Raw genomic sequence first — 57,671 nt, 5'->3', positions numbered from 1 at the left:
CAACCAAATCGGCCGAGTGATTGTTGGTCAGATCCACGCCAATAATGACGAGCCAATTCGACTTTACTATCGCTTACTACCCCGGTCACAGCAAAGGTTCATTGTACTTTGCACATGAACCTAACGCAGACGCTTCTCCAGACGATGAGCAGTTCATCAACCTAATCGGCAGCTCTGCAGATGATGCCTCTGAACCTTCTGATGGTATCGCCCTTAATGAACTCTTCTTCTATCGCATTGAAGTTCAAGGTAACCAGTTGATCGTGACAATTCAGCGAGATGATCATGAAGACGTGACGGAAACTGTCGACATGAGCACGAGTGGCTACGATGTTGGCGGTCAGTACATGTACTTCAAGGCAGGGGTTTACAACCAAAACAACTCTGGTGACCCTACAGACTACGTACAAGCAACGTTCTACTACCTCACCAACAGCCATGAAGGATACGAGTTCCCTTAGATCTATAAAGCCAAGCGGAAGGTTAACTCCCTTCCGCTACTTTCCATCTTAGTGATGGCATTAACAACAATAAAAAACGGTTTATACGTAAAATGTATCGTGATGAATACCACTTTATTGTCTTAGTTATAAAACTTGATTCAGCCCTCACTTTTATGACCAATATCCTTATTAAAGTTAGATCCCTCGCACTATTCTCTTGATTCACAAGTGATCTGACCATCATTTAATCGTTTCGTACGTTTCGCACTCACTTGTCATACAATATCATTTCTTTTGCAAGTTCAGGTAAGAACATCAAAAGGAATCAATGATGAAAAGTCATGTTGAAATTGCCATGGATGCTGTCGAGTTAGTCAAGCCATCCATAGAACGATTATTCGAACGAACCAATCGAAAAGAGCTCCATATCGTGGTGATGGATCCTAGAGTAAAACCGTGGGAAGCGTCTTTTACTGATGCCGTTCTCTATGAAACATCTCTGGGACAACCACAAGAATGGACCATTCCATTTGATGAGTTCGCAAGAAACAAAGCACAACAAGCATGGCGCAACGGCCGCCCTAATATTCATAACCAAACCACCCAAACCTCTTCTCTACAAGAAAACGATTTGCTGTTCTTCGGCTCATTTGTACATGGCGACGTCGTCGTTGCGTGCAGTGGTGTCGAGCAATGGTATGACATGCTCATAAGCGGCTGGATCGCCGTCGCGTTTGAGCAGCTCTGCATGAGCGAATATCAAAACAATAAAACAAACCACCCTACACAAGCATACAAAAACTAACGGAAACAAAAGGTCGATTATTATGAACAAGCTTCTTAAATCTCTACTTGTCGCCGCTGGCATCATGGTCTCTGCAACGGCTATTGCCGCGGATTATCCAACGAAAAACATCCGTCTTATTGTTCCGTTTGGTGCAGGCGGTGGTACTGACGCCGTCGGTCGAACTCTGGCTAACTCCGCAAAAGATGTACTAGGACAAAACATCGCCGTAATGAACCGCACTGGTGGGGCTGGCGCGGTGGGCATGAGCTTTGGTGCGCAGCAGCGTCCAGATGGGTACACGCTTACGGTTGTCACTCGTGAAATCGCTTCTCTCCCTCAAATGGGTTTAATGCGACATGATGCGAGTGACTTTAAACTAATTCGAATGGTTAACCTCGATCCTGCCGTGGTTTTGGTTCATAAAGACAGCCCTTTCAACACCATCAATGACCTTATCGCCGAAGCCAAAAAAGGCGAAGGTAAAGTAAAGTTTGCCTCGACTGCAGCTCCGAACTTCTACCTGATGGCATTAGAGCAGAACCAAGGAATCAAACTTAACGCCATTCCATACAACGGTGCATCGGAAGCGATTCCCGCGGTACTTGGTAAACACACAGACGTCACCATGGTAACGCCAGGAGAAGCCATTGCTCAGTTGCGTTCAGGTCAATTGAAAGCATTGGGCGTCATGTCAGACGAACGCATTGAATACATCGCCGATGTTCCAACCTTGAAAGAGCAAGGTGTTGATGTTGTTACTGGTACATGGCGCGGTATTGGCGCACCAAAAAACACGCCAGATGAAGTTATTGAAACGCTAGGTAAAGCCTTTGATGAAGCGATGGCATCGGCAGAGTTCAAAGAGTTTATGGAAAAAGGCGCAATGTCGATTCATAACATGGATGCAGAAGCGTTTACCAGGTTTGTTGATGAAGACAGCAAAGCACTCGCAAAACTAATTCAGTAAGTGATGTTTTAAGCGAAGAGCATCACCCCGGTGCTCTTCGTGTTGAGGAGAATCAGCATGAGTCAAAACAGCCTACAACAAAGCGGCTCACAGCCCACAGAACCCATTCAAAACCAACCGTCATCAAAACTGGATAGAGAGATCTTTTTCCCGCTTTTGATGATCGTCATTAGCAGCATCGTACTTGTGCTCATCAGCCAATTCGATGAACCGCACTACCAAGACGCCAGCGTTAACGCCCAATTCTTCCCTAGTGCTATCGCAATTGCACAAATCGTCATTTGCATCGCTCTTATCGTCCAACGAAAGCTAAAAGCATCCATTCAACCGCCTGCCGTTCCTATATTTTCAAAAATGGCGATATTTGGAATCGGCTTTCTCGTGGCTTATGCGCTGCTGATTCATATCGTCGGTTATTTGATTGCAAGCTTAATCGCGTTCACCGCTTACTTGGTCTTTTTCAAAGTCACAAAGCCGCTGTATTACCTTATCGCTTGGTGTTTTGTATTTGGGGTGTATTACCTATTTGGAGAGGTGTTTTACATCGCTCTACCTCAAGGCTTGTACTATTAAGGAGAGGCTATGTTTGAACACTTACTCAATGGCCTACTAACCGCATTTAGCCCAGAAGTATTACCCATCTTAATTTTCGGTGTTGTCGGTGGGATCATCTTGGGCGCACTACCCGGATTGACGGCTACAATGGGCGTGGCGATTCTATTGCCCTTTACCTTTGGTATGGATTCCACACCAGCACTGGTGATGCTTATTGGCGTCTATATTGGTGGTATTTACGGAGGCTCCATTGCCGCCATTCTATTGAAGACACCGGGTACACCGGCTTCAGCCGCAACGGTACTCGATGGACACACCTTAGCAGCAAAAGGACAAGCCGCTCGTGCGCTCAGTATTTCTGCGGTTGCCTCGTTTGTCGGCGGACTACTGAGTACGATTGTCTTAATTGCCATCTCCCCGCTTTTGGCAAACTTTGCACTACGCTTCAACGCACCCGAGTACTTTGCGCTCGCTCTGTTTGGCCTAACCATTATTGTTAGCGTTTCTTCTCAAAACATTTTGAAAGGCTTGTTGGCTGGTAGCATTGGTTTATTGGTGTCTACGGTTGGTCTTGACCCTATCAGTAGTGTTCCGCGCTTCACGTTTGGAATGATGGATCTTTATAGCGGCATCAATGTTATTCCGGTGCTTATTGGCTTGTTTGCCTTGTCAGAAGCCATCAATCAGATCGAGAAGATCATCAATGAGAAGCATGCAGAAGTACCAACGTTTGATCGTAAAATTCTAAGCAAAAAAGACCTCAAGACAATCCTGCCTACAGCCACTAAAAGCGGCCTGATTGGTACTGCGATTGGCTCTGTACCCGGTGCGGGTGCGGATGTCTCGGCTTTTGTTTGCTACAACGAAGCCAAACGTTCAGCGAAAAAACCGGAGGAGTTTGGTAAGGGGTCACTTCATGGGTTGGCCGCAGCTGAATCCGGTAACAACGGCGTAACCGGTGGCTCATTAGTCCCTTTGCTCACACTGGGTGTTCCGGGTGATGCCGTTGCAGCAGTCTTGTTGGGCGCACTGATTGTGCAGGGTTTAACGCCTGGGCCTCTCTTGTTTAGCCAAAGTCCCGAGGTTGTTTATGGCGTCTTTAGTTCGATGTTGGTCGCTAATATCGTCATGCTGCTGGTTGGCTTACTTGGTATTCGTTTCTTCTGTCGCATCATCGAAGTTCCGAAAATACTGATGATTCCAATCATCATCTTCCTGTCAGTGGTTGGTGCTTATGCGATTAACAACTCTATGTTTGATGTCGGCATCGCTATCGCGTTTGGTTTACTGGGCTTCGCCCTCGGCAAGATGGACATTCCATCCTCACCAATACTGTTGGCCATCATTCTAGGGCCTATGGCAGAAACCAACTTACGCAAAGCCTTACTCATGTACGACAACTCGTGGTCATTCTTATATGAGCGACCAATCGCACTGGCCTTCGTGTTGCTAGCGATCTTCTCGGTGTACTCAACACTAAAAATGAAGAAGAAAGCCAAACCCCAAGCCGAAACCTAGAAAAGGTTGCGTAACGAATAACACAGCAAAAAGCCGGACTCTGATGTCCGGCTTTGGTTTTATGAGGGTTTGATTTCGATGCTGCGAATTAGTAGAAGTACACCAACATCTCGACCTCATCCCCTTGCTGATTAGCATTCAAAGAGAAATGGACATAGCCTTCTTCTGTCACTGGGATTTGCAGGTATTCATTACTGCCCCAGTAGTTTGATGCGTATTCGTGTTGTCCTACTGTTGGCCAATAAGCTTTACTCGCATACAGGTCAACGTTGCCATTGTCTGCATTACCGTTTTTGTCGGTTAGCCACACTCGCACCTCTTGTACGCCTTGCGGAACATAAACCGCTGCGTAACGCTGTTGGTGCACCGTTAAGGTTTGCGCTTGGCCAGATTCCAATACCACTGGAGTTAAGTCATCTTGCTCTTGTGCTGGCGGCGTTGGGGTTTCTGTCACTAATGACGCCTGTAACGTCACGTCATTAAAATCAGAACGGCCCGCGATGCTGATGTAGTAACGACCCGGCTTAATGTAACCCGATTGCTCCGGCTTAAACGTCACTAACTCGTTACTGCCATCGCCATACTGGCTGAACTCATAGTCATAGTAATGAGCTTCTTTCTCAAAGCTCATGTACAAATCGGCATCACCTTGGCTTTTGCCATGAATCGCCACGTCAAAGTGAGTAGTGTTCTCTGGCACATCCACATAGAACAATTGCTCGCTGTATGCTGCGCCACTGAGCACCACACTCTGATTTGCTGCGAGTTGCGTTACTTGATCAGAAGGCTCTGTCGGCTCACCCGGATTTGGGTCTGGGTTAGGATCAGGCTGCTGAGATTCACTAGAGACTGAATCTAACCAACGATCAAACTCGCCATTGTATTGCTCACCCAATAATTGAACCTGCTTTGCCCACTCAGCAAACTGACCAGAACGAGAAAGCGCTAGTAAGCTATCTACCTCTTGCGGATGCTCTTCCAACATAAAGCGAACTGCTAAGTAGCCCCAACGATAAACTCGATTGGTATCGTGAGAGTAAGTGGTCGCCAACACGTCCGATAGGCTCATCTTGCCGTCAGCAATCAGCCCAATCGCCGCGTCGTAACCTTGCTTGTAATGCATGTACTCAGCAAAGCCCTCAAGCCACCAAACAATGTAACCATGTGCCAAGTTATCGCTGAATGAGCCATATTGGTTGAATCGCGCATCTAGGTAATGAGTGTATTCATGCTCTAGGTTGAGAATAGAAAGCGCCTCACCATTGTCATAGCGGTAAGCGACAAAGCGAGCCACGTTGCCAACTTGTGCTGGATTACCCTCAAGGTACTGACCGCCGTTATCCGTTGTATTACCAAACAAGAAAGACGAGTAATCCACGTAGCTGCCGTTGTTCGCAAACACTGCGACTTCTACTCGTTCGTTGTCGTCGTCCGCAACAGGTTGATGCCCTGTATTTGCCACCTGGTGGAAATCGGCCTCTTTTGCGGCTAAAACCTCACAAGCTTCAATAGATTGGGCTTGGGTTAAATCTTGGGAACGGATGATGGCCGGACCATCACACTCATGACGATTAGGTAGCACGCGAGCCGCTAAATCACGCTTCGCTTGATCTAAATCCAGACCATTTAAACCCTCTGGCGCGAAGTAGCTCATCATCTCTACTGCGGCTAACCAAAGCTTATCGTGTTCACTACCAAGTGGGTTTTGCTCCATCACTTCTTGCATCACACGCAGCGCTTTCTCTTTGGTTGCTTGGTTTGGGCTGGCTAATAAACGTCCGGTTTCGCGAACGGCGTTGTAAACCAAGAAGCTCGCATCCGTATCCAATGCCCAAGCATTATCACGAGCAAACGCCGCTAACGTATCAATGTGTTGCGTATGGCTTGCCATGTATTGGTAAAAATCATCTCGCGAAGCATGGCCAGCCATTGCACGGAAAAGGTTGTTCAACCCATCGACCCACTGTGTATCTTGTGCCGTTTCGCGATTGAAGTGACGCAATGCCGCAAGTTGTGCTTCCATCGTTAGAGAAAGTTGCTTCACATTGTCGACCATCAACGTCAGGCTTTTCATCGCTCCTACTTGCTCGCGTCCTTGGTCTAGCGCGTGTGGATTCGCTAAGAACGCATTAATCGACTGAGCAAAACGTTGGCCTAATATCTCAGAGAAATCCGGCTGTTGCGCGTTATAGCGAACGTAATAAGCCGCACGCACAAACTCACCAAGGTTCTCTAGTTTGCGCGCTTGCTCCGCCTCACCACGGTAACTTGCAATGGCTTGGTTTAACGCGATTTGAATACGGCTTAAGCTCGCTTCACTGTAGATATCGTTCAGCGAATCAGCAGGTGCAGAGAACCAAGCACCATAGCAATGATGACTCGCTTCAGAAACGGCCAAGGCAAGATCAGACGCTTTTTGAAGATCAGGAATATCGCACTGCTCTTGTGCGAATGAGAAACTGGAAACACTGGCAAGCATGCAAGCTAGCGTCAAGCGATGACGTGGGAATAGACGGGTATGAGACATAACGACACTCATTGATTAGTTATATATTTGAGGGCGCTGTTATATTCCTTACAATCAATACGGAGAACTGAGTTGCATAAAATTTATGAAGCCAGTTCAGGAAATAGAATTTATACTCTAATTTATAAACCAATTACCAGATTTGCAGATTATCTCTCTCCGAAAACGTTACACAACTGATTGAAATATCAAAGATAAAGTCAGTTAACTAGAAAGAGAAAAGCCAGACATGTGTCTGGCTTTTAGGTTAGTAGCGCTTACCATCAATGCGTCTCAGCGGGATATCTTTCAAGACTTCCTCTTCTGCCATCCTCATATTGATGGCGACGATATCAGCGTCGCATTTCTCTGTCGTTACGTAGTGTGTCAAACACCCACACAGATTGCAGCGATGAAACTCGACTTCTTTATCACCCCAAATATAAAAGACAGAAGGCTCTTTTAAATAGCGAACTGATACTTGCTCTGGTGAGTAGTAAGCCCAATAAGCTGCATACCGACGGCAGATAGAGCAATTACATGATGCTATCTCTTTCGGTACATCAGCTTGAACAACGATGTTCGCGCAATGGCATGTGATTTCCATATCTTCCACCTATTAAATAATTTTATTTGCTTATACCTTTATGAGCTAAAGCGGTTGCAATTATCTTATCCACCAATACTGAGCTACGAATATTAGAAACTCTTTCTATTAAGAAGAATGCTACCACTGGTGTTACATTTTTTCTTATTTCTCCCCAATAGAAACCCATTGCCAGATTATCTCTCCAAAAGCATAACACTGCGGATTGAAATACAATTAAAAAAGCCGACAATAAAGTTAATGCCACTCGCTTAAGAGCGAGTGGCATTTTTATCTCTAGAACGTGAGGGGTATTTCTGCGCTTTTTTTAACACTGCTCTGGGGTAAGGCTTTCTTTTTCTCTTTTTAGGAAGTATTAGCCGTTTACCATTGTCCCTCAACTCTTTCAGCGCCTTAGGGATGCCTCCTGGAGTCCTTCCATCTGACCAGATGAACTCTTCTTGTATTAAGCATAGTGCGTTGACGAAGCTAATTCGTAATGGCTCTACTTCGTGCTGTTTTGCCATACCTGCCATTTCTAATCGAACAATATTGTACGATATCAGTATGCCCCATAGCTCTTGGTATACTCCTTCACTCTTTAGGCTTCTCAGTAGAGGCTTGTTCGCTAGTTGATATTGCTTAAGTTCGCCATAGCTGCGCTCTATTTCCCAACGCTGCCAATATACTTCAACTAATTCTTTCAATGCGTATGCATCAGGACATAAGCAAGAAGTAATAAACCCTTTTATCTCACCTTTAGGTGACGGTATTAAAACTAAACGAGCTGTCCACTTTTCGCCTAAATGAGGGTACTGTTTTTGAGCTTGAGGAGATACTGGCATTTCAATGAGATGGTCATAGTCACTGTACGAGTCGAGGAGCTCATATCTGAATTTCGATTTAATTGGGGTAAGCCAATGCGTGTTTTTGCCACTACCTTGCCAGCTTAGAAACAGCTCAGCAGACATAAATCCACGGTCAAAGAGAGTTAAAGAGTTTTCAGGTGCAGAGCCTACAAGTTTTTGTGCATATGAGATCTCACTCTCCGTGACAGGACCAAAAGCGGCATCAGCGATTAAATGGGTCTTTGTGGACATCAAAGTGACCGCAAGAACGGAAGGGAACGTAGCGGATTTTTGGGCATAACCAAAGGTCTGATTACTTTCTGTATCGTGCGTCTTGAAGTAAGTACCGTCAACACTCAATAGCTTCAATCCACAACATTGTTCAAACTCACTTTGTTGCTCCCATTGGGCTGCGGTCATTTTGAACAGGTAACGCATTGGCTCAAAGCCCAGCTTTTCTTTTCCTTTAATGATGCTACTGGTTGCTAGTGGTGGTAATTCTCCTTTTGAATCAGGGAACGCTAGCTCCAACCTATCACACACGTTTTGAATCGAGCGGTTTCTCAGTAGCCCAATACCTAATACTAACCAGACAGCTTGCTCGGCAGGAAACCTTCGTTTACGAACAGAAGCTCTGCCAGTTTGTTTAACCGCTTCTTCAACCCACTCTAAAGGAATATGTTTAGCAAAAGCATTGAGATGATGTTCTTGGCAAAACTCAGCGGTAATCTGTAACTCTTTAGAAAACTCAGACATAAAAAAATCGGCCTCAACTATGTTGAGACCGATTATGAACCCTGCTCAGGATCGTTCAATTATTTAAAACGATCGGCATTAACAATAAAGTCGGCTTATTCTGTTAACTTAAAAGCTTGGAGATACATAGACCCAGCTTTAGGCCTAGTATTGGAGGTACTGCATTACCAACCTGAGTATACTGTGGCACTTCGAATTTTCTCATCTGTCCCCCAGTTGTAATCTTTGATCTGAAAACAAAGTTATCAGGGAAAGATTGTATACGAGCCATTTCTCTGACAGTCAAAACTCTAAGTTCTTTCTTATCGTAATGGCATGCATCATCAGGTATAGACAATGCCGCTGGGGCTGGACTATCTGACACTAAGGCCTTTTGAGTTTGTTTTTTAGTAGGGTGAGCTTTCAGGTACAGCTCAAACTGCTCTTTGGTATCAAACTGATACAACTCGCCATTTTCATGAAGATATTCAAAAGGCTTTAACGCTTCCCATGAAGTCATAGTCAATGAATCAGTCTCACCTTTTAGAACAGCAAACACACTTTTAGTAACTGAGCGGTCATCAACTTGCTGCAACACTTGATAAAGTCGAAAGCGACGCTGCACCAACGGACTGTTATTTCTTAGCGCATGATTTAGACCTTTAGGGTGCTTCTTAAGAGTCTTAAATGTTGCATTTAGTACATTAACAAATTCAGATGGCTCAGAAGGATCGTTGATTTTTAGATCGTCTAAGGCTTCTTTTACTGATACTTCCTTTTCACAATCAACCAACGATTGTAGGAAACTATTTTTGAAAAAGGTCATTCCGCTAGTTTTTGTAGCATCAACATAATCTAGTCGACCAAACGGCATCTTACTCAGTTCAGCCTCTTCTAGACCTCGAACTTCATTATAAAACGCTAAAGGTTGCTCAAACAAAGATAGAGAAACACTATCAAGAGACGTTTTAATACTCTCAAAGTGCTCTAAATGTACTGCGATAAGAATAAAGCGAGGTCGATTTTGAGCAACTCCAGCCAATCGGGCATTCACGTGCAAACACAGTGGAACATAACCAATTGATGCAAAAACCTTTGCAACCTCATACCAAGCATGAAACTGTTGCCCTTCAGAGTCCTTAAATGGTCGCAATATACCTGTGACGTTTTCAAGCAATGCAATCTTGGGTTTTGTTAATTTTACAAATTTAGCAAACTCCCAAGGAAGCGTATTCTTGTCATTATCCTTTTCTCGCTTACCTGCCATACTAAAGCTTTGGCAAGGGGGACCTCCTGAAACTAAATCTAATCCGCCACTACGACCAAAAGCAGTCTGCAACATTTTAGTGAAGTTATCATTACTCTCTAGTAAGCGGTTTAGCTCGACAATGCTTCCAACAACCAGCTTGCCATCTAGCGGCAAGTTTTTTGCGCCCAAATCTGTAGTTCCCTCTTCACCATAAGGAGGAAACTCAAAAGGGTTTTCACGTAAACGAGGCTTTAATTCGTTGTATTTGCTATTCAACCAAAAGGTGTGAGACGGCATTTTTTCTTGATTTGCTAGCTCGTGCAAATCTTCATTAAAGAAATTATATGCAAATGTTTCTGCCGCCATCGGAGACAACTCATTAGCTAAAACCAATTCAAACCCGGCTTGATCTAGGCCTAGAGACAACCCCCCACACCCAGCAAACAACTCAATATGATTCACGAAAAAACCCATCAATAAAAAACGAATGCTGGGGATTCTAAGCAAAGCTAGACAGAATGTCCAGGCTTAATTTTGCCTAAGCCTTTCGTTGATTCTCACTTTTATTGTAATATGCTGTTATCAAAGGCTTATTAGAGCAGCCTCACCTCACATAAAGACCCCTCTTGGTCAGCTCTGTAAATCTATCGGCGGATGTCGGTGTTTGCAGATCTGGTTATCACAAGCACCACAACTTTACGCACATAGAAAGCTAAAAAGGTTGTGAGTCATGCTACGTATCACCACCTTTTGGCCCTTCAGGTTTAGGGGAACCTTTGAAAAAAGCGCCAACGCGCTCCCAGTTACTTCAATATTACGTAGCGCCAAAAGGCAATCAAACCATGTCAAAAGACAAAAAATCTCTACCTACGATCTCCAGATTAAAACAAAGAGCGAAAGCCCTTAAGAAAGCACAAAACATCTCTCACTCAGAGGCGCTAAATAAGCTGAGTCATGAGTACGAATTTCAATCTTGGAGTGACCTGAACAAGTTCTTGATAGAACAAGAACAAACGTCAATTCCTACACCTACTCCATCAACAACATTTGTTGAATATGACGATGTTTCGATGAGTGAAAAAGACTTCGCCGTTCTGGAGAAAGAGCGGTCAACCGAGTTAGAGCAGTCACACAAAAAAAAGGTAAACGAGAATAAAAAAGTTTTAACTCGACTCGGCTTAGAATTTTCTATTTTTGAGCCCACAATAACGGGGTTAAAGAAATCAATTCTCGATGCTACGCAAACAGTTCGATCTCACTTTGAACTTGAGAATTTCCATTTTTATTGGGAGCAAAAGCAAGGGCCTGATTACAAGGTAGTCAAAGAGGCAATTCTTGTTAGTGAGTTTTCTCAAGTTAATTCAAAAGTCAGCCTTTATCGACCGATGACAAAACAAGGCGATCCAAGGATGTGGTTCCGCGGGTTAACAAAATTCGCAAACGCCGGAGATCAAATTGCAATTGTTATCGACGAGCAACGAGCTCTTCTATTTAATTTGTCTGATGTTTGTCTAGAAGAACAATTAAAACGAGAAAGTTCAGAAATAGGTAAAGTCCTAACGCTTCAAGTGAAAGAGAGCAATGAAGTTGTCATTGAGCTTCTTGATAAGCTCAGAGCCTTAGCAGCTTCTCAATTCTCTGCTCTTAGAAAGGGGGATACAGCTATCGGCTATACGCTTGAGACCAAGCTTGGTATAGAAGCTAACTCTAGCAAAAAGCCTGATTACAAAGGCATAGAACTAAAGTCCGGTCGAGGCTCAACTAATAGAACAACACTATTTGCTCAAGTCGCTGATTGGTCACTCAGTCCTTGTAAGAAAAGTGCCGAAATTCTCAATAAGTATGGATATCAAAGAGAGGAAGACTTTAAGCTCTATTGTACTGTGAGCACTCAAAAGGAAAACTCACAAGGGCTAAGCTTTATCTATAACCAATCAAAAGATCAGTTGGAAGAATGGTCAAATAAGAGTGAGTTGGTCGCTGTCTGGCCTGGTGATTTGCTTAGGAATCGGCTGAAAGAAAAGCACGCAGAAACATTCTGGGTGGAAGCCAAGAGCGAGATGGTAGAAGGTGTTGAGCAATTTCAGTTACTTAGCGTTACACACACAAAAGCACCAATTGTTAGCCAACTACTTCCCTTAATAGAAGCAGGTGTAATCACAATGGACCATTTGATTAAGAGAAGCGGGAAAACTGGCCGCGTCAGTGAAAAAGGCCCACTTTTCAAAATGGATAAGAAAAACCTTAGCTTACTATTCCCTGAACCATCCAAATACGATCTTATCTAAACTCACGAAAGGCTTACACGTTGTAAGCCTTTTGTTCCTTTCCAAATCCAAACAAAGATCACAACTTATTATCAAAGTCCGACGTGCGGTTTTCTGTCATCCATATTTAACGTGCTAGTCATAATTATCAATAAGAATAATCACTCTAATTCGACTTATGGACAGACAGATGAAATTGACACAATGGATTGTTGGGCTAAGTGGCTTACTCACATTACCGAGCTTGGCAGACACAGATGTATACCTTACGAATAACTCAGACCAACCGTTAACCATTCAGGTAAAACATGAAGGCAGCGATTTACTGGAATACGGTGAAGAATGGCAGCAACATGTGCAATTACTTGGTCCTTGGGAAACCAAATCGATACTGAGCTTTAATCGCTGGGAAGGCGTGAAAACTGGCCAGAACTATCGCTTTGAAACCGTGGTGTCTAACCCACAAGGTGAGAGTGTCACACTCAACCAAGTGGTGGAGGGCCATTGGTATAACTCGACAATGGAATATGGCCTGTCGGCTGCTGATGTCGGTTTAGCATTGAAAGATGACCGTAACGTCCACCGTTCTTATACGGGATCTTTTGGTATTCGCAATACAGAGCTCGCATTCAAATCGAGCAAGACAGCCCGGTACGACGATTTGCACTACACCATCACCCCTAGCAAGGTAGATGAAGCAACGGATAATAATGAGCAAAACCTGAAGCTGATGACTTATAACATCTGGGCTCTGCCTGCGATTGCTTCACATATTGGCGATCGTTACGCGCTAATTCCTGATTACGTCAAAGGTTACGACGTACTGGCACTACAAGAGGTGTTTGCCAATGGTCGTGATGCGTTCTTACGAGAACTTGCAAAAGAATATCCTTACCAGACTAAAATGCTGGATAAAGAGGGTTTCAACATTTACGACGGCGGTGTGATCATCGTGAGCCGCTACCCTATCGTGAATCAGGCGCAATATGTGTTCCCTGATTGCACCGGCACCGACTGTTTTGCCGACAAGGGCGTGAATTATGCGGAGATAGTCAAAGGTGGTCAGGCTTACCATGTGTTTGCCACGCATACCGCCTCTTTTGATACGGACACGGCACGAGACTATCGCCAACGCCAATTTAAACAGATGCGTTCGATGGCTCAGTCTTTGAATATCCCAACGAGTGAAACTGTGGTTTACAGTGGCGACTTCAATGTGAATAAGTTGAAGTTCCCTGATGACTATCAACAGATGATTGCGAACTTAAGTGCAATCGAGCCGCAGTACTCAGGTTATACGGCCTCCACCTTCGACCCTCGCATTAACAATTTTGCCGGAGAGGCTTTATCTGGTGGTGAGAATGTTGAGTACCTCGACTACGTGATGGTGAGTAATGAGTATGGCGTGAAGTCGTTTAACGATAACCGTGTCGACGTTCCGCGCTCTACCGCAGAGAGTTTGTGGAAACACTTCAATCTGTCGGATCACTTCCCTGTTAGCGCTGTGATCAAGCCATGAAGCGTGTTGCGTTAATTACTGTGTCCGCCGTTGTGGCGGGCACGATTTGGTTCTCAATAGCGGGCGATAAGAGTGAAAGCTTGTTGCCGTTTTCTGCTGTGATTGAAGGCCGTGCTGAACAAGGTACCAGTGGTCATTCTTCTTCATCAGTAAATCAAACTGTCAGTAAAAAAGTCGTACCCAAAGCCAAAGATACCCCCTCTCCAATTAAAGCCATTGCTGGACGTTTGAATGACGCCAAAGGTCGCGCATTAAAAGCCGAAATAGAGACATTCTGGCATACGTGTATGTCTGACCATAACTGCGAATCTAAGCTGGCCGAACTGGAAAGTTATATGTCGGGTGAGCGCTTTGCTTTACTGGCGAACTACCATCAGATCAATAGTTTATGGCAGCAAAGTGTGGGTGATTTGTTGTTTGATGAGCAGCAACCGCTCGCCTCTCGTGTTGCTCTTCTCAAAGCGGAAGCAAGAAAGGTATGGGGTGAGCTGGCCGAAGTCATTTTTGCTGATGAATTTGCCCTTTACGATTTTAGTTTGCAGGCAGAGCAGTTGAATTCGACTCCCGCTCAAGACTACGTTCAAGCCTTTGAGGATTTAGTTCAAGAGTGGCAAGGCAATGAAGAAACGTTGGGATTAGCCAGCGAGCAAGCAAAGTACGAACGTGCGGTGGCGTTAATTCCGGATAGCGTCAGCCAAACAGAACGTAAGGCTTTGATTGAGGAGCTTCAACAAACTTACCTTTCTGAGCAAGAGAGCAAAGAGATACGCGCTCGCGAACAACAAGTCGCCGAGCAACAGCAGCAAGTGCGCGATTATCAGAGTGAGTTGCAACAGCTTGAATCCAAACTAGCAACGCAAAGATCGACCAGCCATACAGGTTTATCGGACTCGGAATGGCAGCGTTATTACCAACAAGAGGTGGCGGATTTTCGTCGTGAGTTCTTTGCGGGCTAACGGCTCGTTTGTCTGAGCAATTGGAGGTGAGAGATTCCCTACTCGCTCATTCTTCGCTCTAAGCAATGACGATGTTTGAGTGTAAGCGTAAAGACAACAAATACCTCCCCCACTAACTCAAAACTTAAACCGTGTCATTCCAACAAGCCTAGGCGCGACTAGGAATCTGGTTTCAACAAGCTTTAGATTGGCGAGAACACCAAAGTTCACAGCACTTGGTGAGTAGATTCAGAATTACACTCGTCCCTCGTTTTTCAGAATGACGGTATTTAAAACATGAGTGTGGAATAAGATTTCCTACTCATTCATCTTCGCTCTGGGAAATGGCGATGTTTGGCTTTGAACATGAAGACAGCTAATACCTCCTCCACTAACTCAAAACTTAAACGGGGTCATTCCAGCAAGCCTAAGCGCGACTAGGAATCTGGTTCCCGCGAATGCTTGATACAAGAAGGTCGCTCAATTGAAAGCGAACGACCTTTTGTTATTGATTCTTTGGTGCAGATCAAGAGTTACAACACTCGTAAGCACTCTTCCGGAGGCAAGCTTAGAAGAGTATTAGCGAAGTTGATCTTCTCATCTCGCCATTTCAATGCTGCTTCTCGGCTGTCTTGCGAATGTCGGTCGGCCTCAAAGTAGCTTTTTCTTGGTAGTCCGTTCGCTGGCGTCATCACCATAGATTGTTCATTCAAACGAATCGTAAATAGGAACTGACCACGTTGCCCGGCTTGCGCTGCTGGGTGGTGCAATGTGGTATCGCAGCAATAACGTTTATCACGTAGCGCGCGGCATGTGTATTCAAAAGCATCTTGAGCACCACGACCAGGGAGCGCGGTATAAATACTGATGCCATCTCGTTGCAAAGACTGATCACCCGCCGCCAGTTGCACCGCGTATTGGATCATCCTAAAGCCCAGAACCACGCCACCAATGCTGTTCAATCCACTGTATTGAATTGCACCTTCTAAGCTCAGACGAAGTTTGTCTTCCCCTTCATAAAGAAAAAGATCAGGCGATGCCCAATCACTCTTTGGAATAAGCAGTTGAGTAATATCCGAGTGTTCCATGTTGGTCTCCGCAACAATGAGTGTATTTGAGACCACAAACATAACGTAATGAGAATTATTATCAATAAATTTAAAGAAAAACTGAGAGTATAAAAAGGCACGGCTCACTACAATAGGTCGTGCCTATATCAGAAATGCCAATCCGCTGAACTCAAATTGAACTCCTTGAGCCAAACCGGATTTCGATCGTAACTTCAGAACAAGTTCAAACCAAACACACCTTTCACATCAAATAACACTTGCTCGGTTTTCTCACGTGAACGTTGGCTGCCTTGTTTAAGGATTTCGATAAGTTGTGCTTTGTCATCTAAGAACATGGCGCGTTTTTCTCGGATTGGACGAAGCATCTCTTGCAGACACTCCTCCAACACTTTCTTGGTTGTTCCGTCACCCAGCCCACCGTGGCGATAATGCGCTTTTAACTCTTCCACATAAGCTTTGTCAGTGTGGAACGCATCAAGGTAAGTGAACACGATGTTACCTTCCACTTGGCCTGGGTCTTCAATACGCAAGTGGTTTGGATCGGTGTACATGGATTTCACCGCTGCGCTGATCTCTTTCTCTGTCGCTCCTAAGTTGATTGCGTTACCCATGCTTTTCGACATTTTGTTTTTGCCATCCGTACTTGGCAATCGCGGCGCGTCACTGAGCAGTGGACGACACTCTTTCAGAATAGCTTTCCCGCCAAGGTGGTTTATCTTTCTCACGATTTCATTGGTTTGCTCTAGCATTGGCAATTGGTCATCACCAACGGGAACAAGTGTCGCGTGAAAGCCAGTAATGTCAGCCGCTTGAGAGATTGGATAAGTCAAAAATCCAGCCGGAATCGAGCGCTCAAATCCCTTACTTTGAATTTCGTTTTTCACCGTCGGATTACGCTCCAAACGTGCGATAGAAACCAAGTTACTGTAGTACATGGTCAGCTCAGCAAGCGCAGGAACTTGGGACTGCAAGCAGATGGTGGTTTGAATCGGATCGATGCCAACGGCAAGATAATCCGCCACGACGTTCAAGATATTGGAAGAAACCTTGGAAGGATTATGCGCATTGTCGGTTAAGCCCTGCATATCAGCAACGAGAATGGTTTGATCGTGCTGAGTTTGCAGCGCGACTCGCTGTTGTAGTGAACCGACGTAATGACCTAAATGCAGAGGGCCAGTGGCTCGGTCGCCAGTGAGAATGACTTCGCGTTGTTGAGTGTTTTGTGTGGTGTTCATAACTTATCTCCGAATAAAAATAGATCGCTACTGGAGATAAAAAAGACATGACACTCTTAGCTACCGTCCAGCAGCGTAAGAATGTAAAGATTCCGCGCCGCTCTAATTAGAGCGCCACCAGAAGAAGTTTGATGAAGGTGTGAATGTCGTTTTCATGCTTTTAAAACTAACAAGGAGCAGAGCTGAAAACAACCCTACTCCTTGTACAATTTGATTTTTCAGTTTTGGCACGCTTTGCCAGCACGGCATCAAATCTGGATATACATGGCGATGACCAGTGCAGCACCAAATAGGCTACCCGATACAAACGCACACAATACCGCTTTATTCTGTTTGCTTCTCATCCTTTACTTCTCGACTTTAGAGCACGTAGAGCAACGCTGATTGCTCCGCTCTCATACTAAGTTGAACAGTGATAAATCCTTTCCGGTGAATCGATACGCCAAACAATCTTCGGTTCACTCTGTTGCACACAGCGTTACGATTTTTGGCGAAAACTTAAACCACTTAGTCCAAGAAGTGTGATGACGTTAGAACAAGTTCAATGAAAGCCGACAAGGTTTACAGAGACGTGTCTATTAAAAACGACCAGATTTATTGTGCAAAACTGTCGAGGTTCAAAAGGACTAGCAACCAGATGTCGCCGTTTCAAAACTCGGTTCTGAGCCCTCTCCCGATGCTTGGGTGTAAAGGAAATAGCATTGACCGTTCTCTAATGCATCGGCGTTTTGAGCAAAACCAATGTAGAGTTTGTTCTTGCCCGGCGCCTCTGGATCAGACACCACCAAATCCCCATCGAGGTTCACCATTTCTTCGACCGAAACGTTGTCTAAATGCCCCCAAACCATCAATGGTTCGCCATCGTCCTGCGCACCATTTTTGTTCAAATCTAAAAAGGTATTGTCTGTTGCCGTGGAGCCAATCGATACGCCATAACCAAGCTGATACTTGGCATTGGCAATTTGGTTGGCGTTCACCACAGCGCCTCTCACGCCTTCAATCACTGCTGCTCTCGCATCACCCTGAATATTCAAAAAACGTGGTGCAGCGGTCACGGCTAATATCCCAAGAATCACGATAACCACGACTAACTCAATTAAGGTGAAACCCTTTGCTGTTCTCATTTAAAAGCCCTGTATTTGTTGCTTAGGGCACATGTTAGAGCGGTGAAATGAGATTACTATTGGCCAACATTGGATTGGGAAATCTTACGTCGGGTTCGAGAACAATCTGACAAAGTGGCGAGGGATTAGCGACGTTTTGAGGTTCCCCAGTTGGATGCAATAAATAAGGTCGGAGAAAAACACAAAAACGGAGGCATTCGCGCCTCCGTTTCAATTCAGCATTTTCGTTGAGTTCTTGAGCTCAACAATATGAACGATCATACCGGATATTCGTGGAAACCCATTTTCTCGGAGATCACGCGGCCAGCATTGTGCAGCATGGATACGTACTCTTCACGGCGAGACTCTTCAAAGCGCACCGTTGGAAAAGACATAGACACACCCGCAACCACATGCCCAAAGCGGTCATAGACCGGAACCGCGACACAATATAAGCCAGGTTCTTGCTCTTCGTTATCTTCCGCGTAATGCTGCTTACGAACTAACTCAAGCTCTTTAAGCAAAGATTCAACGTCTTTATGAGTATTTTTTGTATGACAAATAAACTCAATATCTTTCAATGATTCTCTGACAAATGCTTCTTCGCGTTCCGCTAAAAGTACTTTACCAATCGCGGTACTATAGAGCGGATTGCGGCGTCCGACACGTGAGTGCATTCGCAATGAGTATTTAGCATCCAATTTATGGATGTAGATGATCGCGTCTTCATCTAATGCACCAAGGTGTAATGCTTCACCTGTTGCATCCGCGATTTTGGTCATCTCGATGTCTGCTAATTCAATAAGGTCGACATACTCTAGCGACTTCGCTCCCAATTCGAACAAGCGAATGGTTAAGCTGTACTTATCGGCTTCACCCTCTTGGGATACATAGCCTAACGTCTTCATTGTTTGAAGAAAACGGTAAGTCGTCGCCTTCGACATCATCAATCGTTGAGACAAATCCGACACGCCAATTTCTTTCTGCTCGCCTAACGCTTCTAAGATACTAAAGACCTTTAGAACGGAAGAGACGGATTCTGGTTGTGTGTTCTTTTCTGCCATATTCTCGCTTTTCCACATCAATGTTTCAGCCAGTATACCTTTAGTGTTCAAAAAAAATGAAAAGCTTTTTCAATAAAAACTCTTATTTGTATGATAAATCGTCGCGTAAAGGTGACTCACATCATAAAATTTTTAAAACACCTTTTCATTTTAGTTGATCGCGTAATTTCATTTCTATAAAGTGACCTCATCTGATGGCAATAAGTCATACATTAATACTTAATTTGCATGGTAAGGAACTCATTATGATTCTCGATTCGTTCAATCTTGAAGGAAAAGTCGCTGTTGTGACTGGGTGTAATACTGGACTTGGTCAAGGTATGGCGTTGGGTTTGGCTAGCGCAGGCTGTGACATTGTCGGCGTGAACATTTCTGAACCAACAGAAACCAAACAACAGATCGAAGCGCTTGGTCGCCGCTTTTTGGATGTACGTGCGAATCTTATGGTTCTAGACGATATTCCAAGCATCATTGATCAAGCTGTTACTGCGTTTGGCAAGGTCGATATCTTGGTAAACAACGCTGGCATCATTCGTCGCAATGACGCACTCGAATTCAGTGAGCAAGATTGGGATGACGTGATGGACATCAACGTCAAATCGGTCTTTTTTATGTCTCAAGCCGCAGCCAAGCAGTTCATCGCTCAAGGTACTGGCGGCAAGATCATTAACGTGGCGTCCATGCTTTCATTCCAAGGTGGTATCCGCGTGCCTTCATACACGGCATCGAAAAGCGGCGTGATGGGCGTAACGCGTTTGATGGCGAATGAATGGGCAAGCAAAGGTATTAACGTCAATGCGATTGCGCCGGGTTATATGGCGACTAACAACACCGCAGCTCTGCAAGCAGATGAAGAACGAAATAAAGCAATCGTCGAGCGCATCCCTGCAGAGCGTTGGGGTACACCAAAAGATCTGGCTGGGCCGTGTGTCTTCCTTGCGTCTTCTGCTTCTGATTACGTGAACGGCTATACCATCGCGGTCGATGGCGGCTGGTTAGCTCGTTAAGGAGAAAGTGATGTTTGTATTTAATAAAGACATTGCTCTGGAAGATCTTGGCGATGGTATCAAACGCAAAGTTTTGGCTTACAGTGACAACATGATGAGCGTCGAAGTGTATTTCGACAAAGGTGCGGTCGGCGCTTTGCACAGTCACCCTCATGAGCAAATTACTTATGTGCTCTCCGGTGAGTTTGAATTCACCATTGGCGACGAGACAAAAGTCGTCAAAGCTGGAGATGCGCTATATAAGCAGCCGAACATCATTCATGGCTGTACTTGTTTAAGCGAAGGTGTGCTGCTCGATAACTTCACGCCTATGCGCAAAGATTTTGTCTAAATTTAAAAGATTATTATTGGAGAAACCCATGAAAATTGCACTGATGATGGAAAATAGCCAAGCGGGTAAAAACGCGATTGTGCTAAACGAACTTGAGCAAGTGGCTCGTTCACAAGAATACTCAGTATTTAACGTAGGCATGAGTGATGAAAACGATCATCACCTGACTTACATCCACCTAGGCATCATGGCGAGCATCTTGATCAACTCTAAAGCAGTGGATTTCATCGTGACTGGCTGTGGTACAGGACAAGGTGCCATGATGTCATTGAATATTCATCCGGGCATTGTTTGTGGCTACTGCTTAGATCCATCTGACGCATTCTTGTTTAATCAAATTAACAACGGTAATGCCTTATCGCTTGCGTTCGCAAAAGGTTATGGCTGGGGTGCAGAATTAAACGTTCGTTATATTTTCGAGAAAGCATTCACAACCGGAAATCGCGGCCAAGGTTATCCACTAGAACGAGCAGAACCGCAGCAGCGAAATGCTGCCATTCTTAACGATGTGAAGTCTGCTGTCGTAAAAGAAAACTACCTCGATACGTTAAAAGCCATTGACCCAGAACTGGTGAAAACCGCAGTAAGTGGCGTGCGTTTCCAGCAATGTTTCTTTGAGCACTGCCAAGATGCAGAGATCGAAGCATTCGTACGCGAAATCTTAGCTTAATGTCTTAAATCCCGTTGTCGCTTTTATTCTATCTTTAAGCGGCAACGGTTTCACGCATATACCCCCCATCAAAAATATAATCATACATATCACTCTTTCTTAGCGTGGTATCTTTTCTAATTCCGTCCAAAAAAATCGTATCACCGCCCTACCTCCCCTTCAATAAAAATTAATTTAAACAATAAAGTTCAATCACTTAAACCACATTTCTACCAGAAAAATCATTTCTTCACTGTTTAAATAACAAAATTGAAATAGCGTTTCATTTGTCACATTTTTTGTATTTCCCGTTCGATCTTTTGTCATACATATTAAATAATGAACCAACGTTTTAAAAAACAGAAACCTTATTTTTAAAATCACTAGGGGTACAAAAATGAACATAGATATACTCGTAGTCGCCGTTTACTTTGTGTTTATGATCGCTGTCGGGATCATCTTTAAACGCTTGGCCGGTAACTCAACCAGTGACTACTTTAGAGGTGGCGGCAAGATGTTGTGGTGGATGGTAGGCGCAACGGCGTTTATGACCCAGTTCAGTGCGTGGACGTTTACCGGTGCAGCAGGCAAGGCCTTTACTGACGGCTTTCCGATCATGGTGATCTTCATGGCGAATGCGTTCGGCTTCTTGTTGTCTTGGTTATTCTTTTCATACCGTTTCCGTCAAATGCGAGTAGTGACACCTGTAGAGGGTGTGCGCCGCCGCTTTGGTGCAACGAACGAGCAAGTGTTCACTTGGGCAACAATGCCAACCAGCATTGTTTACACGGGTATTTGGTTGAATGGCTTGGCGCTGTTCGTGAGTGCGGTGTTCAAAATTGACATCGAGACCACCATCATTGTCACGGGTTTGATCGTTCTGTTTATTTCTGTGATTGGCGGCTCATGGGGCGTTGTGGCGTCAGACTTTGTCCAAATGGTTGTCATCATGGCCGTAACTGTAGTGTGTGCCGTAGCGGCGATCATTAAGATCGGTGGCCCAAGTAACTTGATCGAGCAGTTTCCTACCGATTCAATCATGGGACCGGGTATGAACTACCCATTGCTGTTCGTCGCTTGGTTTATCTTCATGTTCGTTAAGCAGTTGCAAAACATCAACAACATGCAAGACTCTTACCGTTTTCTTACTGCAAAAGATTCTATCAACGCGCGTAAAGCAGCTCTACTTGCCTTTGTGTTGATGCTTGTTGGCCCTGCGATTTGGTTTATGCCTCCTTGGGTAACTGCAGTTATCTACCCAGACGCAGCACTTGCGCACGTCGATGCTCTTGGCGGAAAAGCAGCCGATGCGATTTACCTTGTGTTTGTAGAACGTGTGATGCCAGTCGGCATGGTTGGCCTACTTATGTCTGCCGTGTTTGCAGCCACCATGTCTTCAATGGATTCGGGCCTCAACCGAAATGCAGGTGTTTTCGTTCGTAACTTCTACAACCCAATCATCAATAAAGATGCGTCCGAACGTCAGCTTATGCGTGTCAGCCAAGCGGTAACCATTGTGTTTGGTGTACTGATCATCATGGTCGCATTGTTCATCAATTCATTGCGTGGTTTGAGCTTATTCGACGCAATGATGTACGTAAGTACCCTACTTCAAATGCCTATCTTGGTGCCGTTATTCTTCGGCATGTTCATCAAGAAAACGCCGGATTGGGCAGCATGGGCAACGCTTGCTGTTGGTATGGTGGTCTCTTATCTCGTGAGTTTTGTGATCACTCCAGACGTTATCGCGAACATGTTAAATCTTGAAAATGGCTTTACCAGCCGTGAAGCGTCTGACCTGATTGTCATGAACGGCATCATCGGTCATCTACTGATTACAGGTGGCTTCTTCTGCTTAACCACTAAGTTCTACAAAGCGCCTCAAGAAGCGCGCGCAAAAGAGCTTTCGGAATTTTGGACGGATGTTGATACACCAGTGGTGGAAGCTGAAGGACAAGATGAAGTGGATCGTCAACAACGAAGCATGCTTGGCAAACTGATCTTGGTGTTTGGTACTTTGGTTATCGCCATGGTGTTGATTCCAAATCCATTCTGGGGACGCATGGCCTTCCTATTCTGTGGTGGTGTTGTTCTTACCGTTGGTGCCTTGCTTCTTAAGAGCGCCAAGAAAACTGAAGTACTGTCGACACAATTACAACACTAATTCTCGTTTGAATTCAGACCTAGGAGGCTCGAAGGGTTGAGCCTCCTGCATTCACAACGAACAACAGATAAGTCTTGAGTCAGTCATTTTTTGCAGAGTGACTCGCTGAATACTTTTTGAGGTAAGAACCATGAATCAAGCTTACATTCACGATAACTTTCTTCTCTCCAACCCACTTGCTCAGGATCTGTATCGTCGCTTTGCTGCACCGATGCCGATCATAGACTTTCACAATCACCTTGAAGCAGAAGACATTTGGCAGGACACAAAACACGAGAACCTCACCCAAGCATGGCTTAATAGCGATCACTATGTGTGGCGAGCGATGCGAAGTAACGGAATCGACGAGCACTACATCACTGGTGATGCAACGGACACAGAAAAGTTCGCCAAATGGTGCGAAGCCGTGCCTTACTTGATTGGCAATCCCCTTTATCAATGGTCTCATCTGGAGCTAAAACGTTTCTTTGATTGCGATTTATTACTCAATCCAGACAATCAAAAAGACATCTGGGGGTTAAGCCACCAGCAATTCAAACAAGGAAACAACAGTACTCGTGATGTACTGGAACAATTAAACGTCGAAACCTTGTGTACCACGGATTCGCCTTTATCCAACCTAGAGCACCATCTCGCGCTGAAAGAATCTAACTTTAAGGTGCAAGTGTTACCGACGTTCCGTGCTGACGAGTTGTTTTGTTTCAACCAAACCGACAAGTTTCATGCGCTACTCACACACTTATCGAAGTTAACCGCTACCTCAATTGGCACTTTCCAAGATTATCTTTGTGCAATCCAAACAAGGCTAGATGCCTTTCATGAAGTGGGTTGTCGTTTATCTGATTTGGGCTTACCAAGCGTAAGCTTTGAACCATGCAATGAACAGCAAGCAGAACTCATCTTCCAACAGCTTCTACAAAACCAAGCGATTACCCAAACTGCACTTGTTCAACTGACATCCAGATTGTTTTTCGAGCTAGGCCAACGTTACTACCAACTCGGCTGGAGCATGCAACTTCACATAGGCGTTTTGATGAACGTCAATGAAAGACGCAAAGCGCAACTTGGTGGCGGAACCGGATTTAGCGTCATTAACAGTGATTCGTATGCCCATGCCCTTTCCCAGTTACTGAGTGAACTGGATCGAAGTTCGTGTTTGCCTAATACGGTACTCTTTAATCTCAACCCCAACGACAACCCAGTACTAAGCTGCATGGCGGGTGCGTTTCAGGACAGCGATACTGTCGCAGGAAAGATTCAATTTGGTGCGGCATGGTGGTTTAACGATCATAAAGACGGCATGGAATCTCAACTAACAACACTCAAAAATCTCGGCGCGATCGGACGTTTTATCGGCATGCTGACAGACTCTCGCAATGCCTTCTCTTTTAGCCGGCATGAATATTTTCGCCGAGTACTGTGCAACCTCTTAGCAAAATGGGTCGAGGAAGGAGAAATACCTAACGACGAACCATTACTCAAACAAACCATAGAAAACATTTGTTACTACAACGCCAAACGCTACTTTCGCTTCAATTCTGATCAAGGCTTAGAGGGGTAATCGCCATGCTGCAATTTTCAAACAAAGAAATGGAGAACATTCGTCATCGCGCGACGCCTTCTGTCATCGAAGCGCTTATAGAAGATAACCAAATTGTACTTAATCACGAAGTCCTAGTTCCTGAGGACGGACGCGCAACTTGGAACCTATTCTATTATTGCCCTGAACATGGGGTAAGACTGACTTGGGATCGGAATAAGCCAACGTCTCATTGCTGCCCTGTTGATGGCAGAACATTTACTGGTGAGCCGTACGACGGTGCATGGTGGCGCTGGTTAAATGGGTTAAACGCCAAGGCGTGTTATGACTTGGGGTTACTGTGGCATCTAACCAATGAAGACCGTTATCTAGAGAAAGTGAAACAAATACTGCTCCAGTATGCAAAATACTATCCAGACTACGAGGTACACGGCGGCATACCATACAATGGCCCAGGTAAAGCAAATGCACAAACCTTGTGTGAGGCGAACTGTCACCTTGATTTCGCTCGAGGCTATGACTTCATCAAGCAAGCTCTAACGCCAGAACAGCAAGCCTATATCGAACTGCGATTACTGCGAGAAGGTGCGGATTTTCTGGTGGAACATCGCACCGCTCAGCTGCATAACCATGAGATGAAGATAAACGCGACCATCGGTGTGATTGGCCTTATTCTTGATGAACAACGTTATCTCGATTTCGCACTCAACACCGAATACGGACTGCACTATCAGCTAGAACATGGTTGTATCGGAGAAGGCATGTGGTTTGAAGGCTCGATCCACTATCACTACTACGCGTTACAAGCCTTGCTGAATTTCGAGAAAATGGCACATCAAACCCCATACTCTGTCAGCTCGAATCCTAACTACTTAAAGTTACTGAAATTCCCGCTACAGTTGGTAATGAACACCGGTGATTTCCCTCGCTTGAACGATTGTATCGCAGGACAAGAAAAGCTCACTCATGCTCACTTGTTTGAATTTGCCTACAAGCAAACACCGTGTGAAGAATTTGCTCGTGCCTTAGCCAGCATCTATCAAAACATCAGTCGCGATAACATCAACGCTTTGCTCTATGGCGTGGATGAACTCCCTCAAGTTAGCCCGTTACTTTGTCACTCAACACATAGCGAAGCCGCTGGCTTGACCATTGCCCATCATCAAACATTGAATAATGCTCTGTTGTACAAGCACGCACCGTATGGCGGTGAGCACGACCATTATGACCGACTCGGCTTTATCCTAACGCGTAATGGCAAAGAGGTTTTGCCCGATTTAGGCACGACAGGTTACGGTGCAGAACTGCATTATGGCTATTACAAAAACACCGCAACACACAATACACTGGTGGTGAATCAGCAAAACCAATCCCCAATCCACCCGCAATTACTGGGTTTTACACAAACTGAGAATTACACCACCATCGATGCCGTTGTGGATTGGTCACAACCAGAAGCCAGTGTCGATAGCCATACTATCGTGCAATGGGACAAAGAGGCGTATCAAGATGTAGTGTTCCGTCGTGCCTTCATTTGGCTTGATGATGTCGCCATTGAATTGAACACGATTCTCAATCCACACAACCAACAATTGGATCTGACTTATCACGTTCGAGGTGAACATCTTCTCCAACCAGAAAACGGGGCTTGGAAGCCAATTACGAACCCACTATCCGGAGCTCTAGCACGGATGACGAATCCACAGATAAGCGAGCCAAACACGGCATTCTCTCTTAATTATGAAATAGAGGGGCAAACAGAATTCCGTCAACACATCTACGCTGACTCACCAGTTGAAGTGCTCATTGGTAATGCACCAGACAATCCAGCAACGTCCGATCTCGCTTATTCCTTGATTCGCTCTCATGCGCACGAGTTGAATACCTTAGTGCTTCATGATCTTTCGGAACAGAGTAACTACAACGTCAATGACGTAACTTGGGGTGAGGAAAGTATCTACTTCGTTCTATCGAACACGAACGGCAGTGAGCACATCAACTGCACTAGAATCATGTATGACTTTAAATCGGCAAGAATCACCATGTTTGAGCAGATGTCATAATAATCTCCATCAAAACAAGGCTAGCTAAATGCTGGCCTTGTCTCTTTAAATATTCCTTTCTATACATGACCTTCCAATTGCACATAAGCGCGCGTTATAAGCAGCACGCTTGAAGAATGACGCTGATCATCTTTTGAACAAAATCCCGAAATATAACGTAAAACCGCAAGGGCGAAATACGCAACCTGTAACTAAACTTTGGGAACACTAACCCCAGTTAGGGAGCAAGAGATGAGCGACAAAAACAATCACTCCAAATGTCCTGTCATGCATGGAGCGAATACCAACCAACAGGCAGCTGAATTCAATTGGTGGCCGAAAACCCTCAACCTCGACATTCTTCATCAACACGACCAAAAAACCGACCCGATGGGCGCGGATTTTAACTATGCCGATGCTTTTAACTCTCTCGATTTAGAGGAAGTGAAAAAAGACCTAAAAGATCTGATGACCGACAGCCAAGATTGGTGGCCAGCGGACTGGGGTCATTACGGTGGCTTGATGATTCGTATGGCGTGGCACTCTGCGGGTACTTATAGAATTGCAGATGGTCGTGGCGGTGCAAGCCGAGGTAATCAACGTTTTGCTCCACTCAACAGTTGGCCAGATAACGGCAACCTAGATAAAGCACGTCGCCTACTTTGGCCAATCAAAAGAAAATACGGCAACAAGTTGTCTTGGGCCGATTTGATGATTCTTGCCGGTAACATGGCTTATGAATCCATGGGCTTCAAAACGTTTGGCTTTGCTGGCGGTCGCGAAGACATTTGGCATCCTGAAAAAGACATCTACTGGGGCGCAGAGAAAGAGTGGTTGCAACCAAGTGGCGGCGAGAACAATCGTTACTCTGGTGAACGCGATCTAGAAAACCCGCTTGCAGCGGTAATGATGGGTTTGATTTACGTAAACCCTGAAGGGGTCGATGGCAAACCTGACCCAATCAAAACCGCACACGATATGCGTGTCACCTTTGCGCGTATGGCAATGAACGATGAAGAAACCGTTGCGCTCACCGCGGGTGGTCACACGGTAGGTAAAGCACATGGTAATGGCGATGCTTCCCTACTCGGCCCTGAACCCGAAGGCGCAGAAATCGAAGACCAAGGCTTTGGTTGGCTCAACAAAACCTCTCGCGGCATAGGACGTGATACCGTCACCAGTGGTGTGGAAGGTGCGTGGACCACTAACCCAACCAAATGGGATAACGGTTACTTCCACTTGTTGTTCACTTACGACTGGTGGGTTACTAAGAGCCCAGCGGGTGCTGCTCAGTGGGAGCCGGTGAACATCAAAGAAGAAGACATGCCGGTGGATGTGGAAGACCCAAGCATCCGTCGTAACCCAATGATGACCGACGCGGATATGGCGCTTAAGTTTGATCCGGAATACCGCAAGATTGCAGAGCGTTTCCGTGATGATCCTAAGTACTTCGAAGATTGTTTCGCTCGCGCTTGGTTTAAACTGACTCACCGCGATTTAGGCCCTAAATCTCGTTACCTCGGCCCTGATGTGCCAGCAGAAGATTTGATTTGGCAAGATCCCGTGCCACCTGTCTCTTACCACCTATCTGAAGAGAACATCGACGCGCTCAAGATGGCGATTCTCAATAGCGAATTGAGCATTGCTGAGCTGGTTTCTACCGCATGGGACAGCGCTCGTACTTACCGTGGTTCTGACCGTCGCGGTGGTGCTAATGGCGCACGACTTCGTCTTGCTCCGCAAAAAGATTGGGTGGGTAACGAGCCAGAAAGATTGCAGAGAGTATTGAGCGTGCTCGACGATATTCGCACCACACACAACTCGCCAATTAGCATGGCGGATTTGATTGTGCTGGCGGGTGGCGTAGGTATCGAGAAAGCGGCATCCAACGCAGGTATGAATATCTCCGTGCCATTTAGCCAAGGACGTGGAGATGCAACGGACACTATGACCGATTCCGATTCGTTCGATGTGCTTGAACCAATTCACGATGGCTTCCGCAACTGGCTGAAATCCGATTACATCGTAACGGCTGAAGAGCTCTTATTGGAAAGAAGCCAATTGATGCAACTGACCGCTGTCGAGATGACGGTGCTCATTGGTGGTATGCGTGTTCTTGGCACCAATTATGGTGGTACAAGCCAAGGTGTATTCACCGATAACGTCGGCGCACTGACCAACGATTTCTTCGTTAACCTCACTGATATGAGCTACACATGGCATCCAACCGGTGACAACGAGTATGAAATCCGCGAACGCGCTTCTGGCCAAACCAAATGGACTGCGTCACGTGTCGACTTAGTATTCGGCTCTAACTCGGTACTACGCTCTTACGCTGAAGTTTACGCTCAGGACGACAACAAAGAGAAGTTTGTCCAAGACTTTGTCACAGCTTGGGTGAAAGTGATGAACAACGATCGCTTCGACTTATAAAGAGCGCGCTTTTATCCATTATCTTCCAAAAGAGCTGATGACCTCAGCTCTTATTTTTTCATCCTAACTGTCACTGATTCCTTCCTCTCCCCCTAGATAAATTGTAATACAATTAACATTATTCACTGAACAAACATTTGCGTAGTTAAAGCGAATCTCTTGGTTATATTTGGCATAGATACACTTATTATTTGAGACACTAAAACCCGCTAAAAACCAAGAAAAATCGAGCCAATAGCCAAACCAACCTCTCACTTTTGCCAAAAAACATCGATAAAACCTTATTCATTGCATTTTCCGATTGCAAAATCCAACTGAGGACTTAAGATAAAGCCATATAATCATACAATACGATATTTGGAGTCTGATATGACAAAACCTGTCATTGGTTTCATCGGCCTTGGTCTGATGGGTGGAAACATGGTTGAGAACCTACAAAACCGTGGTTACGAATTAAACGTAATGGATTTGAATAAAGACGCTGTGGCAGCTTGTGTTGCTCGCGGCGCTAAAGCGGCAAACACACCTAAAGAACTTGCTGAAGCAAGTGACATCGTAATGCTGTGTCTAACGACTTCTGAAGTTGTAGAAAAGATCGTTTACGGTGAAGAAGGTATTCTAGCGGGTATCAAAGAAGGCGCGACTTTGATCGACTTCGGTACTTCTATCCCAGCTTCGACTCGTAAGATCGGTACTGATCTTGCTGCGAAAGGCGCAGGCATGATTGATGCGCCTCTTGGCCGTACTCCAGCTCACGCGAAAGATGGTCTACTAAACATCATGGCTGCTGGCGACATCGAAACGTTCAACAAAGTTAAGCCAGTGCTTGATGAACAAGGCGAAAACGTATTCCACCTTGGTGCTCTTGGTTCTGGTCACGTAACTAAGCTCGTGAACAACTTCATGGGCATGACAACAGTAGCAACTATGTCTCAGGCGTTCGCTGTTGCTAAGCGTGCTGGCGTTGATGGCCAACAGCTATTCGACATCATGTCTGCAGGTCCATCAAACTCACCATTTATGCAGTTCTGTAAGTTCTACGCTGTAGACGGCGAAGAGAAGCTAGGTTTCTCAATCGCAAACGCAAACAAAGATCTAGGTTACTTCCTAGAAATGGTTAAAGATCTAGGTACTGAGTCTCTTATTGCTGAAGGTACTTCTAAGAGCCTTCAAGCAGCGGTAGACCAAGGCCTTGGTCAAAACGACGTTCCAGTTATCTTTGACTACTTTGCTGAACTAGAAGGTTAATAACCCTTTCTAAACCAAATTTTCTAAGCCTTGCTCACCTAGTAGCAAGGCTTTTTTTGTTCTTCTTCTTCCATTCTTCCATTCTTCCATTCTTCCATTCTTCCATTCTTTATTTTTCTGCGCTCTAACGGTGGCATCAAAAAGCTAGTCGACGCATTCCAAACAAATCGTAAGCCCAGCCTTTAAAAACAAGCCGTCGCCGAACGGGTTATATTGGCGCTAATGTTTTAACAGGCGAGAGCCAACATTTCGCAGCAAATGCCTAGATGTGAGGAATAGCATTGAAGTTCAAATTTACAAGCCGCCCTTCTTTCCAATGCAATTGTTATCTGCATTAAATATCAGCGGCACCTGAACATACCTATCCTAGGGCACATGATGATGTTTATCAGGCGGGCTTGGAATGAAAGAAGATGACCATAAATATGGTGGCTATACCAAACAAGTCGTGCTGCGCTTTAGGCCAATTGGCGTTAGCGACAACGCTTGGCTCAAGTACTTGCGACATTGGTTGCCGAGCCAACAAATTATCCACCCAATTTTAGCTCCTAAGGCCTCTCACAAAGCGACGCAGAAAACGGGCCCGACTGTGGTATTACCGCCAAGATGCGTCTTTCTGGTTTCGATTTATACACACACGGAAAATTCAGAACCACAACCAAACAGGATCTTAACCTTTTAAGCAGTGACTTCGGTGAACTACCCAGACACGATCATCACCGCTGAGTTTGATCCGCTACGTAACGAAGGCGAACAGCTCTACAAACTCATGCTCTCTTATGGTGTCGAAGTCTGAAGGGAACGTTACTTGGGGCCATTCATAGCTTCTCTCAACTTTCTGAAGTAAGTGGTTCAGCAAGACGCGGCATCACTGCGGTTTCAAACCAAACCGAGCATTCCCCATTACTACTGATTTGAAATGAAGTACTTCCCAATGCCTAATGACAACTAGGCGAATTGGGCAAAGAATCAAAAAGCCGGAGTTGTGTAGAGAGGCAAGCCGACAAATAGAAAAAATCCCACAGTGATGACACCGTGGGATTTTTATTAGGAAGAGTGAGTTAAGTGGGACTTAGCTTTTCGCGTTAGCAAACTTTGGGTTCTTAGGCCCTCGCGCTGCGTTCACCAATAGAACACCCACCGAGAGAACAATCGCACCACACAAGATAAACAGTAGTCGACCTGATGGTTCGTTTGGAATCAGAGCCATCGCTAGGATACCGAAGCCCGCTACGCTGATAAGCTTACCAAGCATGCCGCGCTGTTTTGTATCTAGGTTCTGCTGCTCTTCGCTGTCAGCCACAAGAGGCGTGTTCCAGTTCTCGAACAATTGATCCACTTCTTTCTCACGTTCAGGCGACAGACCTTTGTAGAAACGTGTTGTCAGTAGGAAGAATCCACCAGTGAAGACAACGTGTGCTGCTAGGCTCAAGCCAACTTTCAGGTCAGCCCACTCACGTGCTGTAAACGCTTGCTCTAGACCGAATAGGCGCTCCACGTCTTCTGCTTGTAGTGAAATACCGAAGATGTAAGAAACAAAGCCACCAACAACCAGTGTTGCCCAACCAGCCCAGTCCGGCGTCTTACGAATCCACATACCAAGTAGTACAGGAATCAGCATTGGGAAGCCAATCAATGCGCCCACGTTCAGTACGATATCGAACAGGCTCAAGTGACGTAGTGAGTTAATGAATAGACCGATACCAATGATGATGAAACCCATCACGATAGTCGTTGCTTTACTCACGATAACCAGCTCTTTTTGTGACGCTTGTGGACGCACAATCGGGCTGTAGAAGTTCATCACGAAGATACCCGCGTTACGGTTAAGACCAGAGTCCATTGAAGACATAGTCGCCGCAAACATTGCTGACATCAGAAGACCCACCATACCCGCTGGCATTACGTTTTGTACGAATGCTAGGTAAGCTGCATCACCACCTACTGAGCCGTATTGCTCTGCGAAATCAGGCATAAATGCCGCAACGTACCAAGGTGGTAGGAACCAAATGATAGGACCAACAATCATCAGCACACATGCAAGACCTGCTGCTTTACGTGCGTTTTCACTGTCTTTTGCACATAGGTAGCGGTAAGCGTTGATGCTGTTGTTCATTACACCGAACTGTTTAACAAAGATGAACACTACCCAAAGGATAAAGATACTGACGTAGTTCAGGTTGTTACCCAGCATGAAGTCGCCGTGGAAGTTAGACACGATGTTGCCAATACCGCCACCGTGGAAGTATGCCGCCACCGCACAAGTGATCGTCACTGCCATGATAACCAACATCTGCATAAAGTCAGATGCAACAACCGCCCAAGAGCCGCCCGTTACCGCCATTAGCATTAGCACTAAACCCGTAACGATGATGGTCGCTTCCATAGGAATGTTGAAGACCGCCGCCACGAAAATCGCAAGACCATTCAACCAAATACCGGCTGAGATCAAGCTGTCTGGCATACCAGCCCAAGTGAAGAACTGCTCTGAAGTCTTACCGAAACGTTGACGAATTGCTTCAATCGCCGTCACTACACGCAGTTGGCGGAACTTTGGAGCAAAGTAGAGGTAGTTCATGAAGTAGCCAAATGCGTTGGCTAAGAATAGGATTACAACAACGAAACCGTCGTTGAACGCGCGTCCTGCGGCACCTGTAAACGTCCATGCTGAAAATTGCGTCATGAAGGCGGTAGCACCTACCATCCACCATAACATCTTACCGCCCCCTCGGAAGTAGTCACTGGTTGAGGTAGTGAACTTACGGAACATCCAACCAATTGCAACTAAGAAGAAGAAGTAGGCAAGAACAACAAGAGTATCAATAGTCATTTTTTCAGCCTTTCAAGTTTGATCATTTTCTAACGCCTAGACTACTCTGTTCATTATTTTATTTGTACTACAATAAGCTTTAATTGTGATCTGGAACATAAGTTATTTCATTGAAAAATTGGCGAGAAACCCTTTATTTTATTGGAACAACGCCACTCTAAGCCAGAATACCTGCCGTTCAACAAGTAATTATATTGTAATACAAATAATCTATTGCAAATTCATTAAAGTGTGGAATATTTTTCTTCTTCACGCTTTGTCTGAAGATCAAAAATGCGCGGTATTTCTTTGAGGGAAACGTAATGAGATGTTTCGAAGGATTTGGATTGAAATTGGGGTTTAGATGAATATCACAAGCAAGATTCCTGACTCGCTCTCCTTCGTCGCTCTCGAGAGTGACGCAGGGAAAGTTCAGCGCTTTCCGTTCTCGCACCTCGATTCTCCCATCTCGCCTCTTTCAAACACAAAAAAGCGAGCCCTGAGGCTCGCTTTTCATTCTTTCGCTAGTTTTATCGGGGTGTTACGACACTTATGCTACGTGAGCTACTGCGTCGCGAACCAGTGTACCTAGTTCATCCCACTTACCTTCATCGATAAGTTTTGTTGGAACCATCCAAGTACCGCCACATGCCAGTACTGAAGGGATAGACAAGTACTCGTCTACGTTACCTAGGCTCACACCACCTGTTGGCATGAATTTTACTGGGTAAACCGCCGTTAGTGCTTTAAGCATACCAACACCGCCAGATGGCTCAGCAGGGAAGAACTTAAGTGTACGCAGACCCATTTCCATCGCTTGCTCAACAAGGCTTGGGTTGTTTACGCCAGGTACGATAGCCACGCCTTTGTCTAGGCAGTATTGAACCGTGCGAGGGTTAAAACCAGGGCTTACGATAAAGTCCACACCAGCTTCGATCGCTTGGTCAACTTGCTCGTTAGTTAGGATCGTACCTGCACCGATCAGCATTTCTGGGAACTCAGCGCGCATAGCACGAATCGCTTCTGCAGCACACTCTGTGCGGAACGTGATTTCTGCGCAAGGCATACCGTTTTCAACCAAAGTACGACCAAGAGGGATCGCATCTTCTGCTTTGTTGATGGCAATAACAGGAATTACTTTTAGGTTTGCTAATTGTTCGTTTAATGTCGTCATAAGAGTGTACTCGTCGTCGTTAACTTGAGTTCAATAAATCACTGCGGAGCGCCGATTACTCAACACTCCGCAAAAGAATTACAAAGGAAGATCTGGCATCACTTCACGTGGAATGATGGCACCTTTATGCTGAATAACCGCGCCAGCCATACAGTGGCCAGAGTAAGCCGATTCCGCTGCGTTGCCGCCAGTCAAACGCTTCGCCAAGAAGCCAGCACTGAAAGAATCACCAGCTGCTGTTGTATCAATCACGTTGTCGACTTTATTTGGCGCCACGTATTGCGCTTCGCCATTCGCCACAACCAAGCAATCTTTGCTGCCACGTTTAATGATGATTTCATCCACGCCAAGTGCAGAGGTTCTCTCGATGCACTGTTCTAGATGCTCGTCACCGTAAAGCATTTGCTCATCTTCAAATGTGAGCAGTGCGATATCTGTGTGCTTAAGGATCTTAAGGTACCAAGACATGGCATTCTCGCGGCTTTCCCACAATTTAGGACGGTAGTTGTTATCGAAAATAACCTTACCACCTTGTGCCTTGAAGCGCTCAAGGAAGCCAAACAGTTGCGTCTTACCTTCTTCAGTAAGGATCGCTAATGTAATACCGCTCAAGTAAACCGCATCGTACGAGTAAAGTTTGTCGACTAGTACCGGAGACTCGTTTTGCTCGAATAGGAACTTAGCGGCCGCTTCGTTTCGCCAGTAGTGGAAGTAACGTTCGCCAGTTTCATCGGTTTCGATGTAGTAGATACCTGGTTGCTTTTCTTTAACAGAAAGAACCAGACTAGTATCGATGCCCTCTTCTTGCCATGCTGATAGCATTTCTTGGCTAAAAGGATCGTTACCCAAAGCCGTTACATAGCTGGTTTTAATATCGTGAGCTTTGGTCAAACGAGATAAATACAGTGCGGTATTCAACGTATCACCACCGAATGACTGCTTTAGCTGACCTTCCTTCTTCTGTAGCTCAACCATACATTCGCCAATGACCGCGATGTTTAATGATTTCATGTTGTCACCTTAGCAACTGAGGTTGCGCTATAGATTATTTTAAGAAGTCTTCACGAGCTGGGTTGAAAATGTCTAGAAGAATGCTGTCTTGCTCTAGTGCAACCGCACCGTGCATCATGTGCTTACGAGCAAAGTATGCGTCGCCTTCTTTTAGTACTTTCTTCTCGCCTTCGATTTCCGCTTCAAAGCTGCCACGTACTACGTAACCGATTTGATCGTGGATTTCGTGAGTATGCGGAGCGCCAATCGCACCTTTATCAAAACATAGGTGAACCGCCATTAGGTCATCTGTGTAAGCAACAATTTTACGTTTGATACCGCCGCCTAGCTCTTCCCACGGGTTCTCATCTAATACAAAGAAAGAATTCATCGTCATACTCCTAAAAAGTCTCTATTAAAGCGAACCCTACGGCACTTCATTCTTAACCATGCTTTTATTAAAAGGTTCTCTTAAAAAAGCGTCGTATTGATAAAAGTGAAACGCAAAGCGAAAGGGTCTGCTGTTGAATTGGTAACGAGCATATCCGATCTACTTTAATTGTCATACAATATATCTAAAAATATGTGATATTCATCAAATGGTGCTCGTTAAAGCATTCCACTTAACGATTGATAACGCCGAAACATCAGTCACAACAAGGATTATCACAGCTATATAAATCAATAAGTTAGCTAAATTCGCGTGATTTCACTCTCCCTTTTTGCCACAAAAACTACACCCAAACTTAATATTGTATTACTTTATAGAAAGTTTAAGAAAACAACACACTTCATCTGAGGGTGGTAAAGAAATGACTACACAACCGATTTTGTTGACTGAAGCAGAAGTCGAACTACTAAGAAAGGAAGTCGGAAAGCCGAGCTTAATGGGTAAATCCATTGAAGCGAATCGCAAGGAACTTGAAGCCTTTATGCGTCTGCCTCTAGACGTACCAGGTCACGGCGAAGCGGGTGGCTACGAGCACAACCGCCACAAACAAAACTATACCTACATGAATTTAGCGGGTCGTTTGTTCTTGATCACTCAAGAAGAAAAGTACGCGCAGTTCGTTAAAGATCTTCTCGCTATTTACGCAGAGAAGTACCTCACTTTTGATTTCCACGTACAGAAAAACACTAACCCAACAGGTCGTCTTTTCCACCAGATCCTTAATGAACACTGTTGGTTAATGTTTACTAGCCTTGCTTACTCTTGCGTGGCATCAGTGATGACAGAAGAAGAGCGCACAGCTGTTGTTGAGCGCATTTTCGAACCAATGCTAGACATGTTCACAGTGAAATACGCGCACGATTTCGACCGTATTCACAACCACGGTATCTGGGCAGTTGCGGCTGTTGGTATCTGTGGTCTAGCCATTGGCAAACCTGAATATCTAGAGATGTCGGTATACGGTCAAGATCGTGATGATACCGGTGGCTTCCTAGCGCAAATCTCACAGTTGTTCGCCCCTTCTGGTTACTACATGGAAGGTCCGTACTACCATCGTTATGCGATTCGTCCAACTTGTGTATTTGCAGAAGTAGTACACCGTCACATGCCTGAAGTAGACATCTACAACTACAAAAACAAAGTGATTGGCAACACAGTACAAGCGATGCTGGCAACGGCTTACCCGAATGGTGAGTTCCCTGCCCTAAACGATGCATCTCGTACCATGAGCATTACCGACATGGGTGTTCAAGTTGCAGTGAGTGTTTACAGCAAGCACTACGGCTTGGATGACAACATCCTTGGCATGGCGAAGATTCAAAACGCCGTTTGGATGCACCCATGTGGTCTTGAGCTTTCTCAAGCCTACGATAAAGCAATCGCAGACCGTGAAATCGGCATGCCTTTCTGGCCAAGCGTGGAACTTAACGAAGGCCCAACTGGTAACAACGGAGCACAAGGCTTTATCCGTATGCAGGATAAAACCGGTGATGTGTCACAGCTTGTGATGAACTACGGTCAACACGGCATGGGACATGGTAACTTCGATACGCTTGGCATTACTTTCTTTAACCGTGGTCAAGAAGTGCTGCGTGAATACGGCTTCTGTCGCTGGGTAAACGTAGAGCCTAAATTCGGCGGTCGTTACCTAGACGAAAACAAATCGTACGCACGTCAAACTATCGCGCACAACGCGGTAACGATTGATGAGCAATGTCAGAATGGTTTCGATGTAGACCGCGCTGATTCGGTGCATGGTTTGCCTCACTTCTTCAAAGTAGAAGGCACTGAGATCAACGGTATGAGCGCGTTTGCGAACGACCATTACCCGAATACAGACATGCAACGCAGTGTGTTCATGCTTAACCTAGATGAGCTTGAAGCACCGCTATTGCTAGACCTTTATCGCATCGAAGGTCAAGGCGAGCATCAGTACGACTACTCTCATCAATACGATGGCCAAATCGTACGTACTAACTTCGATTACCAAAGCTTTGGTGAACTGAACACGCTTGGCGATGACTTCGGTTACCAACACCTTTGGAAAGTAGCAAGCGGCAAAGTGCAAGATACGGCGCTGGTTAGCTGGCTACAAAACAACACCTACTACACTTGGTTAGGCACAAGCAGCAGCGCGAAACAGAACGACGATAATGAAGTAATCTTCACTCGCACTGGCGCCAATGACCCAAGCTTTAACCTACGTAGCGAACCGGCATTCATCCTACGCAGCAAGGGCGAATCGACGCTATTTGCTTCTGTGCTAGAAACACACGGCTACTTCAACGAAGAGTTTGAACAATCGGTGAATGCACGTGGTCAGGTGAAAGATATCCGCGTCGTGGGTTACAACGCCGTTGGCAGCATCGTAGAAATCACTACTGAGAAATCACTGGTTACTGTGATGATCAGCAATGTCCTAGGCGCTGACGACCAAACCCCACACCAAGTAGAATTGAACGGTAAAACCTACAGCTGGAATGGCTTCTACTCTCTAGAAGTGAACGCATTCGGGCAGGAGAAATAATAATGAGCTACCAAACCCAGTCTTACCAACCGCTATTAATGAACTTTGAAGAAGCGGCAGAATTGAGCAAAGCACTTGGCACGGATAGCCTATTAGGAAATGCATTAGCACGTGACATCAAACAAACTGACGCTTACATGGCCGAGGTGGGTATTGAAGTTCCAGGTCACGGCGAAGGTGGCGGTTACGAGCACAACCGTCACAAGCAAAACTACATCCACATTGATCTAGCGGGTCGCCTATTCCTTATCACTGGCGAACAGAAGTACCGCGATTACATCGTGGACATGCTAACGGCTTACGCGAAGGTATACCCGACGCTAGAGAGCAACACCAGCCGTGACTCTAACCCTCCGGGTAAGATCTTCCACCAAACTCTGAACGAGAACATGTGGATGCTATACGCGTCTTGTGCGTACAGCTGCATTTACCACACATTGGAAGAAGAGCAAAAAACACAGATTGAAAACGATCTGTTCAAACAAATGATTGAGCTGTTCGTAGTCACTTACGGTCACGACTTTGACATCGTACACAACCACGGTCTGTGGGCAGTAGCAGCAGTAGGTATCTGTGGTTACGCAATTAACGATCAAGAAGCGGTAGACAAAGCGCTTTACGGCTTGAAACTGGATAAAGTTAGCGGCGGCTTCCTAGCTCAGTTAGACCAACTGTTTTCACCAGATGGCTACTACATGGAAGGTCCTTACTACCACCGTTTCTCGCTGCGTCCAATCTACCTATTCGCAGAAGCGATTGAACGTCGTCAGCCTGAGCTTGGTATTTACGAGTTCAACGACTCTGTAATCAAGACCACGTCTTACGCAGTATTTAAGACGGCATTCCCAGATGGTACTTTGCCAGCATTGAACGATTCATCGAAGACGATTTCGATCAACGATGAAGGCGTAATCATGGCCACGTCTGTGTGTTACCACCGTTACGAACAAACTGAAACGCTACTTGGCATGGCTGACCACCAGCAAGATGTTTGGGTTCATATCTCAGGCAAGACATTGTCTGACGCAGTTGCAGCAACAGACAACATCAAACCGTTCAACTGGGGTAGCCTATTCGTGACTGACGGTCCAGAGGGCGAAAAAGGTGGCGTAAGCATTCTTCGTCACCGTGACGAGCAAGATGACGACACGATGGCGCTTATCTGGTTTGGTCAACACGGCAGCGATCACCAGTACCACTCAGCGCTAGACCACGGTCACTACGATGGTCTGCACCTGAGCGTATTTAACCGCGGTCATGAAGTGCTGCACGATTACGGCTTTGGTCGCTGGGTAAACGTTGAGCCTAAATTTGGCGGTCGTTATATCCCAGAGAACAAGTCTTACTGTAAGCAGACTGTCGCGCACAACACAGTAACGGTTGATCAAAAGACACAAAACAACTTCGACACAGCACTAGCAGAAACCAAGTTCGGTTCTAAGCACTTCTTCAAAGCTGATGACGAAAAACTGCAAGGCATGAGCGGTCGCATCTCTGGTTACTACAACGGTGTAGACATGCAACGCAGCATTATTCTTGCTGAATTGCCAGAATTCGAAAAACCGCTTGTGATTGATGTTTACCGCATCGAAGCAGATCAAGAGCACCAATACGACCTGCCAGTGCATTACTCTGGTCAAATCATCCGTACGGATTTTGAATACGACGTAGAAAGCACGCTGCGTCCAATGGGCGAAGACAACGGCTACCAGCATCTATGGAATGTGGGTTCAGGCCAAGTTGAAGGCAGCTCGCTTGTAAGCTGGTTGCACGACAACAGCTACTACTCGCTAATCACAAGCGCTACAAACGGCGGCAAAGTGTTCTTCACTCGCACTGGCGCAAATGATCCAGACTTCAACTTGAAGAGCGAACCAGCACTGATCCTACGTCAATCTGGTCAGAACCACGTGTTTGCTTCTGTGTTAGAGACACACGGTTACTTCAACGAGTCTATCGAAGCATCGGTTGGCGCTCGCGGTCTTGTAGAGTCAGTAACCGTCGTTGGCAACAACGAAGTGGGTACCGTGATTCGTCTGCAAACTACCACAGGCAACGCTTACCACTTCGCTATCTGCAACCTAGACGAAGACAAACAGAACGCCGCTCATCGCGTTGAGTTCGACGGTGTGACTTACACTTGGGAAGGCGCATTCGCACAAATTTAATCTTTAGCTAGTCACTAAAAATTAATGTAAAAATCGGGAACTAATTCAAAGCCGGGCGTCATGTCCGGCTTTTTTTCGTTTACTTCCATCAACAGCCCCCTCTTCGTTTTATCAATACCAATCAAATCGTTTGTACATGTTTTGTTGGAGGCATAAAAAATCCCCAACCATTGGAATCCAATGATTAGGGACGTTAAAGCGATATCTTACTTGCCGTTTAGCTTCAACTCAGAAAAGTTGGCGCTGCTGTAATCGCCGTACTTCTTATCCGTCTCGAAATCTCCCGTTCCTTCACAACCTGTCGCCCAGAAGTTATCACCAGTTTTCACGCTGCATTGTCCGTAAGCGCCCGCTTTAAAGTAGAACCACTCGTTCGCATAACCTTTCGCGAAGTCTTTCTTATCCACTTTTCCATAAGCGTCGACGTTATTGCTCAAGTCGAGTTCATACTTCACGGTTGGGTGGTCTTCGGCTTCGAACACAAGCTGCATAATGTTACCTTCGACTTTTACGCTGTAGCTGAACTCTTCACCAAGTGCGATGCCTTTATCTCCCGGCTCGGCGTTGTTTTCCCATGTATTACCCCATACTGGATAAGCGATGTCTGTGCGATCAGGATCCGCTTTCGCTAGGTTGCGTTCGTACGTCCAGAACACCGATCCCATCTTATGGCTAGGCCATTTCTTGTAGAAGATTTTTAGTGGTTCGTTGCCGTGTCCAAACCCTGTGTTCGCCTCTAACTGAGCCGGATCTTTGCCTGCATGAATCTGCCCTACCACGACGGAATACGCTGGGTATTTTTCTGGGTTCTTAGAGCGCGTAGCAACGTGGTTTACTTTTAATGTCGCTTCTAATGTTCCTCCTACTGCGCTGAATGATTCCGCTTGAGGGTGCGCAGCAATCGCCCAGTTGTTTTCTGGCGCTTTCACGCTGATATCGACATCAGTACCTCGCCCCATTTGACGGAGCTCAGAACGCGCGTTTGTAGAGCCCTTTGTTGTCACGGCCATGTTCGGCACTTCAAAGACCATATTGTCGTTTTCATCTAAGAAGAAAAATTGGTGATGTGAGTAACTGAGCATCGCCACGCCTTCGATTTCATCCGCTCGACCGTTGTTGTCTTTGTCCATTGGCAAGGTGATCTTCCAGTTCATCATATCGAACTTATCCGCAGGCACTGGATGAGGTGTCTGATTATGGGCCAAAGCGGTCATTGGTAACGTAGTCAGTAAGGCGGCAGCGAGGAGATTCTTGTTCAGTCTTTTGCTATTACACATGGATTTGGATTTCCTTATTTATGTATTATTGTCGTACATATTAATTATTAATCCAGAGATTAAACCGAACGGAAATTCGGGTGTGTAAAATCGCTCACAGTTTGATCACTTCAAGTTCTACTTGGATCAAACTTTAAGAAAAAGTGATAGATAAAAGCAGGTTATTTAAACCAAACACTCAGCAGTAAACTATAGCGGCAAAAAAGCCCTCATCATTGAGGGCTCTTTACTAGACGAAAAATCAAAATAAAAACGACAAATTAATCATACATAAGCTTCTCAGCTTTCTTAAGATCAAACTCGTTGAGTGATTTACGCGCCAAGTGCCTAAATGGCAGTGCTTTCACTATTTCTTCAAATGGCATAACGGCGAACGCCCAAAAGAAAGAGAGATCCCAATGCAGAATGACTAATGCACACAATGGGATGGACACTATCCACTGGCCAGTGAAGTTGATCTTGAAGACTTCTGTGGTCTTGCCCAACGCACGCAACACATGGCCGTGTACCGTATTATAGCCACGAACAATCGGCAGAAAGACGTATAACGGTGCGATGGAAGCAAGGGCAACGTAGGTACTTGGGTCTAGGTCTGGGTATAAATCCGGTAGGACAAAACTTAAGGCTAAGAAGAACGCCGCCGAGACAAATGAGATCATCACAGCCATATCGATGCTGATATCAACATTCTTACGCAGTTCATCCATTTGTCGTGAACCAATCGCTTGGCTGATCGTGATCGCCGACGAGTGTGCCCACGCAGTGATGAACTGAGTCCCTGCTTTGATCCAAGGCATCACGATGGTCATCGCTACGTAGGCGTTCAATGTAAGCTGTGAATACAACAACATGTAGATAGTCGCGCCGGTTTGCAACATCGTCACGTTTGCTGCAACGGGGAAAATCTCTTTAAAGTGATTCAGCGTGTTGGCTTTCAGTGAGGCATCTAGGTTCTTAATTGACAAGACGATGGAATCATCCCATCGAATACACAGGGTCAAGTACAGCAATCGAATGGTGATGGCGATTAAGCTGCCCGCTGCCGCGCCTTGCACACCAATACCCTCAAAACCAGCAAAGCCATGAATCAACACGTACGACATTGCCATGTTGACTGGCAGCTCAATCAAGTAACCTTTGAACGGCACTTTGGTTCGGCCAAGGGCATTAAACAAGGCGATCATGACTTGGGTAATCGCGTTGAAGATGATGATGAACTTGGCGACAGCGAGGTAACGTTCGGTCTCTGCATAAAGAGCAACATTGTCGGTTAACTTACTGATCAACGCTTTGTCGAAGGCGGTAATCAGTGTCCAAAACACAACCGCGACCAAAACGTTGATAATTAAGCCCGCCCAGAAGCCTTTGTTCAAGGATGGGTGTTGCCCAGATCCAACTGCACGACTAAGTACCAACTGTGAGCCGTTCGCCAATGCCATTTGGATACCTAAAACAAAGGAAACAATGGTGGTGGCAATACCCATGGCGGCAAGGGAAACTTCACCGAGTGGTGAGACAAGGAAGGTGTCGATCATTAACATCGACTGCATTAATAATGCGTTCAAGGCCAACGGCCAAGCAAGGGACAGATTTTTTCTTATATAGGGTTGGGAAGACATGGTAGACCTTTCGGGGTTGTCATAAGCGCAACTAGCAAAGACGCAATTGCCGCTAAACGTTGGCCTTGCCCTATCCTTTCACCGTTAGAGCAAAGCCAAATACACGTTGATTCATCAACCGTTGACGACCTGAGCCAGTTTTTGGTTTTCGTCGTTAAGCAATGTATGCGACGAGATACGAGCTTGGTCTCCATTCCCCGCCATAATCGCATCGTAAATCGCGCGATGCTCTTCAATACAGAATCGACCGCCTTCAGCTGAATGATCGATAAACTGCTTGAAGATGGTCGATAAAATATTGCTAAACGGAATGTAGAATTGATTGCCTGTTGCAAGGAATATTGTCTGGTGAAACAGGTGGTCGTTGACCGTCCAGTCGTCATAATCGAAACGATTGGCTGCCAAGGTCATACGCTGAAAAATAACCGACAACTCTTTGCGTTGCTCTGCTGTTGCGTTATTCGCCGCTAAGGCACAAGCCTCTGGTTCAATCGCTTTACGCAGCCCCAAAAACTGAGCCAAAAACGGCTCGGTATCTTCTAAATCTTGAATCCATTCCAAGAGTTGAGGGTCGAGAAAATGCCAATAGTTACGCGCACGAATGGTAGTTCCCACCTTCGGCTTTGACTCGATTAACCCTTTTGCCGAGAGCAGTTTGGTTGACTCGCGTAATGCTGTGCGACTCACGCCAAACGCGTCACAGAGATCCATCTCATTGGGTAGTTTTTCATTTTGGTTTAGCTCACCTGACAGTATTTTGCGGGCGATTTGTCTGGCAACTTGCACATGGATCTTGCGGTGTGAATCCTCCACAAGAGAAAACTTTGCCATTTGACGCTCCTTATAATTATGCTTCCAGTGCCGTAGCACTTGATAAATGATCAAAAAAAGCCAGACGAAGCTGGCTTTTTGAGGTCAGTGTATTCGTCTGAAACGAAATAGATCAGCGCTTATGGCGCCATTTGTCCGCCGTTTACATCCAGCACTTGGCCAGTGATGTAACCAGAACATGTATGTGAAGCGAAGAAAGCAAACGTTGGTGCTACTTCTTCGATTCGGCCGAAGCGACCCATAGGGATACCGCTTGCGATTGCAGCTTTCAACTCGTCAGATTTACCATCGTGGAATGCGGTGTCGATAGTGCCTGGAGAAACGATGTTGAAACGGATGTTGTCTTTAGTGAACTCTTTCACCCAGTTACGGTGAATGTCGTGCAACCACGCTTTTGATGCTGCGTAGATACCAGCACCAACACCGCCGCCTTCACGAGCTGCGATAGAGCCAGTGCTGATCACACATGCTGTCTCACCAGATTCCGCTGCGGATGCACGAAGGTGCGGGATGGAATATTTGGTTGTCATCAACGCAGAACGAGCGTTCAGATCCATAACACGGTTGTAGAACTCATCATCGATGTTTTCTAGGTTTTCACGACCGCCAAGACCACCAGCGTTGTTGATTAGCACGTCCATGCCACCGAAATGATCGGAAAATTCCTTAACCAGTTTTTCGCAGTCTGCGGTCACCATAAGGTTCGCTTGGAAAAACTTAACATCGCCACCAAGTGCGGTTAGCTCAGTCACTGCTGCATCTGCGTCAGGACCGGTTTGATGACTGTTAATGCCGATTTTAGCGCCGTATTTTGCGAACACGCGTGCCGCCGCTAGGCCCATACCTGACGTAGAACCTGTGATAAGTACGCGCTTACCTTTCAAATCGTTAAACATGACGGTTTACCTATGTTAGTTATTCGTGCTTTTGAAATAAATCATACAATAAGATCTTTCGGTCGCAAGCGTATTTGCGCCCAATTGAGCGAGATCCGGCAAAATTCGTCAGTTTTGCGTTGCATTTGTGGTTTGGGTCACAGCAAGTAGGATTTTACAGCTATTATTTGTATGAATAATTTAACAACTTGATAGCGATAAAAACGATATTGAAGAAGCGCTCAAGTCAACGCAATCATTGATTGTGTCTAGTGAAAACACGCGTTATGTGAACCTTCTTATATTACGTTCACATCTGCTTGGTGGGTGGGGGCAAGAGTGCTATAGTACGGCTTAAATAATACATATTTAGTAATTAAGTGAAGATTATGTCTGGCGAATTTCATTCTATCTCAGGCTCTAAGCGAAGCCTTCATGTGCAAGTAGCGCGTGAAATCGCACGTGGTATTTTGTCTGGTAAGCTTCCTCAGGGCTCTATCCTACCTGGCGAAATGGTTCTTTGTGAGCAATTTGGCATCAGCCGTACTGCACTACGTGAAGCAGTGAAATTGCTAACGTCGAAAGGCCTACTTGAGTCGCGTCCTAAAGTTGGTACTCGCGTCATCAACCGCGCTTACTGGAACTTCTTAGATCCTCAACTGATTGAATGGATGGACGGTCTTGCAGATACTGACCAGTTTTGTGGTCAATTCCTTGGTTTACGCCGCGCGATCGAGCCAGAAGCATGCGCCTTAGCTGCGATCCATGCTACTGCGGAACAACGTATTGAATTATCTGAAACTTTCCAGCAGATGGTCGACGTTGCAGAAGCGGAAGAGTTTGATCAGGCAAAATGGATGGAAGTTGACACTCGTTTCCATAGCCTGATTTTCAATGCAACGGGTAACGACTTCTACCTACCATTCGGCAATATCCTGACGACGATGTTCGTTAACTTTATTGCGCACTCTTCGGAAGAAGGCAGCACTTGTATCAAAGAACACCGTCAGATTTACGATGCAATCATGGCAGGCAACGCTGACAAAGCGCGCCAAGCATCAGCAAATCACTTATTAGACTCTAAGCACCGCTTAGCGCCAGTAAAATAAGTTCATCGACAAACCATTGAAAGCACGCGTCCTTCGCGTGCTTTTTTGTCTCTACTCCCCTCTTGCTTTAGCCAGAACCCTCTCTATCCTCACAAAAAACTTCTTATTCAGTGATACTTTGATTAAATTTAGATATATAATAATACAAATTAAATTTATTAAAGTGCTGTGTTATGACTGAATCTTTGCTGCCAAACATCCTGCAATTTATTGGGCAAGTCGACCCATTCGACAAGATCCCAAAACCCGCTTTACGTGAACTCGCATCGCACGTGCAGATTACTTACCTTGGCAAAGGTGAAGTCATTGACCAATGCGTGACAGGCCAAGAGAAGTCGCTCTACATCATACGAACTGGCTCCATGGAGCAAAGAAAGTCCGATGGTGTGTTACGTGCGAAACTGGGGCCAGAAGACATCTTCGGTTTTACCTTTCTTGGCAGCCAAATCGACAGCACTAAGGGCTACCGCGCCATCGCAATCGAGAACTCACTGGTTTATGTGATTCCCAACTCGGCCCTTAAAAAGCTGTTCGAAACCCACCCAGAATGTGCGGAGCACTTTGCTTCTCAAGCGCAAGTTCGCTTGAAATCCGCGCTGGATGTGGTGTGGTCAAACAAAGAAAAAGGCTTGTTCATTCGCCGCGTTGGTGAGGTTGCCAGCGGTCGCGTTGCTGTGGTGACTGCCGACCAGTCGATTCAAACTGTTGCAAACGAGATGCTGACCAAATGCTCGCCATGCGCTGTGGTTTACGAGAACGACAAAATTGTAGGCTTGATTACCGACCGCGATATGACCAAGCGCGTTATCGCACAAGGGGTAAGTACTGACCGCCCTATTTCTGAAGTGATGACACACGACCCGCAAACCATCAAACCGGATGATCTCGTCTTGCATGCCGCATCGATGATGATGCAGCACAATATTCGCAACCTGCCATTAGTGGAAAACAACAAGGTCGTCGGCGTACTGACTACGACACACCTTGTGCAAAACCACCGTGTGCAAGCCATCTTCTTGATCGAGAAAATCAAATACGCAGGCAGCGTGAAATCCCTGTCGAGCTTTACCCCAGAGCGCCAAGCGATCTTTGAAGCCTTGGTGGATGGGCACGTTTCACCGGAAGTCATCGGTAAAGTGATGACGATGATCATGGATGCATACACGCGTCGTTTGATTCAAATCGCGATTGATAAGCTTGGTCCTCCACCATGTAAGTTTTCATGGATTGTGGCTGGCTCTCACGCTCGAAACGAAGTCCACATGTTGTCGGATCAAGACAGCGCGATTGTCCTTGCTGACCACGCGACGGAGAACGACAGAATTTACTTCAAGCACCTTGCAATGATCGTCAGTAACGGCCTTGCGAGCTGTGATTACCCTTTGTGTCCTGGCAAATTTATGGCCGCAACGCCAAAGTGGTGCCAAACACTGAGTGTCTGGAAGAAGTACTACAAGAAATGGGTGGCCAACCCAGAGTACGAGCGCTTGCTAAACATCAGCGTGTTCTTGGAAATTCGTACCCTTTACGGCAATAAAGATTACGAGAGTATCTTACGAGATGAACTGCATACCAACATTCGCAGCAATCGTGAGTTTCTCTCCATGCTTGTGAACGATGCGGTGAACACCAACCCACCGTTGGGCATCTTCAACAGTTTGGTTTTGGAGAAGTCGGGTGAGAACAAGAAAACGCTCGATGTGAAGAAATACGCCATCAATCTGATCATTGATTTGGCGCGCATTTACGGTTTGGCGGTTGAGTGTGATTTAACGGCAACCGACGAGCGTTTCAAAGCAGCGAATGAAGCGGGCGTATTAAGTGAAGATGCGTACAAGAACATCCTGAACGCCTACCAGTTCATCTTGTCGTTCCGTTTTGGTCATCAGTTAGAAGCACTGAAACGCGGTGAAGAGCCAAATAACCACATCGACCCAAATACATTCGGTAGCTTTGAACGCCAGCACCTCAAAGACGCCTTCCGTATTATTGCTGACTTGCAAGAAGCGGCGAAAGTGCGTTTTGGGAGCCGTTAATGAAGCGAATCTTAGAACACTTTCATCCTTGCTCACGTCTGAATCGAAAGCGCGAGCAATACGTGAAACAGACAACCATGCCAGAGCACATTAAAGCGCTGGTTCAAACACCACGTCTGGAAGCCGCGCAATTCGCACAAGACGCCAATTACATTGTGCTGGATTTGGAAACGACCGGCTTAGACAGTGAAGAAGACTTGATTTTGTCAATCGGTTGGGTAGACATTTCGAATGGCAAGGTGGATCTGGCCACCAGCCAGCACATGTACATCAATAGTGATTCGCAAATCAAACCAGAAACCGCGGTGATCAATCATATTACGCCGCAAATGCTGTCCGAAGGCGTTTCTATTCACGATGCCATGCGTGCGTTTTTCCACGCCGCCAAAGGCAAGATCTTGGTTGCTCACGCGTGTGTGGTCGAAACCCAGTTCATCAATCAATATCTACAGCGGGTGTTTAAACTCAGCGAACCGCCTTTGGTTTGGCTCGACACCATGTGCATTGAAAAGCATCTACAGAAAGCGATTAATCCTCGTGACGAAATTGATGTCACTCTCTCTGGTACTCGCGCTCGCTATGGGCTGCCTGAGTACAACGGACACAATGCGTTAGCGGATGCGGTCGCGACTGCAGAGCTGTTGTTGGCACAAAAAACTCGCATTACTCCTCAAGGAAAAACCACCATCGGTACCCTTTATCGATTGAGTCTCTAACTCTCTAACCATTCCAATATGAAAAAATCTGATGTCTCTAGCGCCATCTTCCTTTTGGTGGCGGCGAACTTGGTTGCGTCTCTTTCTGACGTTTCCCTCAAAATGCTTAATGGCGAAGTACCCACTTTTCAATACGTCTTTATTCGCCAATTAATCAGTCTGGTGTTGCTGTTACCCCTTTGGCTTCGTTTGGATAAACGAGAACGTCAAATGGGATGCGATTGGATCACCTTCTGGCGTGCGCAGTTGATTCTGATAGGCAGTGCCAGCGCAATGGTAGCAATCACGCATCTGCCATTGGCGACAGCGAATGCGATTTTCTATGTCGGTCCACTATTGGTGCTGCCGCTCTCGGTTATCTTCCTTAAAGAAAAGCCCTCCAAAGGAAAGATTTTCGGTACTTTGATTGGCTTTGGTGGCGTCTTAATTGTGCTTCGTCCCGAACATTTCCATTGGGCTGCAATCATTGCTTTAGGCAGCGCGCTTGCCATCGGTGTGGGCAACATCCTTATTCGCCGGATGCCACAAGAGCAGCCTTTGGTGTGCACCTTATTTTGGACAACGTTAATGACGTTACCAGTTGCTTTGTTGCTCGCCTACCCTCAATGGCAAGCCATTACATGGCAACACCTGATGTGGATTGTGGCGATTAACTTGTTTGTACTTGCCTACCATGCCTTGGTGGTCAAAGCGTTTAAGCGTGCACCAGCAAGCCAGATTGCATTGGCTGAGTATTCCGGACTGGCGTTTGTAACACTGTTTGGCGTGATGTGGTTTGATGAAATACCCGACCTGTTTACCGCGCTCGGGATCATCCTGATTGTGCTGCCGATGATGCCGCTCAATTGGCAACGTTTATTGGGGAACAAGCGCCGAGCACCAGCAGCGCAAGAAGTATCTTAATCGTCTCAAGCAATACGATGAATACTCAAGAGGAGCACAGCGCTCCTCTTTTTTATTGTGCTTAAGCTATCTTGCAAATACCTTTTCCGCTAACACTTTTCTCGTTAGTAATAGAGCTTAATGGTTTCGAGTTTGTATGGCGGATGAAGGTAAGGTTCAAGTTCGCTACGGCGATTGTTGAGTCTCTCTAGCAGCTTGTAGGCAATAAAGTAATGGTTAATGTTGCTGACATAGCGTATCGGCTCAAGTCCAATGTATTGCCGCGTCACCACTTCCACATTGCCAAACCAGACATTGGGATCATACCCTTTTTCTTTGGCGATTCTTCTCATCTTCCTCATGTTACCCGGCCCTGCATTGTAGGCTGCTAGACAGAAGTAAATGATGTCGTTGTCGCTAATGTTGTCATCGTTAAAGAAATACTTTCGAAGATAATGCATGTACTTCAATCCAGCGTGAATATTGGGTTCTTTCTCGTAGATATTGGAAATGTTGATGGCTCTATCTCTCGCCGTAGTCGGCAAGATCTGCATGATGCCCACCGCCCCTTTGTGAGAAATGACGTTTTGGTTCAATCCGGATTCTTGAAAACCTTGGGCCAACATCAACAGGTGGTTGAATTGATACTCCTGAGAATACGCGTAGAAGATATCTAACAATTCTTTAGAACGAACTGCGTTGTCTCGGTTAAGGAACTTTCTCAACCACTTGTCGTTTTCGAGATACCTTTCATTAACCACATTGCCGAACAAAGTTCCTATGCGCACTTCCTTGATGAACTTGTTCACCGCCTCTTCTAACTGTGGCGAATCTTGTCGTATCCCCCAGCCAATCTGTGCATTTTCTCTGATGGTGATTTGATTATGGAATGCCACGCCGGGAAAGATATTCCCCCACATCCCTGTCTTGTGTCGGTCGAGTACGGTGATATCGATAATGCCCGCACTCACCATTTCGAGAACCTCATAGTCTTGCATTATCTCATCAAGAAATAAGATATTAATCAGCGGTTTGTTTTGTATCGTGAAGTAGTTATTTACCTTGGTTAAGCTCTTATGGTAACTCGAGCTTTCTCTCACCCAAACATCCAGCCCACTCAAATCATCCACGGTTTTAATGTCCGAGTATCGGGTGTTGGTCACAATGATTTCTGAGACGTTTTCTCTCACCGGATCGCTAAACGCAATCTGCTCTTTACGCTCATTGGTAATGGTTAGATTTGCGACTATGACGTCACCATAACCAGCAATCAGTTTGGGGATGAGTTCGTTTCTTGCGACCGGAATAACCTGAATGTTGATCGCCTTTTTGTTCTTCCTTAAATAGCGTTCAAATTCATAAATAAGCTCAGAGATAATGCCTTTCGGCTTACCATTTTGGATGTAGTAAAAACCCAGATCAGCAGACACCAAAATACGAACGGCTTTCTTTTCCTTCAGGGTCTCTAAATCACCTACGTAGGGATCAGACTTTAAAGGAGACAGTTCCAATGCGGCACTGGTATAAGAGAAAGACCAAAGACACAGGACGATGCAAAGTATTTTACCCACCATGAGCTTATCCGTTCGCCAAATCATTAATGATAATTTTAGCAATAAAAGCTCACTGGCATGTCTTAGGTCTGAGCCTGACCTTGTTCGAAAACAAAAATAGCCCGCTTCGGGGGCGGGCTATTGGAAAGAATCTTAATTTATTTGTGGCTTGGATTAGAAGCTGTACGTCACACCAACACGGCTACGTAGCTGACGTGATGAGCTGTCATCACAAGAGCTGTTACATTGAACGTTACCGAATTCTACGTATGGACGCCAATCCCAACCTTTCTCTTTGTAGCCTAGTTTAAAGTTGTAGTCCCATTCGTACTTACCGTCGCGGTTACCTAGCTTCCACTCATCGCTGAAGAAATCTTCTTTGTAGTTTGCTTCAAAACCAAATTGCCAAGCGTTCCAGTTGTAATCGATGTTACCTGTGATTTTACTCGCGTTTAGTGAGTCGTGTTGTTTGCCGTCTAGACCTGTTGATGTTTTACCAGATGCGTAGTTGCGGAACTCGTGACGGTAGCGAAGCTTGGTTGTGATACCAGAATCGAATTTGTATTGAACACGAACTTGTGGTTTGTACGTTACGGCTTCGTCACCAAAGGTAATTGGCATCGATGTGGTTACACGCCAGTTGTTATCAAATTTGAAGTGGTAGCCGTATTCGAATTCGCTATCACCACGTTGAAGCTCGCTTAAGTTACCAGTGTGCTTCATTTCAACGCCGTAGTAATGGTTACCTGTGCTGCCACCAATTTTGATACGGCCTGCCCACTGCTCTGAATCGTGTTTGTATTCTTCACGGAAGTCTAGTGACGCGGCTGAAATGCTACCTGCAAAAAGGGTTGTCGCGATCGCTAAAGCAATTTGTTTTTTAGATGTCATAGTAATGTTCCACTGTAAATAAATTGTATTTCAAAGTGGCGACGCGCATACACGCCGCCCTTTTTAGGGTTTTATTGTTTTGGGTAAAGCAATTCGATATCGCGCTGAGCCCAAACTTCTGCCAAGTTCTTCTTCACTGTGAAGCGGCTAAAGTCAGTTTCGCTTGCCAGTTTCACCCACTCAGGTTTCTCCATCGCCACACCTGCTTTTAGATAAATCGGTGTCATGCGCTCTACGCGGCGTGGATTGTCTTTCGCGGTGTATGGCCAGTCAGACGCAGGATCTTGATAAGTCGCCATTAGCTGAATACCTTGCGCTAATGAGCCACCTTTCTTGTTTTGGTAGTGCCATAGGTCGATGCCCACTTTGTCACCGATTTGAGCGATGCCGACCAATGGATCTAAACTGAAGTAGTGGTAGTGGTAAGCGCGAGTACGTTCGATTTCATGAGGCTGAGAGCCATCTTTTTCGAACTGAGTGTCTACGCGCATCTTGCCTTTTTGAACCATCTGTTTTGCTAAAGGTTCATTACCTAAGAAGTAAGCAATACTCGCGACTTGGAAGTCATACCAAGTACCATGGTTGTTTGCCGCAGCAGCTTCGCCTTTCGGACCACCTGATAGGTCATCAATGATCAACCAATCTAGGTATTCGCCGTACCATTGTGTAATTTGCTGTTCGTCTTTTTCCGTCCAAGCAGGAGAAAGTGAAAGGATGGCGATTGAGTCCAGCATGCGATCGGCCAGAGTACGCGTATCAATAATGCCGCCACGACGACCTTCTGCACGACCAGGTACACCCTGACCGTAATTCACATTCGGGTTCATCTTAGTTTCATCATTCATGAACCAAGTACGAACGTATTCGATACCTTGTTTTGCGTATTTCTCGTCTTGGCTGAAGTAATAAGCCAATGCCAATGCGCGAACAGAACGAGTGAAGTGACCAATACGTTTAGAATCTGTTTCAGCTGTTTTCGATGCAGGGTTGGTTTTGCCATCGTGACGAACCCAAGGAAGGCCATCTTCTTTCGATTCATCTGGCCACCAGTACGGGCTGATGCTCATGTAATCGTTTTTGCTACCGCTTGGTGGCGTCATGCCTTTCGCCGTTACCGTGAACGGGCCATCTTTCATCGCCAGTTCTGCTTCCTCAATCAGACGGTCGTACGCGTCTTTCATTGAATCGCTCGCTTTATCTGACTGTAAAACAGCGCGGTTTTGTTCAAGCGTTGCTTCATCAAGGAACACAAAGTCTGCAGCAAGAGTGTTAGCACTGAAAAGAATGGCGCTGAGGCAGGTTGCTAGATGTAGAGGTCGTAGGGGTTTCATTATTATCGGCCTTATATCTTGAGTTAAAATACTACAAATATAGTACCCAGCCGATGTTGAGCGTTCTGTGAATTAGATCTAATTGTATGATTTATCCAAGCTATCAAACTTTGTTACAACCACCAAGGTTCACATTAACTTATTGATATTAAATATATTACCGATATTTACGGCTCATTAATTGTCTTAATATTTAGGCTAAAAATGTGCTCTACCGCATATTTTTGCACCAAATGAGTTCACTTTTATTTGTCATACAATATAATCATTTTAAGTTTTTGAGACACAGAACATCAAATTGCTATTGACGCGCACTTTTTCGCTCTGTCTTTTTCTATATAGAGTCCAGTAACAGGTTAAGCATCGCTTGGTTATAGAGACGAAATGAGAAAGGCCGAGGCTATATAAGCAGAGGTCACTTATGTCAGGCTGAGACATAAGTGGATAGAAGAAATAAGTAAGTAGAAGAAATAGCAAATAGAAGCAAAGCACAGCGAACAAGATGGATGCGACCAGTGAAACTTTCGACATTGAAGAATACTGTTTTGTCATCCCTACTCGCTGTTGCTCAAGTCTTGATGGTTCTAAGCAGCTTGCTGTTGCTTCCAACAGTTGTGGTTCTCATTGGACTTAAGTGGCTGTAGCGGTTTGTCTTTTGTAACAGACACTTATAGAGACAAATCAACAGCCTGGTATCGCTATCAATAGGTAGCAAGCCAAGGAAAACGCTTAATTGGTTATGACTAATTGAGTTTTTAGGAGTAATTACTTAAGTGGGAAATGTTTAATACCAATCGGCATAGGTAAAACGCCGAGATCGAGCAGACGAGGATGTTTTGTGTCGATTGGTATAGTTGCTCCCATATCATAACAACACTTTACAGAGCCTAGCTTTGTTGAACTTTGCAATGATTGTCGAAGATCTTACAGCGTAACGTGCTTAGCAGCGATGAGAGATATACCCCTCGAGTATCTTTCAGCTACATCCAGAACCTCGTTTCACTGTTCTATTGCAATCCAACAGAGCCCTTGGCTCAGACGGTATCAATACCGTTTTTCGCCCACGCATTACAGGCATGTCGTGGGCGTTTTTTTATCTGCAATAGTCATACAAATCTGACAATAGTTCACACCTTCTTACTCCGTTGTAGCCCTTATTATCTAAGGCTATAAACGCTATTGAACCAATCGAGTGCATGCCAAAGCCATTGATAACTTGTCGTGATATTGACTTGGTGCACCCTTCCCTTTTTGAGTGCAATGTCAATATCCGATCACGATCACTTGTATGATTATTGAAATGACCCATTCCGGATCATTCGTCACGCTTTTGAGTTATTGTACTACAAATAAGCAAGCTGATAGTTAGTATTGCCTCAAGACATTAAATAACGATCAAAAGGTCTAAAGATGGAACTCAATACCCTTATTGTAGGCATCTACTTTCTATTCTTAATTGCAATAGGTTGGATGTTCAGAACGTTTACCAATACGACTAGTGACTATTTCCGAGGCGGCGGCAACATGCTTTGGTGGATGGTTGGTGCAACGGCCTTCATGACGCAGTTCTCTGCATGGACGTTTACTGGTGCTGCTGGTAAAGCTTATAACGATGGTTTCGCGGTTGCGGTTATCTTCCTAGCAAACGCATTCGGTTACTTCATGAACTTTGCTTATTTCGCACCAAAGTTCCGCCAGCTACGCGTAGTGACGGTAATTGAAGCGATTCGTATGCGTTTCGGCACCACGAACGAACAAGTCTTTACTTGGTCTTCAATGCCAAACAGTGTGGTATCTGCTGGTGTTTGGTTGAATGCACTGGCGATCATCGCTTCTGGTATTTTCGGCTTTGATATGACAGCAACCATCTGGATTACCGGTTTGGTGGTACTGATGATGTCAGTGACGGGTGGCTCTTGGGCGGTTATCGCGTCTGACTTCATGCAGATGGTCATTATCATGGCGGTAACGGTAACTTGTGCAGTTGTTGCGATCGTTCAAGGCGGCGGCATTACTGAAGTCATCAATAACTTCCCTGTCGCAGAAGGCGGTTCTTTCGTCTCTGGTAACAACCTGAACTACCTAAGCATCTTTAGCATTTGGGCGTTCTTCATCTTTGTTAAGCAGTTCTCTATTACTAACAACATGTTGAACTCTTACCGCTACCTTGCAGCAAAAGACTCGAAAAACGCGAAGAAAGCAGCATTGCTAGCGTGTGTTCTAATGCTAGGCGGTGTATTCATTTGGTTCATGCCTTCTTGGTACATTGCGGGTCAAGGCGTAGACCTATCAGCCGCTTACCCAGATGCAGGTAGCAAAGCAGGCGACTTCGCTTACCTTTACTTCGTACAAGAATACATGCCAGCAGGTATGGTTGGCCTTCTCGTAGCAGCAATGTTTGCCGCGACCATGTCTTCAATGGACTCAGGTCTAAACCGCAACTCTGGTATCTTCGTTAAGAACTTCTACGAACCAGTAGTTCGCCGTGGCCAAGCATCAGAGAAAGAGCTAGTAACGGTATCGAAAATTACGTCAACGGTATTTGGTATTGCCATCATCCTGGTTGCGCAGTTCATCAACTCACTAAAAGGTCTGAGCCTGTTCGACACCATGATGTACGTAGGTGCCTTGATCGGCTTCCCAATGACAATCCCTGCATTCCTTGGCTTCTTTATTAAGAAGACACCTGACTGGGCTGGTTGGGGCACGCTAATTGTCGGTGGTCTTGTCTCTTACGTTGTTGGTTTCGTTATCACTGCTGACATGGTTTCTTCAGCATTCGGTCTTGAGCAGCTTACTGGTCGTGAATGGTCAGACGTTAAAGTCGCGATTGGTCTAGTTGGCCACATTACGCTAACGGGTGGCTTCTTTGTTCTATCAACGCTGTTCTACAAGCCTCTAAGTGAGAAACGTCAGGCAGACGTAGATAAGTTCTTCGACAACCTATCAACACCACTTGTTGCTGAATCTGCAGAACAGAAAGTTCTTGATAACAAGCAACGTCAAATGCTTGGCAAACTCATCGCAGTCGCTGGTGTAGGCGTAATGCTGATGGCGCTACTGCCAAACCCAATGTGGGGACGCTTAGTCTTCATCTTGTGTGGTGCCATTGTTGGTGGCGTTGGTCTGCTACTTGTTAAAGCAGTCGACGACAACGGTACTCAAACCCAACAAGCGGTAACCGAAAGCTAAATCTGCCTTATGAAGCGGTTGTACTCAGCCGCTTCATTCTTCCCTTATCACTCAGGTCTATTTGTTTACTTTTTTGTTAAGTCCGTTGCGGTTGAGACATTAAATAACCAGCGAATTTAACAAAGAAATAATCATACAAAATAAGCAAAATGTATAACCAAAGTTTCTTGTTGAAACGATAAGCGAATGTAATTAACGGGGTTCCATACTGACAAAGCTCATCATAAGTTATTGAATAATCGATTTTAAGTTCACAACAATCAGTTCTTGCAGATAGAATCAGAAGAATGTACTGGGTCAATCCGATTTCCAGTATTAATCACTTCATCACACAATTGAATTATTGTAGTACAAATAAATAATTGAACGGATAATATATCTGGCAGAAATCAATGACTATGAGAAGGTCGAAAAATGGAACTCAATACCCTGATTGTTG

At 45.5% G+C, this 57,671-nt stretch carries 46 protein-coding genes (2 of these 46 cut by a window edge); 26 read left to right on the top strand and 20 right to left on the bottom strand.

Going from position 1 to position 57,671, the window contains the following annotated elements; genetic code table 11:
• The 6 genes from OQJ86_RS06070 to OQJ86_RS06045 all read left to right on the top strand — a co-directional run.
• Window positions 1-118, top strand: partial view of a polysaccharide lyase family 7 protein gene (locus tag OQJ86_RS06070; RefSeq protein ID WP_265987185.1) — the 3' end only. 884 nt of this gene lie to the left of the window's left edge; only the last 118 of its 1,002 coding nucleotides appear in the window; the start codon falls outside the window, past its left edge; the stop codon is at window positions 116-118.
• The gene (locus OQJ86_RS06065; RefSeq protein WP_265987183.1) at window positions 102-461 is read left to right on the top strand and encodes a polysaccharide lyase family 7 protein; all 360 of its coding nucleotides are present in this window, start codon (window positions 102-104) and stop codon (window positions 459-461) included. The genes OQJ86_RS06070 and OQJ86_RS06065 overlap by 17 nt, the downstream gene beginning before the upstream one ends.
• Window positions 462-774: 313 nt before the next feature.
• Window positions 775-1,248: a hypothetical protein gene (locus tag OQJ86_RS06060; protein WP_038867033.1), complete on the top strand. Its 474-nt coding sequence runs from the start codon at window positions 775-777 to the stop codon at window positions 1,246-1,248.
• Window positions 1,249-1,270: 22 nt separating this feature from the next.
• The gene (locus tag OQJ86_RS06055) at window positions 1,271-2,197 is read left to right on the top strand and encodes a tripartite tricarboxylate transporter substrate binding protein (RefSeq protein WP_265987180.1); all 927 of its coding nucleotides are present in this window, start codon (window positions 1,271-1,273) and stop codon (window positions 2,195-2,197) included.
• A gap of 159 nt (window positions 2,198-2,356) precedes the next feature.
• On the top strand, window positions 2,357-2,770 hold the full coding sequence (locus OQJ86_RS06050; protein ID WP_063345768.1) for a tripartite tricarboxylate transporter TctB family protein: 414 nt from the start codon (window positions 2,357-2,359) through the stop codon (window positions 2,768-2,770).
• 9 nt (window positions 2,771-2,779) lie between these two features.
• Window positions 2,780-4,270, top strand: coding sequence for a tripartite tricarboxylate transporter permease (locus OQJ86_RS06045; protein WP_039975086.1), 1,491 nt, complete (start codon window positions 2,780-2,782; stop codon window positions 4,268-4,270).
• Between the two features lie 88 nt (window positions 4,271-4,358).
• Here OQJ86_RS06045 and OQJ86_RS06040 read toward each other — a convergent pair whose 3' ends face one another.
• The 5 genes from OQJ86_RS06040 to OQJ86_RS06020 all read right to left on the bottom strand — a co-directional run bounded on the left by OQJ86_RS06040 (window position 4,359) and on the right by OQJ86_RS06020 (window position 10,656).
• Window positions 4,359-6,797: a M9 family metallopeptidase gene (locus OQJ86_RS06040; RefSeq protein ID WP_265987177.1), complete on the bottom strand. Its 2,439-nt coding sequence runs from the start codon at window positions 6,795-6,797 to the stop codon at window positions 4,359-4,361.
• A 247-nt stretch (window positions 6,798-7,044) separates the two neighbouring features.
• Window positions 7,045-7,383: an aldehyde-activating protein gene (locus OQJ86_RS06035; RefSeq protein ID WP_038867025.1), complete on the bottom strand. Its 339-nt coding sequence runs from the start codon at window positions 7,381-7,383 to the stop codon at window positions 7,045-7,047.
• A 22-nt stretch (window positions 7,384-7,405) separates the two neighbouring features.
• Complete coding sequence (locus tag OQJ86_RS06030; protein WP_265987176.1) at window positions 7,406-7,651, bottom strand: hypothetical protein; 246 nt, start codon at window positions 7,649-7,651, stop codon at window positions 7,406-7,408.
• Window positions 7,635-8,966 carry an IS4 family transposase gene (locus OQJ86_RS06025; protein WP_102386841.1) on the bottom strand — a complete coding sequence of 444 codons (1,332 nt, stop codon included), beginning with the start codon at window positions 8,964-8,966 and terminating at the stop codon, window positions 7,635-7,637. The genes OQJ86_RS06030 and OQJ86_RS06025 overlap by 17 nt, the downstream gene beginning before the upstream one ends.
• Before the next feature lie 103 nt (window positions 8,967-9,069).
• The gene (locus OQJ86_RS06020; protein WP_039975167.1) at window positions 9,070-10,656 is read right to left on the bottom strand and encodes a DNA cytosine methyltransferase; all 1,587 of its coding nucleotides are present in this window, start codon (window positions 10,654-10,656) and stop codon (window positions 9,070-9,072) included.
• A 380-nt stretch (window positions 10,657-11,036) separates the two neighbouring features.
• Here OQJ86_RS06020 and OQJ86_RS06015 point away from each other — a divergent pair, with 380 nt between their 5' ends.
• From OQJ86_RS06015 to OQJ86_RS06005, 3 genes are all read left to right on the top strand, one after another.
• The gene (locus tag OQJ86_RS06015; RefSeq protein WP_042601885.1) at window positions 11,037-12,482 is read left to right on the top strand and encodes an MvaI/BcnI family restriction endonuclease; all 1,446 of its coding nucleotides are present in this window, start codon (window positions 11,037-11,039) and stop codon (window positions 12,480-12,482) included.
• 169 nt (window positions 12,483-12,651) lie between these two features.
• A complete protein-coding gene (locus OQJ86_RS06010; protein WP_265987174.1) occupies window positions 12,652-13,980 on the top strand; it encodes a sphingomyelin phosphodiesterase in 1,329 nt (442 codons plus the stop codon).
• Complete coding sequence (locus OQJ86_RS06005) at window positions 13,977-14,936, top strand: chromosome partitioning protein ParA (protein ID WP_265987173.1); 960 nt, start codon at window positions 13,977-13,979, stop codon at window positions 14,934-14,936. Before OQJ86_RS06010 ends, OQJ86_RS06005 begins: the two co-directional genes overlap by 4 nt.
• 512 nt (window positions 14,937-15,448) lie before the next feature.
• On the opposite strand, the gene OQJ86_RS06000 is transcribed toward OQJ86_RS06005, so the two are convergent.
• The 4 genes from OQJ86_RS06000 to kdgR all read right to left on the bottom strand — a co-directional run bounded on the left by OQJ86_RS06000 (window position 15,449) and on the right by kdgR (window position 19,387).
• Window positions 15,449-16,003, bottom strand: coding sequence for a hypothetical protein (locus OQJ86_RS06000; protein WP_265987171.1), 555 nt, complete (start codon window positions 16,001-16,003; stop codon window positions 15,449-15,451).
• A gap of 194 nt (window positions 16,004-16,197) precedes the next feature.
• The gene (gene trpS / locus OQJ86_RS05995) at window positions 16,198-17,220 is read right to left on the bottom strand and encodes a tryptophan--tRNA ligase (RefSeq protein WP_265987169.1); all 1,023 of its coding nucleotides are present in this window, start codon (window positions 17,218-17,220) and stop codon (window positions 16,198-16,200) included.
• Window positions 17,221-17,846: 626 nt separating this feature from the next.
• Window positions 17,847-18,344, bottom strand: a complete 498-nt coding sequence (locus tag OQJ86_RS05990) for a prepilin-type N-terminal cleavage/methylation domain-containing protein (protein ID WP_265987167.1) — start codon at window positions 18,342-18,344, stop codon at window positions 17,847-17,849.
• Between the two features lie 257 nt (window positions 18,345-18,601).
• Window positions 18,602-19,387 (bottom strand): DNA-binding transcriptional regulator KdgR, encoded by a 786-nt coding sequence (gene kdgR / locus OQJ86_RS05985; RefSeq protein WP_039975170.1) that lies wholly within the window; start codon window positions 19,385-19,387, stop codon window positions 18,602-18,604.
• A 245-nt stretch (window positions 19,388-19,632) separates the two neighbouring features.
• Between kdgR and kduD the strand changes: the two genes are divergently transcribed.
• From kduD to OQJ86_RS05940, 9 genes are all read left to right on the top strand, one after another.
• A complete protein-coding gene (gene kduD / locus OQJ86_RS05980; protein WP_009705707.1) occupies window positions 19,633-20,394 on the top strand; it encodes a 2-dehydro-3-deoxy-D-gluconate 5-dehydrogenase KduD in 762 nt (253 codons plus the stop codon).
• Between the two features lie 10 nt (window positions 20,395-20,404).
• Entirely contained in the window at window positions 20,405-20,725 is a 321-nt protein-coding gene (locus OQJ86_RS05975) for a cupin domain-containing protein (RefSeq protein WP_009705706.1), read from the top strand.
• Between the two features lie 28 nt (window positions 20,726-20,753).
• Entirely contained in the window at window positions 20,754-21,395 is a 642-nt protein-coding gene (locus OQJ86_RS05970; RefSeq protein WP_265987164.1) for an RpiB/LacA/LacB family sugar-phosphate isomerase, read from the top strand.
• A 376-nt stretch (window positions 21,396-21,771) separates the two neighbouring features.
• Window positions 21,772-23,538, top strand: a complete 1,767-nt coding sequence (locus OQJ86_RS05965) for a sodium:solute symporter family protein (protein WP_265987163.1) — start codon at window positions 21,772-21,774, stop codon at window positions 23,536-23,538.
• 130 nt (window positions 23,539-23,668) lie between these two features.
• Window positions 23,669-25,099, top strand: a complete 1,431-nt coding sequence (uxaC, locus tag OQJ86_RS05960) for a glucuronate isomerase (RefSeq protein ID WP_265987162.1) — start codon at window positions 23,669-23,671, stop codon at window positions 25,097-25,099.
• Window positions 25,100-25,104: 5 nt separating this feature from the next.
• Complete coding sequence (locus tag OQJ86_RS05955; RefSeq protein ID WP_265987160.1) at window positions 25,105-27,141, top strand: heparinase II/III domain-containing protein; 2,037 nt, start codon at window positions 25,105-25,107, stop codon at window positions 27,139-27,141.
• Window positions 27,142-27,372: 231 nt separating this feature from the next.
• Window positions 27,373-29,553 (top strand): catalase/peroxidase HPI, encoded by a 2,181-nt coding sequence (katG, locus tag OQJ86_RS05950; protein WP_265987158.1) that lies wholly within the window; start codon window positions 27,373-27,375, stop codon window positions 29,551-29,553.
• A 357-nt stretch (window positions 29,554-29,910) separates the two neighbouring features.
• A complete protein-coding gene (locus OQJ86_RS05945) occupies window positions 29,911-30,801 on the top strand; it encodes an NAD(P)-dependent oxidoreductase (protein WP_265102049.1) in 891 nt (296 codons plus the stop codon).
• Between the two features lie 694 nt (window positions 30,802-31,495).
• Entirely contained in the window at window positions 31,496-31,597 is a 102-nt protein-coding gene (locus tag OQJ86_RS05940) for an alpha/beta hydrolase (protein WP_227740522.1), read from the top strand.
• 276 nt (window positions 31,598-31,873) lie between these two features.
• Here the strand turns inward: OQJ86_RS05940 and OQJ86_RS05935 are convergent, their stop codons facing one another.
• The 4 genes from OQJ86_RS05935 to OQJ86_RS05920 form a co-directional block, all read right to left on the bottom strand.
• Window positions 31,874-33,631 carry a sodium:solute symporter family protein gene (locus OQJ86_RS05935; protein WP_039975102.1) on the bottom strand — a complete coding sequence of 586 codons (1,758 nt, stop codon included), beginning with the start codon at window positions 33,629-33,631 and terminating at the stop codon, window positions 31,874-31,876.
• Between the two features lie 529 nt (window positions 33,632-34,160).
• Entirely contained in the window at window positions 34,161-34,784 is a 624-nt protein-coding gene (locus OQJ86_RS05930) for a bifunctional 4-hydroxy-2-oxoglutarate aldolase/2-dehydro-3-deoxy-phosphogluconate aldolase (protein WP_005388506.1), read from the bottom strand.
• Between the two features lie 78 nt (window positions 34,785-34,862).
• Window positions 34,863-35,795 carry a sugar kinase gene (locus tag OQJ86_RS05925; protein ID WP_045409624.1) on the bottom strand — a complete coding sequence of 311 codons (933 nt, stop codon included), beginning with the start codon at window positions 35,793-35,795 and terminating at the stop codon, window positions 34,863-34,865.
• Between the two features lie 34 nt (window positions 35,796-35,829).
• On the bottom strand, window positions 35,830-36,165 hold the full coding sequence (locus OQJ86_RS05920; protein ID WP_005450851.1) for a cupin domain-containing protein: 336 nt from the start codon (window positions 36,163-36,165) through the stop codon (window positions 35,830-35,832).
• 421 nt (window positions 36,166-36,586) lie between these two features.
• Between OQJ86_RS05920 and OQJ86_RS05915 the strand changes: the two genes are divergently transcribed.
• Together OQJ86_RS05915 and OQJ86_RS05910 are read left to right on the top strand one after the other, a co-directional pair.
• Complete coding sequence (locus OQJ86_RS05915; protein WP_095759891.1) at window positions 36,587-38,752, top strand: heparinase II/III domain-containing protein; 2,166 nt, start codon at window positions 36,587-36,589, stop codon at window positions 38,750-38,752.
• Window positions 38,753-38,754: 2 nt separating this feature from the next.
• Window positions 38,755-40,920, top strand: a complete 2,166-nt coding sequence (locus tag OQJ86_RS05910) for a heparinase II/III domain-containing protein (RefSeq protein WP_265987143.1) — start codon at window positions 38,755-38,757, stop codon at window positions 40,918-40,920.
• A 206-nt stretch (window positions 40,921-41,126) separates the two neighbouring features.
• Here OQJ86_RS05910 and OQJ86_RS05905 read toward each other — a convergent pair whose 3' ends face one another.
• From OQJ86_RS05905 to OQJ86_RS05890, 4 genes are all read right to left on the bottom strand, one after another.
• Window positions 41,127-42,197, bottom strand: coding sequence for a polysaccharide lyase family 7 protein (locus OQJ86_RS05905; protein WP_265987140.1), 1,071 nt, complete (start codon window positions 42,195-42,197; stop codon window positions 41,127-41,129).
• 260 nt (window positions 42,198-42,457) lie between these two features.
• Window positions 42,458-43,747 (bottom strand): MATE family efflux transporter, encoded by a 1,290-nt coding sequence (locus OQJ86_RS05900; protein ID WP_038866988.1) that lies wholly within the window; start codon window positions 43,745-43,747, stop codon window positions 42,458-42,460.
• Between the two features lie 183 nt (window positions 43,748-43,930).
• Entirely contained in the window at window positions 43,931-44,647 is a 717-nt protein-coding gene (locus OQJ86_RS05895) for a FadR/GntR family transcriptional regulator (protein WP_042600859.1), read from the bottom strand.
• 119 nt (window positions 44,648-44,766) lie between these two features.
• The gene (locus tag OQJ86_RS05890) at window positions 44,767-45,543 is read right to left on the bottom strand and encodes an SDR family NAD(P)-dependent oxidoreductase (protein ID WP_042600860.1); all 777 of its coding nucleotides are present in this window, start codon (window positions 45,541-45,543) and stop codon (window positions 44,767-44,769) included.
• A 368-nt stretch (window positions 45,544-45,911) separates the two neighbouring features.
• Between OQJ86_RS05890 and OQJ86_RS05885 the strand changes: the two genes are divergently transcribed.
• From OQJ86_RS05885 to OQJ86_RS05870, 4 genes are all read left to right on the top strand, one after another.
• Entirely contained in the window at window positions 45,912-46,631 is a 720-nt protein-coding gene (locus OQJ86_RS05885; protein WP_038866981.1) for a FadR/GntR family transcriptional regulator, read from the top strand.
• Window positions 46,632-46,804: 173 nt separating this feature from the next.
• The gene (locus OQJ86_RS05880) at window positions 46,805-48,667 is read left to right on the top strand and encodes a putative nucleotidyltransferase substrate binding domain-containing protein (RefSeq protein ID WP_042600861.1); all 1,863 of its coding nucleotides are present in this window, start codon (window positions 46,805-46,807) and stop codon (window positions 48,665-48,667) included.
• The gene (locus OQJ86_RS05875; protein ID WP_104034588.1) at window positions 48,667-49,383 is read left to right on the top strand and encodes a 3'-5' exonuclease; all 717 of its coding nucleotides are present in this window, start codon (window positions 48,667-48,669) and stop codon (window positions 49,381-49,383) included. The genes OQJ86_RS05880 and OQJ86_RS05875 overlap by 1 nt, the downstream gene beginning before the upstream one ends.
• 18 nt (window positions 49,384-49,401) lie before the next feature.
• Window positions 49,402-50,286, top strand: a complete 885-nt coding sequence (locus OQJ86_RS05870) for a DMT family transporter (RefSeq protein ID WP_038875669.1) — start codon at window positions 49,402-49,404, stop codon at window positions 50,284-50,286.
• A 104-nt stretch (window positions 50,287-50,390) separates the two neighbouring features.
• Here the strand turns inward: OQJ86_RS05870 and OQJ86_RS05865 are convergent, their stop codons facing one another.
• The 3 genes from OQJ86_RS05865 to OQJ86_RS05855 all read right to left on the bottom strand — a co-directional run bounded on the left by OQJ86_RS05865 (window position 50,391) and on the right by OQJ86_RS05855 (window position 54,040).
• Window positions 50,391-51,839 carry a lytic transglycosylase F gene (locus OQJ86_RS05865; RefSeq protein ID WP_265987135.1) on the bottom strand — a complete coding sequence of 483 codons (1,449 nt, stop codon included), beginning with the start codon at window positions 51,837-51,839 and terminating at the stop codon, window positions 50,391-50,393.
• Window positions 51,840-51,992: 153 nt separating this feature from the next.
• Window positions 51,993-52,709: an oligogalacturonate-specific porin KdgM family protein gene (locus OQJ86_RS05860; protein ID WP_020195684.1), complete on the bottom strand. Its 717-nt coding sequence runs from the start codon at window positions 52,707-52,709 to the stop codon at window positions 51,993-51,995.
• Between the two features lie 71 nt (window positions 52,710-52,780).
• Window positions 52,781-54,040 (bottom strand): alginate lyase family protein, encoded by a 1,260-nt coding sequence (locus OQJ86_RS05855; RefSeq protein ID WP_038866974.1) that lies wholly within the window; start codon window positions 54,038-54,040, stop codon window positions 52,781-52,783.
• Between the two features lie 1,410 nt (window positions 54,041-55,450).
• Here OQJ86_RS05855 and OQJ86_RS05850 point away from each other — a divergent pair.
• Both OQJ86_RS05850 and OQJ86_RS05845 read left to right on the top strand, forming a co-directional pair.
• Window positions 55,451-57,232: a sodium:solute symporter family transporter gene (locus OQJ86_RS05850; protein ID WP_038866972.1), complete on the top strand. Its 1,782-nt coding sequence runs from the start codon at window positions 55,451-55,453 to the stop codon at window positions 57,230-57,232.
• Between the two features lie 414 nt (window positions 57,233-57,646).
• Window positions 57,647-57,671: the 5' end (the start) of a sodium:solute symporter family transporter gene (locus OQJ86_RS05845; protein ID WP_102388995.1), read on the top strand. The gene runs 1,763 nt beyond the window's last position; 25 of the gene's 1,788 nt are visible here — the first part of the coding sequence; it begins with the start codon at window positions 57,647-57,649; the stop codon falls past the right edge of the window.

This window comes from Vibrio sp. Sgm 5 (genome assembly GCF_026241575.1).
In the GTDB taxonomy this organism is placed as follows: Bacteria; Pseudomonadota; Gammaproteobacteria; order Enterobacterales; family Vibrionaceae; genus Vibrio; species Vibrio jasicida.
Note: the sequence above shows the minus strand (reverse complement) of the source record. Positions and strands in the feature narration are given on the sequence as shown.

Bases quoted from the DNA above. Each gene is read 5' to 3' on its own strand.
- OQJ86_RS06015 (WP_042601885.1), top strand. From the start codon at position 11,037: ATGTCAAAAGACAAAAAATCTCTACCTACGATCTCCAGATTAAAACAA.
- OQJ86_RS06060 (WP_038867033.1), top strand. From the start codon at position 775: ATGAAAAGTCATGTTGAAATTGCCATGGATGCTGTCGAGTTAGTCAAG.
- OQJ86_RS06005 (WP_265987173.1), top strand. From the start codon at position 13,977: ATGAAGCGTGTTGCGTTAATTACTGTGTCCGCCGTTGTGGCGGGCACG.
- OQJ86_RS05865 (WP_265987135.1), bottom strand. From the start codon at position 51,839: ATGGTGGGTAAAATACTTTGCATCGTCCTGTGTCTTTGGTCTTTCTCT.
- OQJ86_RS05910 (WP_265987143.1), top strand. From the start codon at position 38,755: ATGAGCTACCAAACCCAGTCTTACCAACCGCTATTAATGAACTTTGAA.
- OQJ86_RS06045 (WP_039975086.1), top strand. From the start codon at position 2,780: ATGTTTGAACACTTACTCAATGGCCTACTAACCGCATTTAGCCCAGAA.
- OQJ86_RS05870 (WP_038875669.1), top strand. From the start codon at position 49,402: ATGAAAAAATCTGATGTCTCTAGCGCCATCTTCCTTTTGGTGGCGGCG.
- OQJ86_RS06055 (WP_265987180.1), top strand. From the start codon at position 1,271: ATGAACAAGCTTCTTAAATCTCTACTTGTCGCCGCTGGCATCATGGTC.
- OQJ86_RS05935 (WP_039975102.1), bottom strand. From the start codon at position 33,631: ATGACTATTGATACTCTTGTTGTTCTTGCCTACTTCTTCTTCTTAGTT.
- trpS (WP_265987169.1), bottom strand. From the start codon at position 17,220: ATGAACACCACACAAAACACTCAACAACGCGAAGTCATTCTCACTGGC.
- OQJ86_RS06000 (WP_265987171.1), bottom strand. From the start codon at position 16,003: ATGGAACACTCGGATATTACTCAACTGCTTATTCCAAAGAGTGATTGG.
- OQJ86_RS05990 (WP_265987167.1), bottom strand. From the start codon at position 18,344: ATGAGAACAGCAAAGGGTTTCACCTTAATTGAGTTAGTCGTGGTTATC.
- OQJ86_RS06010 (WP_265987174.1), top strand. From the start codon at position 12,652: ATGAAATTGACACAATGGATTGTTGGGCTAAGTGGCTTACTCACATTA.
- uxaC (WP_265987162.1), top strand. From the start codon at position 23,669: ATGAATCAAGCTTACATTCACGATAACTTTCTTCTCTCCAACCCACTT.
- kdgR (WP_039975170.1), bottom strand. From the start codon at position 19,387: ATGGCAGAAAAGAACACACAACCAGAATCCGTCTCTTCCGTTCTAAAG.
- OQJ86_RS06040 (WP_265987177.1), bottom strand. From the start codon at position 6,797: ATGTCTCATACCCGTCTATTCCCACGTCATCGCTTGACGCTAGCTTGC.
- OQJ86_RS05885 (WP_038866981.1), top strand. From the start codon at position 45,912: ATGTCTGGCGAATTTCATTCTATCTCAGGCTCTAAGCGAAGCCTTCAT.
- OQJ86_RS05905 (WP_265987140.1), bottom strand. From the start codon at position 42,197: ATGTGTAATAGCAAAAGACTGAACAAGAATCTCCTCGCTGCCGCCTTA.
- OQJ86_RS05900 (WP_038866988.1), bottom strand. From the start codon at position 43,747: ATGCAGTCGATGTTAATGATCGACACCTTCCTTGTCTCACCACTCGGT.
- OQJ86_RS06050 (WP_063345768.1), top strand. From the start codon at position 2,357: ATGATCGTCATTAGCAGCATCGTACTTGTGCTCATCAGCCAATTCGAT.
- katG (WP_265987158.1), top strand. From the start codon at position 27,373: ATGAGCGACAAAAACAATCACTCCAAATGTCCTGTCATGCATGGAGCG.
- OQJ86_RS05920 (WP_005450851.1), bottom strand. From the start codon at position 36,165: ATGAATTCTTTCTTTGTATTAGATGAGAACCCGTGGGAAGAGCTAGGC.
- OQJ86_RS05975 (WP_009705706.1), top strand. From the start codon at position 20,405: ATGTTTGTATTTAATAAAGACATTGCTCTGGAAGATCTTGGCGATGGT.
- OQJ86_RS05860 (WP_020195684.1), bottom strand. From the start codon at position 52,709: ATGACATCTAAAAAACAAATTGCTTTAGCGATCGCGACAACCCTTTTT.
- OQJ86_RS06030 (WP_265987176.1), bottom strand. From the start codon at position 7,651: ATGCCACTCGCTCTTAAGCGAGTGGCATTAACTTTATTGTCGGCTTTT.
- OQJ86_RS05890 (WP_042600860.1), bottom strand. From the start codon at position 45,543: ATGTTTAACGATTTGAAAGGTAAGCGCGTACTTATCACAGGTTCTACG.
- OQJ86_RS05955 (WP_265987160.1), top strand. From the start codon at position 25,105: ATGCTGCAATTTTCAAACAAAGAAATGGAGAACATTCGTCATCGCGCG.
- OQJ86_RS05925 (WP_045409624.1), bottom strand. From the start codon at position 35,795: ATGAAATCATTAAACATCGCGGTCATTGGCGAATGTATGGTTGAGCTA.
- OQJ86_RS05965 (WP_265987163.1), top strand. From the start codon at position 21,772: ATGAACATAGATATACTCGTAGTCGCCGTTTACTTTGTGTTTATGATC.
- OQJ86_RS05850 (WP_038866972.1), top strand. From the start codon at position 55,451: ATGGAACTCAATACCCTTATTGTAGGCATCTACTTTCTATTCTTAATT.
- OQJ86_RS05875 (WP_104034588.1), top strand. From the start codon at position 48,667: ATGAAGCGAATCTTAGAACACTTTCATCCTTGCTCACGTCTGAATCGA.
- OQJ86_RS05895 (WP_042600859.1), bottom strand. From the start codon at position 44,647: ATGGCAAAGTTTTCTCTTGTGGAGGATTCACACCGCAAGATCCATGTG.
- OQJ86_RS05915 (WP_095759891.1), top strand. From the start codon at position 36,587: ATGACTACACAACCGATTTTGTTGACTGAAGCAGAAGTCGAACTACTA.
- OQJ86_RS05930 (WP_005388506.1), bottom strand. From the start codon at position 34,784: ATGACGACATTAAACGAACAATTAGCAAACCTAAAAGTAATTCCTGTT.
- kduD (WP_009705707.1), top strand. From the start codon at position 19,633: ATGATTCTCGATTCGTTCAATCTTGAAGGAAAAGTCGCTGTTGTGACT.
- OQJ86_RS05855 (WP_038866974.1), bottom strand. From the start codon at position 54,040: ATGAAACCCCTACGACCTCTACATCTAGCAACCTGCCTCAGCGCCATT.
- OQJ86_RS05970 (WP_265987164.1), top strand. From the start codon at position 20,754: ATGAAAATTGCACTGATGATGGAAAATAGCCAAGCGGGTAAAAACGCG.
- OQJ86_RS06035 (WP_038867025.1), bottom strand. From the start codon at position 7,383: ATGGAAATCACATGCCATTGCGCGAACATCGTTGTTCAAGCTGATGTA.
- OQJ86_RS06025 (WP_102386841.1), bottom strand. From the start codon at position 8,966: ATGTCTGAGTTTTCTAAAGAGTTACAGATTACCGCTGAGTTTTGCCAA.
- OQJ86_RS05880 (WP_042600861.1), top strand. From the start codon at position 46,805: ATGACTGAATCTTTGCTGCCAAACATCCTGCAATTTATTGGGCAAGTC.